The following is a 57671-nucleotide window of genomic DNA, read 5'->3' as shown; positions in this document are numbered from 1 at the left end:
CTACGAGCGCGCCCACGCCCGCGAGGGCGGCCTGCGCTTCCCGGCCACCAGCACCCCTCGCCCGGTCGACTTCGTCTATCTGGCCTTCACGCTCGGGTCGTCGTTCGCGACGAGCGACGTCGAGATCACCTCGCGCCGGATGCGCTTCCGGGTGCTGCTGCACAGCGTGCTCAGCTTCTTCTACAACGCCGCGGTCGTCGCCCTCGCGATCTCCGTCATCACCGGCAAGTAGACCGACCCTGACGTCTCAGGCCGCCACCGCCTCCTGGGTCGGCGAGAGGGCGAGGACGACGCAACCGGCGACGCTGAGGGCTACCCCGGCCGCCGCAGGCGCACCCCAACCGGCCCGCACCGTGTCGCCGAGCGCGACGAGCCCCACCACGCCGGGCACGATCGACTCGACCACCCACAGGACGGCGGTGGTCCCGCCGAACGAGCCGCGCTCCAGCGCCCGCGCATAGAGCAGCGTGCCGAGCCCGCCGCCCACGCACACCATCCAGGCGAGGGGCGACACCAGCAGCTCGAGCGACACCGACAGACCGCCGCCCATCAGCGCGCGGCCGGCGAGCGCCGCGACCGCGAAGCCCCCGCCCGCGATGCCCGCCAGCACCACCGCCGGCAGCCGGCTGTAGCCGACGAGCCCGGCGACCACGAGCACCGCGAGCGCCACGGCCAGGGCGGGGACGAACCACGCGGCCGGCCGGACCGTGGACTCGGGCCCGGCGCAGAGGGCCACCAGCGCGAGGCCGGCCGTGGCCAGCGCCACCCCGAGCCAGTCCTGGCGGCGCAGCGCGAGGTGCAGGACCGGCCACCCGATCACGACGGCGACCGCGAGCGACCCTGCGAGCATCGACTGCACGACGAAGAGCGGCAGCCACACCATCGCCACGAGCGACAGCGCCCAGGCGAGCAGGTCGGCGAGGATGCCGAGCAGGTAGGCGGGGTGGCGCACCACGGCCGGCCCGCTCGCCCGGCGCGCGGCGAACCCCTGCAGCACCGAGGCGATGCCGTAGAGCGCGGTGGCGCCGAGGGCGGCGAGGAAGGCCTGCGTCATCGCGGGGTCGACGGCTACAGGTCGACGTGCGCGCCCATGGCGACCGTGCGGTCGGGCGGCAGGTGGAAGACGCGGACCCGGTTGGCGGCGTTGTGCGCCATCGCGACGAACAGCGCCTGCCGCCAGCGCGGCAGCTCGGGCCGAACCCCGCGGTGCACGGTGATGGCGGAGAGGAAGTAGCGCGCCTGCGCCACGTCGACCTTCATCTCGGACTCGACCAGCTGCGGGGCGGCGAGCCGCAGCGCCTTCGGGATGTCCTGGTCGTCGTTGAAGCCGAGCCGCACGCTCACCGCGAAGATGCCGTCGTCCTCGTGCCCGAGGTCGTCCACGCTGATCCGGTCGACGTGCCGGATGTGCGGCACGTCCTCGTTGACGATCCGCAGGATGACGACGTGCTCGTGCAGCACCTGGTTGAAGTCGGTGTTGGCGCGCAGCGCGAGGGGGGTGGTCTCCAAGGTGGGGTGCGGGTAGACCGCGAGGCCGGGGACGCGTCGGACCTTGTGCTCGTTGACCTCCTCGATGAAGCCGGTGAGCGGCCCCTCGAGCTCGACCCGGCGCTCGGTCACCAGCTTGGCGCCGGTCCGCCAGGTGGTCATCACGACGACGACCCCGGCGGCGATCAGCAGGGGCAGCCAGCCGCCGGTCACCAGCTTGGTGAGGTTGGCGGCGAAGAAGGTCAGCTCGGCCCCGCCGATCACCACGGCGAAGAGCGCGAGCTTCCAGGTCGCCCAGCCCCACACGTGGTGGGCGAGCAGCAGGAACAGCCCGGTCGTGAGCAGCAGGGTGCCGGTCACCGCGAGCCCGTAGGCCGTGGCCAGCCGCGCCGACGCCTGGAAGACCCCGACCAGCAGCAGCACGCCGCCGAACAGCAGCCAGTTGATCGCCGGGACGTAGATCTGGCCGCCCTCCTCACGGCTCGTGTGGTTCACCGTCAGGCGCGGCAGCAGCCCCAGCCGGACCGCCTGGCGGGACACCGAGAACGCCCCCGAGATCACCGCCTGCGACGCGATGACGGTGGCGAGCGTGGCCAGCACGACGAGCGGCACGGTCGCCCAGCTCGGCGCGAGCGAGAAGAACGGGTTGGCGACGGTGCTCGGGTCGTGCAGCATCATCGCGCCCTGCCCGAGGTAGTTCAGCAGCAGCGACGGGAAGACCAGTCCGAACCAGGCGAGCCGGATGGGCCGGGCACCGAAGTGCCCCATGTCCGCGTAGAGCGCCTCGGCACCGGTGATCGTCAGCACGACCGCCCCCATCGCCACGAAGGCCACCCAGGGCCGGTCGATCCCGAACAGGATCGCGTAGGTGGGGGAGACGGACCGCAGGATCTCGGGGTGCTGCGCGATGTGCGGCACCCCGAGCACGGCCAGCAGCACGAACCAGCAGACCATCACCGGCCCGAACGCGCGGCCGACGACCTCGGTCCCGAACCGTTGCACGACGAACAGGACGGCGAGGATCCCCACCGAGCACGGCAGCACCCAGCTGGCGAAGCCCGGGTTGGCCACCTCGAGCCCCTCGACCGCCGACATCACCGAGATCGCGGGCGTGATCACGCTGTCGCCGTAGAACAGGGCGGCGCCGACGATGCCGAGCAGCAGCACGACGGCCGTGGTGTGCCGGTCCGAGCCCAGCTTGCTGCGCAGCAGAGCGGCCAGCGCGAGGATGCCGCCCTCGCCGTCGTTGTCGGCGCGCAGGATGAACGCGACGTACTTGATGCTCACGACCACCGTGATCGACCAGAACACCAGCGAGATGACGCCGTACACGTCCTGGTGGGTGGGTTCTACGGTGTTGTGCTCGATCGAGAAGACCGTCTGCAGCGAGTAGAGCGGGCTGGTGCCGATGTCGCCGAACACCACGCCGAGGGCACCGAGCGTGAGAGGCCCTAACGGCTTCTGGGACATGAGTCACCATCCTCCGACCCACCACTGAGGCTCCCCTGAGGAAGCGCATGCTTCAACGGTGTTGCGCAGTTCGCGACCTGGACGCCCCTTGCCGGAGCGCGCACGTGCGGCAGAATCGACACGCACCGACCATAGACCCCGACCACGACCCGGTCGAGAAAGGGGCCCCCTGTGCCCACCACCGTCAAGGGTGTCATCGCTCGCGCCAAGGGCGCCCCGGTCGAGATCGTCGACGTCATCGTGCCCGACCCGGGCCCCGGTGAGGCCGTCGTCGACGTCCAGAGCTGCGGCGTCTGCCACACCGACTACCACTACCAGCAGGGCGGCATCAGCGACGACTTCCCGTTCCTGCTGGGGCACGAGGCGGCCGGCGTCGTCTCGGCCGTCGGCGAGGGCGTCACCGATGTCGCCGTCGGCGACTTCGTCATCCTCAACTGGCGCGCCGTCTGCGGTCAGTGCCGAGCCTGCCTGCGCGGCAAGCCGTGGTACTGCTTCAACACCCACAACGCCAAGCAGAAGATGACGCTGACCGACGGCACCGAGCTGTCGCCCGCGCTCGGCATCGGCGCGTTCATCGAGAAGACGCTGGTCGCGGCTGGCCAGTGCACCAAGGTCGACCCGAGCGTCCGCCCGGAGGCCGCCGGCCTGCTCGGCTGCGGCGTGATGGCCGGCCTCGGCGCCGCCATCAACACCGGCAACGTCGGCCGCGGCGACAGTGTCGCCGTCATCGGTCTCGGCGGGGTCGGCATGGCCGCCGTCGTCGGCTCGCGGCTCGCCGGCGCGGCCAAGATCATCGCCGTCGACAAGGACCCCCGCAAGCTCGAGCTGGCCACCTCGATGGGCGCCACCGACACCATCGACGCCACCAGCGCCGACGTGGTCGAGGCGATCCAGGGCCTGACCGACGGGCACGGTGCGGACGTCGTCATCGACGCGGTCGGCATCCCCGCGACCTACAAGCAGGCGTTCTACGCCCGCGACCTCGCCGGCACCGTCGTGCTGGTCGGCGTGCCCACCCCCGAGATGACCCTCGAGCTGCCGCTGCTCGACGTCTTCGGTCGCGGTGGCGCGCTCAAGTCCAGCTGGTACGGCGACTGCCTGCCGAGCCGCGACTTCCCGATGCTCGTAGACCTCTACCAGCAGGGCCGGCTCGACCTGGACGCCTTCGTCTCCGAGACGATCAAGCTCGACCAGATCGAGGACGCGTTCGCGAAGATGAAGACCGGCGACGTGCTGCGCTCGGTGGTCACGCTGTGAGCGCCCGCATCGACAAGATCGTCACGTCCGGCACGTTCAACCTCGACGGCGGCAGCTGGGAGGTCGACAACAACGTGTGGTTCGTCGGCGACGACGAGGAGTGCGTGGTCTTCGACGCCCCGCACGACGCGCAGGCCATCGCCGACGCCGTCGGTGACCGGAGCCTGCTCGCCATCATCTGCACCCACGCGCACGACGACCACGTGCGGGAGGCGGTCAAGCTCAAGGAGCTCACCGGCGCCCCGATCTGGCTGAATCTCGCCGACCTCGAGCTGTGGCAGCAGACCCACCCGGACGTGCTGCCCGACGTGGGCGTGAGCGACGGCATGACCGTGCGGGTCGGCGGGGTCACCCTGCAGGCCATCACCACGCCGGGGCACACCCACGGCGGCACCTGCTGGTACTCCAAGGAGCTCGGCGCCCTCTTCTCCGGCGACACCCTGTTCGACGGGGGGCCCGGCGCGACCGGTCGCAGCTTCTCGGACTACCCGACGATCGTGTCCTCGATCCGCCAGCGGCTGTTCACCCTGCCGCCGGACACGGTCGTGCACACCGGTCACGGCTCCGACACGACCATCGCCTCCGAGCGCGCGGGCTCGCCCACCTGGCCTGCGTGACCGCAGGCCGGCGCGTCCGGGGCGCGTCGCTGGACGGCTCCCACGTGGAGACGGTCCGGCACGGCATGATGAGCGCTGTGCCGGACCAACCTCTTGCCCTGCGTGCCGTCCGCGGGAGCCTGCGCGGCCTCGCCGGGCTGCCGCCCCGCGGGCTGCGCGTGCTCGCCGGTCGCCAGCGGGTGGTCGACGGGCAGACCGTGCTCCCCGAGGTGCAGATCATGCTGCGCCTGCTCGACAACGCCCCCGGACAGGCCATCGAGGACCTCGACCTGGAGGCCGCCCGCGAGGAGCTGGACGCCGAGGCCTGGCTGTTCGCCGGCGCGGTGCACGTGGCCGCGGTGCGCGACATCCAGGTCCCCGGCGCGGCGGGCCCGCTCGACGTGCGGGTCTACGACCCGGCGCCCGGCCGCGGCAAGGGTCTGCTGGTGTGGTTCCACCCGGGCGGCTACTGCCTCGGCTCGCTCGAGACGAGCGACGCGGTGTGCCGTCACCTCGCCCGCTACAGCGGCCAGGCCGTCGCGTCCGTCGCCTACCGGCTCGCGCCCGAGGCGCCGTTCCCGGCAGCGGTCGAGGACGCGGTCGCGGCCACCCGCTACCTGCGCGACCACGTCGCCGAGGTCGCCAGCCCCGGGGGTCGGGTGGCGGTCGGCGGCGAGTCGTCCGGCGCCACGCTCGCGGCGGTCGTCGCCCGCGAGGTGGTCGAGGACGATGCCCCCGAGCTCGCCTTCCAGCTGCTCGTCACCCCGCTCGTAGACCTCGTCGGTCGGCGCCCGTCGCACCAGGTCTACGGCGACGGCTTCGGCCTCACGACCCGCCTGGTCGACTGGTACGCCGACCACTACCTCGGTTACCTCGGCGCCGACCGCGGTGCTGGTGGTGGTGCCGGTGCGGACGTGGCCGCCGACCCGCGGCTGAACCCGCTGCGCTACACCAGCCTGCGCGGGGTGGCGCCCGCCCATGTCGTGGTCGCCGGGCTGGACCCGCTGCGCGACGAGGGCCTCGAGCTGGCCGACAAGCTGCGCGCCGACGGCGTCGAGGTGAGCGTCGACGACGTCTCCGGCTTCATCCACGCGGCCATCAACGCCACCGGCCTGTCCCGGACCGCCCGCGGCATCCTGCAACGCTGCGCCGACGAGCTGCGCGACCACCTCGCGCCCCGCCTCACGCGATCGTGAGCCCCTTCGTCTTCACCGCCGCCGGCTCGACCACCGGTCGCGTCCACCTCGACCTGGGCGGGGACGACTCTCGCCACGACTCGTCTCAGCAGGTGGAGGCCGTGCTGGTGGAGGCCCTGCGCACCGAGACCGAGCAGGCCTTTGCCGAGCACGGGTGGACCCGCATCGAGACCCACGTGGCCGGCCGCGACCTGACCGCGCAGCGGGTGGCCCAGCGGGCGGGTCTGCGCCGCGAGGGGCGGCTGCGAGGCGCCGCGACCGACGGCGACGACCTCCTGGTCTACGCCCGGCTCGTGACCGACCCGGCCCCCGGGTCGCGCGACGGCTTCACCGGGATCCTCGACTCGATCATGCCGCTCAAGCGCAACATCGCCCAGGGCGTCGTGTGGGACGAGCAGGGCCGGGTGCTGCTGTGCGAGACGACCTACAAGCGGGACTGGGACCTGCCGGGCGGCATCGTCGACCCGGACGAGCCACCCTCGAAGACTGTCGAGCGCGAGCTGCACGAGGAGCTCGGCGCCGACGTCGTGGCCGGCGCGCTGCTGACCGTGGCGTGGCTGCCGCGCTACAAGGGGTGGTCGGACGCCACCTTGTTCGTCTTCGACCTGGGCTCGCGGGACCAGCTGCCCGAGCACCTGGACCTGCAGACGCGCGAGATCCGGGCCGTCCACTGGGCCGACCGGGCGACCGTCGCCACCCGGTGCGCGCCCTACGCGGCCCGCCTGCTGCACCTGCTGATGGACCGGCGCGACGCCGGGGCGACCGGCACGGTCTACGTGGTGGACGGGGAGCCGCACGAGCCCTGAGGCCGGGCGGCGCCCCGTCGGGGCCAGCGCTCGATCGAGTCAGCGCTCGATCGAGTCGGGCAGCAGCACGTTGAGGATCATGGCCACCAGCGTGATCACGATCGAGCCGAGCAGCGCGTCCCAGAAGAAGTGGTCGACGTGGAAGTCCAGCCCGAGCGGGCCGGCGAGCCACGACGTCACCTGCAGCATCAGCGCGTTGACCACCCAGGTGAACAGGCCGAGCGTGAGGATGATCGCGGGCAGCGAGAAGAACACGACGATCGGCTTCAGCACGGCGTTGACCAAGCCGAACACCACGGCCACGAGCACCATCGAGAGCAGTCGGGTCGACGTCGCGTTGGCCTCCTCACCGAGGTGGATGCCACTGACGACGAGGGCTGCGGCTCCGAGGGCGATGGCATTGACCACCGTCTTGATGGCGAACGATCTCATGTGCTCATCCTCCCACGTCGGTCCTAGAGTGTGGCCATGACAGCCACCACCTCTGGCTCTGGCTCGCCCGTCGGGCTGCGTGCGGCGCTCGCCCAGGTCCCCGACTACGTCGCCGGTCGGCCGGCACCGGTCGTCGAGGGGCTGACGACCTACAAGATGAGCAGCAACGAGAACCCTTACCCGCCGCTGCCGAGCGTCGTCGGCGTCATCGCGGAGGCGGCGACCGAGGTCAACCGCTACCCGGACATGGCGGTCACCGACCTGGTGCAGGCGCTCGCCGACTTCATCGGGGTGCCGCACGACCACATCTCCACCGGCACCGGCTCCTCGGCCGTGCTCAGCCAGCTCATCAACGCCACCTGCGACGAGGGCGACGAGGTGGTCTTCGCGTGGCGCTCGTTCGAGCTCTACCCGATCGCGACGGCCATCGCCGGCGCGAAGGCGGTGCGCGTGCCGCTCACCCCCGACCACCGCCACGACCTCGACGCCATGGCGGCCGCCATCACCGACCGCACCCGCCTGGTGATCGTGTGCACGCCCAACAACCCGACCGGCACCAGCGTCCACCGCGACGAGCTCGAGGCGTTCCTCGCGAAGGTGCCGCCGTCGGTGCTGGTCGTGATCGACGAGGCCTACGTCGAGTTCGTCCGCGATCCCGACACCCCGGACGCGCTCGAGCTCTACCGCACCCACCCGAACGTCGCGGTGCTGCGCACCTTCTCCAAGGCCTACGGCCTCGCCGGCCTGCGGATCGGCTACGCCGTCGCGTCGTCCGAGGTCACCGCCGCGCTGCGGCGCACGGCGCTGCCGTTCGGCATCAGCGTCGTCGCCGAGGAGGCAGCCGTCGCCAGCCTCGCGGCCTACGACGAGCTCGACGCCCGGGTGACGGCCGTGGTGGCCGAGCGGGACCGGGTCGTGGCCGCGCTCACCGCCCAGGGCTGGGAGCTGCCCGACAGCCAGGCCAACTTCGTCTTCTTCCCGCTCGGCCCGGCCGGCGCGGCCTTCGAGCAGGCGTGCTACGACGCCGGTCTCGTGGTCCGGCGCCACGGCGACGAGGGCGTGCGCGTGACGATCGCGGAGCCCGAGGCCAACGATCGGCTGATCCGCGTCGCGGGCGCCTTCGACAGGAGTAGCATCCAGCCAGGCTGACGGCGCACCGCGTCGGCCGACGACCGGAGGGGACCAGCAGGGGGCTGGCCGGTCCGCGTGGACCGGTGATGACTAGTTCGCGCGGGCGATTTGTCGCCATTGTCGTTGTCGGGGTCGGTGCACCAGCGCACTATTGTTGGGTGGGGACCATGGGTGAACGCCGCATGCGCGGCCGGGGCGGAGCCGAGGAGGCCGGCGCATCGAGCGCCTGGGCCCCCGTGCTGGGCCTCGTCGGCCTCTCCGCCGCCTCCCTCGCCGCCTTCACCGCGATCGGCGTCGCCTCGATGGGTCCGCAGCCCCGCACCGTCGCGCTCGACACGTCCACCGTCACCACGGCCCCCAGCGCGCCCGGGAGCTCGGGCGGTCAGGACCCCGCCGGCGACTCGTCGCGCTCAGGTGACTCGCCCGCGGCCCTGCCGCCCACTGCCACCCACCGCCTCGACGCCGGCAGCTGGGTCAAGCACGGCACGCCCGCCATCGGCACCCCGCTGCTCGCCGTCGGCGGCGGCCCCGCGGTCGGCGTCGGCGAGATCGCCGCGGCTCCGCTCTTCCTGCCCGGCTCGCTCGGTCAGCTGACCCAGGCCGACGTCCTCGCCGCCGGATCCCGGTCGGTCACCGAGGGGAGCGCGCTCGCTGCCCTGCAGGGCACCTTCCTGCTCGGCCCGCAGCTCGCCGGCGTGCAGGTCCTTGCCTCCGACGCCGGGGTCAAGGCCGCCACCACGGTGCGCGCCGGCGCCGCGGGGTCCACCTCCACCGTCGAGGCCACCGCCGTCATGGCGGCCCTCGCGCCGGTCGCGTCGACGCTGGTCGCCGCCGGCGCCGCCCCCGACACGCCGCTCGTCGCGATCGCGGCCCTGGCCCCCGGCGCCACCGACCAGACCCTGACCCGGCAGGCCGTCATCGCCGCCGCGGCCGTCCCGTCGGCGGCACCCACCGACACCCTCGCCGGGGTCGCCGCGATGGCGCGCTCGGCCATCGAGCCCGCCGACGGCTCCGCCGTGGCCCGCACCCAGGCCGCACCGTCGACCGCGCCTCCGGCCGCCTCGAGCGGCGCCTCGACCGGCGCCACCGCGCCCACCACCTCCGGTGGTGCCCCGGCCACCGGGCCGAGCGCCGCGACAGGCAGCGGTGCGACCACCGGTGCGGGCAGCACCCCCGGCTCCACGCCGGCGGCCACCCCCGGGACGGGTGGCTCCACGCCAGGCTCCACCGGGTCTACGACTCCTGGGGGGACGGCGACCGGGCCGGCCACTGCGACCACGACACCGGGCACCGGCACCAGCGCGCCGGCCACCAGCCACCCGACGGCCACGCCGACCGGCGGCGGCCCGACGACCAGCACAGCTCCCACCACGCCGGCCCCCACCACGACGAAGGCGACCCCGGTGCCGACCGACCGCACCCCCACGGCGACGGCGACGCCGACGAGCACCGGCGTGCAGGTTGCCCCGGCCCCGACGCCCACCAAGCCGACCGGTGGTGGCGGCCTGAGCGTCTCAGGTGACGCACCGACCCCGCTCCGGTAGATTCGGCGGTAGCCCAGCCACCCCTGCTGGGCGGGTCGGCACCGTCGCCACACCCCGCTGACGGTCGCGGCCAACACCGGGACCGGTGGCGATCCTGGCCGGTCGGACGAAGGGAGCTCCATGAGCAGCGACAGCGGCGTCGCCGTCACCCCGGAGGTCGGAGACCCGTTTGCGCGGGTCGTCCCCCCGCCGGACCCCGACCGGCGACCGGGGGGCAGCTACGGCAGCCCCGAGATGATCCAGATCCTCACCCCTGAGGGCGAGTTCATCGAGCATCCGCAGTACGGCCGGTTCCTCGAGGACCTCACCGACGACGACCTGCGCGGGTTCTACCGCGACCAGGTGCTGATCCGTCGCCTCGACACCGAGGCCACCGCGCTGCAGCGCCAGGGCCAGCTCGGCCTCTGGGCGTCGATGCTCGGCCAGGAGGCCGCGCAGGTCGGGTGCGGTCGCGCGATGCGCCCCCAGGACTACGCGTTCCCGGGCTACCGCGAGCACGGCGTGGCCTGGTGCCGCGGCGTCGACCCGCTCGAGCTGGTCGCCCTCTTCCGCGGCACCAACAAGGGTGGGTGGGACCCGGCCGAGCACAACTTCCACCTGTTCACCATCGTCATCGGCAACCAGGTGCTGCTCGCCACCGGCTACGCCATGGGCATCCTGCTCGACGGCGACGTGGGCACCGACGACCCCGAGCGCGACACCGCCGTGATGGCCTTCTTCGGCGACGGTGCGACCGCCCAGGGCGACGTCAACGAGTCGTTCGTCTTCGCCGCGGTGCACAACGCGCCGATCGTCTTCTTCTGCCAGAACAATCAGTGGGCGATCAGCGAGCCCAACTGGCGCCAGACCGCCATCCCGCTCTACAAGCGGGCGTCCGGCTTCGGCTTCCCCGGCGTGCAGGTCGACGGCAACGACGTCCTCGCCACCTACGCCGTCACGCGGGCCATGCTCGAGCGGGCCCGCAGCGGCGAGGGCCCCGCGTTCATCGAGGCGTTCACCTACCGGATGGGCGCGCACACGACGTCCGACGACCCGACCAAGTACCGCGTCTCCGCGGAGGTCGAGGTCTGGAAGCACCGCGACCCGATCGCCCGCCTCAAGGTCTACCTCTCCCGCAGCGGGAAGGCCGACTCGGCCTTCTTCGCCGACGTGGAGGCCGAGGCCGACGCGCTCGCCGAGAAGCTGCGCCGCGAGACCCATGCCATGCCCGACCCGACCCCCGAGTCGATGTTCGACCACGCCTACAGCGAGCCGCACGCCCAGGTCGACCGGGACCGCGCGGAGTTCCGCGCCTACCAGGAGGCGTTCGCCGACGTCGAGGGGGAGCAGGCATGACGAAGCTGACCATCGCCAAGGCCATCAACGCCGGGCTGCGCCGCGCGATGGAGCGCGACCCCAAGGTCGTGCTCTGCGGCGAGGACATCGGCACCCTCGGCGGCGTCTTCCGCGTCACCGAGCATCTGCAGAAGGACTTCGGCGAGGACCGCGTGCGCGACACCCCGCTCGCCGAGTCGGGGATCATGGGCACCGCGATCGGCCTGGCGCTGCGCGGCTACCGGCCGGTCGTCGAGATCCAGTTCGACGGGTTCGTCTACCCGGCGTTCGACCAGATCGTGTCCCAGCTCGCCAAGCTGCACCACCGCTCGCAGGGCCGGGTGAAACTGCCTGTGGTCGTGCGGATCCCGATGGGAGGCGGCATCGGCGCGGTCGAGCACCACAGCGAGTCCAACGAGGCCTACTTCGCCCACACGGCCGGGCTCAAGGTCGTCTTCTGCTCCAACCCCGAGGACGCCTACTGGATGGTCCAGCAGGCCATCGAGTCCGACGACCCGGTGATCCTCTACGAGCCCAAGCGGCGCTATCACGAGAAGGGCGAGGTAGACCTCGACGCCCAGTCCGCGCCCCGCGACCTGTTCGGCGCCCACGTCCTGCGCGAGGGCACGGACGTGACGCTCGCGTGCTACGGACCCATGGTCAAGACCTGCCTGGACGCCGCCACCGCGGCCGAGGACGAGGGGCACAGCCTCGAGGTCATCGACCTGCGCTCCATCTCCCCGCTCGACATCGACACGCTCACGGCGTCGGTCGCCAAGACCGGGCGGATGGTCGTGGTGCACGAGGCCGCGACCTTCCTCGGCGTCGGCGCCGAGGTCGCGGCGCAGGTGACCGAGCGGTGCTTCTACCAGCTCGAGGCGCCGGTCCTGCGCGTCGGCGGCTACAACGTCCCCTACCCTGCGAGCAAGGTCGAGGAGGACTACCTGCCCGACCTCGACCGTGTCCTCGCCGGCGTCGACCGGTCCCTGGCCTACTGAGCGGAAGGCGCGAATCCCTATGGCTGTCAACAGGTTCAACCTCCCCGACCCGGGCGAGGGCCTGCTCGAGGCAGAGATCGTCACCTGGCGGGTCAAGCCCGGTGACACCGTGAAGGTCAATGACGTCGTCGTCGAGATCGAGACCGCCAAGTCCCTCGTAGAGCTGCCCATCCCGTGGGCGGGCACCGTCGCCGAGCTGCTGGTCGCCGAGGGCGACACCGTCGACGTGGGGTCGCCGATCATCACGATCGACGACGGTCAGGGCGGTGGCGAGGCTGGTGGTGATGGCGCTTCTGGCGCTGCTGCTGCTTCGGCTGGTGCCGACGACGGGGGCGACGGGGAGCCGGCCGAGGGCGAGCGGGTGCCGGTCCTCGTGGGCTACGGCCCGCGCACCGGTGCCGCCAAGCGTCGGCCCCGCAAGGGTGCTGCGCCTGCCGAATCGGTAGCTCCCGCAACGGCTTCCGCGCCTGCGCCTGCCGCTGCACCCGCGCCTGCTGCTGCGGCTGCCGCGTCACCCGCACCTGCGCCCGCCGCTGCACCGACGCCTGCACCCGCTCCTGCCCCCGAGCCGGCTGCGAGCAGTGGCGAGCGCCCGCTCGCCAAGCCGCCCACCCGCCGCTACGCGAAGGACCACGGTGTCGACCTGGCAGCCGTCGCGGGCACCGGAGCCGACGGGCTGATCACCCGCGAGGACGTCGACGCCTACCTGGCGGGTGGCGCGACCGGCGGCGCTACGGAGTCTGGCCCGTCGACCGCCGCAACCCCCACCGGCACCGGTCTGGGCTGGGGCGACGGGCCGCGCGAGGTGCGCGAGCCGGTCAAGGGCGTGCGCAAGATGACGGCGTCGGCGATGGTGTCCTCGGCGTTCACGGCGCCGCACGTGACCGAGTTCGTGACCGTGGACTGCACCGCGACGATGGAGCTGGTCGAGCGGCTCAAGGCCGACCGCGAGTTCGCCGGGGTCAAGGTCTCGCCGCTGCTCGTCCTCGCCCGGGCGCTGATCATCGCGCTGCGACGCAACCCCGGCATCAACGCGACCTGGGACGAGAGCTCGCAGGAGATCATCTACAAGAGCTATGTGAACCTCGGCATCGCGGCCGCGACGCCGCGCGGCCTGCTGGTGCCCAACATCAAGGACGCGCAGCGGATGAACCTGCGCGAGCTCGCCGACGCGCTCGGCGCGCTCGTGGCCACCGCGCGCGACGGGCGCACCCAGCCCGCCGACATGAGCGGCGGGACGATCACGATCACGAACGTCGGTGTGTTCGGCGTCGACACCGGCACCCCGATCATCAACCCGGGGGAGTCGGCGATCCTGGCGTTCGGTGCGGTGCGACGGATGCCGTGGGTCGTCACGGGGGCCGACGGCGTTGAGTCGATCGTGCCGCGCTCGGTGACCCAGCTGGCGCTGTCGTTCGACCACCGGCTGATCGACGGCGAGCTCGGTTCGCGCTTCCTGGCCGACGTCGCGGCGCTGCTCGAGGACCCCGCGCGGGCCCTGGTCTGGGGCTAGGGGCTACCGGACCAGATGGGCACGGGGGGTCGCCGGCACGCCGGCACGGGGGAGCTCGGCGGTCTCGTCGCCGTGCTCGCGATCGCAGCGGTCGCCTACTGCTGGCGGCTGGGCGAGCAGGGCTACGCCAACGTCTACTACGCCGCTGCCGTCCAGTCGGCGGCGCACTCGTGGACCAGCTTCTTCTGGGGCAGCGTCGAGTGGCTGAACACCCAGTCGATGGACAAGCCGCCGGTCTTCGTCTGGCCGATGGCGCTGTCCGTGCGGGTCTTCGGCATGAACCCGTGGGCCATTCTGCTGCCGCAGGTCCTCATCATGCTCGCGGCGATCCTGCTCCTGCACCGCACCGTCCGGCGCACCCACGGTGGTCTCGCTGCCGTCGTGGCCGCCGCCGTGATGGCGCTGACGCCGATCGTGCTGGTCATGGCCCGCTTCAACGACCCGGACACCGCGCTGACGTTGCTCGCGGTGGGTGGGGCGTACGCCACCGTGCGCTACGTCGAGGCGCCGCGTCGCCGCTGGCTCGTGCTGGTCGGCGCCTGCGTCGGGTTGGGCTTCCTCTGCAAGTGGCTGGCCGTCTTCCTGCCCGCGGTGGCGTTCGTCGCGGTGCTGCTGGCCGACCGGGCGCTGCCCCTGCGCGCACGGTTGCGGGCGGTCGGCGTGGTCGGGCTGAGCGCGGCGGTCTTCGGGCTGTGGTGGGTGGTGGTCTACGTGCTGACCCCGACGGGCTCCCGGCCCAACCCCGACGCCGCGAGCGGTGGCCTGGCGGACCTGCTGCTCGGCCGAAACGGCTTGTCCCGCATCGTGACTCATGACCCGACGACGCGCAACGGCATGAACGGCATGCCCGGGTTCGGTCGCTTCGTGCAGTGGCCGATGGACGGTCAGATCGGGTGGTTCCTGGCGCCGCTCGTCATCGCGCTTGGCCTGCTCGCGGCGCTGCCGGCGGCTCGCTTCATCGGCCCGATGGCCGGGCGGTCGCTCGAGCTGCGCTGGATCGGCAAGGTGCTCTGGGTGACCTGGGCGGTCGTCTGTCTCGGCGTCCTGTCGTTCATGGCCGGGTCGATGCACCCCTACTACGTCGTCATCGCCGTGCCCGCGATCGCCGCCCTGATCGGCATCGCCACCGACCGGGTCGTGGCCGTCGCCCGTCGCGACGCCGAGGGCGCCCGACTGGCGTGGATCCTGCTCGGCGTCGTCACGGTGCTCACCAGCACCAGCGGCATGGTCATCATGAACGCCCACGCCGACCTGCCCATCGGGTGGCTCGACGTCGCGGACGTCCTGGTGGTCGTGGCCCTCGCCGTCGTCATCGGTCACCGCTGGTGGAGCCGCTGGCCGGTAGCCCGGCTGCTCACCCCCGTCGGTATCGCCCTGTGCGCGCTCTCCATGGCGTGGGGACCCCTCGCCTTCGACGTCGTCACCGTCCGGCACCCCGTCATCGGCGCCAACCCCGTCGCCGGCCCCGAGGCGCACGTCGACACCCCCGTCTTCGACGACGCCGTGGTCGAGTTCCTGCGGCGTGAGTATGTGGGTGGTGGTGCTGCTGGTGCTGGTGGTGCTGGGACTGGCGGTGGTGGTGCTTCCGGCGGTGGCGCTGGCGGCTGGGCCGCCGCTGCCCCGATGGCCAGCCCGGCCGCCCAGCTTCAGCTGCAGCTCGATCTACCGGTGCTGCCGCTCGGCGGCTTCACCGGTCGCGCCTTCTCACCCACGCTCGCCGAGGTGCAGACCTGGATGCGCGACGGTCGACTGCGCTATCTGGTGCTCACCGGTCCCTACCGCAAGGCCCCCGACTCGTCCCCGCCCGACTTCGCCCGCCGCCCGGTCGGTGACATGGTCGGCTGGGCCCGCACCGTCGGCTGCCGCGTCACCATCCCCGGCTCCTCGGTAGCCGTCATCGACCTGACCGGCCGCTGCTGACCTCTCCACCCTGCGCATCTGATGGTCGCCGACCTGGCTGAGGCCAGCCTGCCGGGAGTATCCGAGAAACGGTGTAAGTGGCTCCATCGCCCGCAAGGGCAGGAGGAGTCATGATGACCGAGACAACCACCACCAGCAGCAGTGCGGAGGCCGTGGAGTCGGCCAGACTGGAGACTGTGACCCCAAACCCACCACCACCGCAGGATGAGCCGGCCGAGCTGGACAAGGCTCAGCGTGAAGCCGTCGCGCAGATGGTGCGCCAGGCCAAGGACGCCGGTATCGCCCTGACCGGCCCCGACGGCCTCCTCAAGACCCTCACGGCGCAGATCGTCGAAGCAGCCCTCGACGAAGAACTCAACGAGCACCTGGGCTATGACAAGCATGATCCCGTCGGTCGCGGGTCGGGCAACTCCCGCAACGGCACCCGCTCGAAGACGGTGATCACCGACAACGTCGGTGCCGTCAACATCCGGGTGCCGCGGGATCGCAATGGCACGTTCGAGCCACAGTTGGTCACCAAGCGCCAACGCCGGTTGTCGGACATGGACGCCATGGTGCTGTCGCTGTTCGCGAAGGGCCTGACGACTGGGGAGATCGCTGCCCACTTCGCGGAGGTCTACGGGACCTCGGTGTCGAAGGACACGATCAGCCGGATCACCGACCGCGTCGTCGACGAGATGAACACGTGGATGGCCCGCCCGTTGGAGCCGATCTACGCGGCGGTCTTCATCGACGCGATCGTGGTCAAGGTCAGGGATGGGCAGGTCCGTAACCAGCCCTACTACGCCGCGATCGGTGTCGACCTCGACGGGCACAAGGACATTCTGGGGATCTGGCCCGGGCAGGGCGATGGGGAGTCGGCGAAGTTCTGGTTTGCCTGCCTGACCGAGTTGAAGAACCGAGGCGTCAAGGACGTGTTCTTCATGGTCTGCGACGGGTTGAAGGGCCTGCCCGACAGCATCGGGTCCGTGTTCCCCGCCGCGAAGGTCCAGACCTGCATCATCCACCTGCTGCGCAACAGCTTCAGCTATGCCTCGAAGCGGCACTGGCCCGAGATCGCCGCCAACCTCAGGCCCGTTTACGAAGCATCCACCCCGGCCGATGCGGAGCGGGCGTTCGAACAGTTCGCCGAGAAGTGGGGCAAGGCCTACCCCGCGATGATCAGGCTCTGGCGCAACGCCTGGACCGAGTTCATCCCGTTCCTGGACTACGACGTCGAGATCCGCAAAGTCCTCTGTTCCACGAACGCGATCGAGAGTCTCAATGCCAGGTTCCGCAGGGCGGTGAGGGCCCGCGGTCACTTCCCGAACGAGCAGGCCGCGTTGAAGACGCTCTACCTGACCGTGAGATCGTTGGACCCCAAGGGCACCGGCCAGACCCGCTGGGGGATGCGCTGGAAGCCAGCGTTGAACGCGTTCGCCGTCACCTTCGCTGACCGCATGCCCGCGGCCAGCACCCACCAGTAACGAAAATGCCACTTACACCGATAATCGGATAGTCCCAGCCTGCCCGGTCTGCTCGCGCCGAGAGGCTGGCTGGCGGGTCACCCCGGCGCGGCCGAGATGGTGGTCGGCCACTCGAGGGCCGCCGAGACGGCAGTTAGACGCGCGACAGCCGCCGAGATGGTGGTTGGCCACCGAGACGGCTGTTGTACCAGCCGTCTCGGTCGCCAACTGCCGTGTCGCGGCGTCTGGCGTGGCCAGCTGCCGTCTCGGTCACCAACTGCCGTGTCGAGGCGTGGCGGTGGGTGCCGTCGGCGGTCGGCGGCGACGTTGGCGGGGACGGCCGGGTGGGCGGCGTGGCGGGTGGTGCTGAAGGGGTCTACGAAGGGGCGTTTTGGGTGTGCGTATGCGCAGGAACTCGGGTGGCGCCTAGGAAGCCGTGGTTTGCCGGGGTCCGGACCCTGCGCATCTCACGGGTTCGGCGGCGGATTACGGGTTCGTGCGCGTCTGTGGGCCGTCGGTGTGGGAGTGGACCGCGCCTCGGCCGGTGGGCGTCCCGTCTCGGCCGGGGTGGCCACCCTGGCCGACCGCGCCGAGACTTTGCCGGGTCACCCCCAGCGCGGCCCGAGACGGTGGCCGCGCGAGGGCGGCCGAGACGGTGGTTGGCCACGCGGGGGCCGCCGAGATGGCAGTTGGTCACGTGACGGCCGCCGAGATGGTGGTTGGCCACCGAAACGGCTGTTGTACCAGCCATCTCAGTGCCCAAGTGCCGTGTCGCGGCGTCTGGCGTGACCAGCTGCCGTCTCGGTCACCAACTGCCTTGTCGCGGCGTGGCGGTGGGTGCCGTCGGCGATCGGCGGCGACGTTGGCGGGGACGTCCGGGTGGGCAGGCGCGGCTGGGTGGGCAGGCGTGGCCGGCCACGAGCCGCACCGATCCGACGCGTCAGCGGAAGACGATGGTGCGGTGGCCGTCGAGCAGGACGCGGTGGTCGGCGTGCCAGCCGACGGCGCGGGCGAGGACCTGGGTCTCGACGTCGCGGCCGAGGACGACCATCTGCTCGGGCGTGGCGGCGTGCTCGACGCGGGCGACGTCCTGCTCGATGATCGGGCCCTCGTCGAGGTCTGCGGTGACGTAGTGGGCGGTGGCGCCGATCAGCTTGACCCCGCGGGCGTGCGCCTGGTGGTAGGGCCGGGCCCCCTTGAAGCTCGGCAGGAACGAGTGGTGGATGTTGATGGCGCGCCCGTCGAGGGTGCGGCAGAGGTCGTCCGACAGCACCTGCATGTAGCGCGCGAGCACGACCAGGTCGATGTCGAGCTCGTCGACCAGCTCGATCAGCCGTGCCTCGGCCTCGGGCTTGGTGTCCTTGGTGACGGGGATGTGGAAGAACGGGATGCCGGAGCTGTCCGCCAGCCGCTCGAAGTCGCGGTGGTTCGACACGATCGCCGGGATCTCGATGTTGAGCGAGCCCATCTGGGTGCGGAACACCAGGTCGTTGAGGCAGTGCCCGAACTTGCTGACCAGCACCAGTGCGCGGGTGGGGCGGGCGGCGTCGTAGAGCTGCCAGCTCATCGCGAACTGCTCGGCCACCCCGGCGAAGTCGCGCTGCAGGTCGTCCAGCTCGGCGTCGGCCTCGAACGCGACGCGCATGAAGAAGCGGCCCGACTGCGGGTCGCCGTACTGGCTGGACTCGGTGACGTTGCCCCCGCGGTCGACGAGGAATCCGCTGACGGCATGCACGATGCCGATGGTGTCGGGGCACGCGAGGGTGAGGACGAAGGCTCTGCTCATAGTGTCTCCAGTCTGACGTATTCACGGGCGCGGTCGGGTCCTCCGCTCACGGCACGACCCTGCGTCCACGCCTTCGCGAACCCCACACCTTCGCGAACCACCCACCCCGAGTAGACCGTCCGCACGCCAACGGGGCCGAGGCCAGGACGTCCTGACCTCGGCCCCGTTCTACGAGTGCCGTTCCACGAGGCGTGTGACGCGCACGGCGCCACCGCCTACTGCTCAGCGCCTACCGCTGACCAGCCACGAACTCGGGCCGGTGCCGACCGCGCATCGCGAGGTGCGCGTCGGGGAGCTCCTCCATGGTGTGGCCGACCGAGTCGTAGGTGGCGGCGTCGACCAGGAACTGGGTGAGGCTCTTGTGGAGCAGCAGGTCCTCGGGGCTCGCGTCCTCCGGGAGCGGCTCGAGCTGCAGCTCCTTGCGGCGGGCCGCCTCGGCGATCTGGGCGGCCGCGGACTGGCTGCCGAGCTCGAGGCGCGGCATGAACAGCATCACGACGAAGCCGATGACACAGGCGATGGCGGCGAGCAGGAAGATCAGGTCCATCGACTGGGCGAAGCCGACCTTGAAGGGGTGGGCGAGCCGCGGGTCCAGGTGGTTGATGATCGAGCTGTCCTGCATGACGCCGGAGAGCGCGCTCGGGTCCTTGGAGGCGAGGGCCTTCACGAAGCTGGCGTTGGTGGGGTCGGCGAGGACGGCCGGGTCCTTCATGGCGGCGAGGAACGACGGGTCCTTGCTGGCGTCGGTGAACGCGCTGGCGATGTTGCCGCCGAGCTTGTTGAACATGATCGACAAGAAGATCGCGACGCCGAGGGTGCCACCGATCTGGCGAAAGAAGGTGGCCGAGGAGGTGGCCATGCCGATGTCGCGGGGCTCGACGGCGGCCTGCACGGCGAGGGTCAGCGGCTGCATGGTGTTACCGAGGCCGAATCCGAAGAAGAACATCATGACCATGACCTGCCACAGCGGGGTGTCCGCGGACAGCCGCGACAGGACGAACATGATGATGGCCATCAGTGCCACTCCGAAGATCGGGAAGGGCTTGAGCTTGCCGGTCTTGGTCATCAGCTGGCCGGAGGCGATGGAGGCGATCATCATGCCGAGGACCATCGGGATCATCTGCAGGCCGGCCTTGGTGGGGCTCGAGCCGTTGATGATCTGCAGGTAGAACTGCGGCAGGATCATCATGCCGCCGAACATGCCGGCGCCGACGACGAAGCCACCGGACAGCGAGACCACGATCGCGCGGTTGCGGAAGATGCGCAGCGGGATGAGGGCGTCGTCCTTCATCAGGTGCTCGGCCCAGATGAAGCCGATGATGCCGACGACACCGATGACGAAGCACGCGATCGAGCGGCCCGAGGACCAGCCCCACTCACGGCCCTGCTCGGCGACGGTCAGCAGCGGCACCAGGCCGAGGACCAGCATGGACGCGCCCCACCAGTCGATGCGCGCCTCGCGGCGCACGTGGTGCAGGTGCAGGGTCCGCGACACGGCGAACAGCGCGACGGCCCCGATCGGCACGTTGACCATGAAGACCCAGCGCCAGCCGGTGAGGCCGAGCAGGGAGGACTGGTCGGCGAAGAAGCCGCCGATGACCGGGCCGAGCACCGACGAGGTGCCGAACACCGCGAGGAAGTAGCCCTGGTACTTGGCGCGCTCGCGCGGCGGGACGATGTCACCGACGATCGCGAGGGCCAACGACATCAGACCACCGGCGCCGAGACCCTGGATGGCGCGGAACGCGGCCAGCATGTACATCGAGGTGGCGAACGTGCAGGCCAGCGAGCCGGCGACGAAGATGATGATCGCGGCGAGGAAGAACGGCTTGCGGCCGTAGAGGTCCGAGAGCTTGCCGTAGATCGGGGTCGAGATCGTCGACGTGATCAGGTAGGCCGTGGTGACCCACGCCTGCTGGTCGAGCCCGTGCAGGTCGTCGGAGATGGTGCGGATCGCGGTGCCGACGATGTTCTGGTCGAGCGCGGCCAGGAACATCCCGGTCATCAACCCGAGGACGATGGTGACGATCTGCCGGTGCGACAGCTCGCCGTCACGCTGCGCGGCCAGCGAGGCCGAAGCGGCGGAGGAAGACAATGGAACTCCTTGGATGGGTCTGCACGAAGGATTCAGGCGGTGGTCGTCTCCGGGGTGGGGAGACGACGGTGGGGACGGCGTCGGCGGGTGCGGCATCGACCGCGCGGCTGGTCAGCCGTGGGCAGCGTCCCGGTAACGCTCTACGTCTTTGGCGAAGCGGGCGAGATAGCCCTGGAAGGCCTCGATGTCCGCGGACTCCCAGTCGTGCAGGATGGTGTCGAACCACTCCTTGCGCTGGACGTGAAGCTGGTGGACGAGGTCCTCGCCGGTGGGCGTGAGGGTGACGACCTGGGCTCGTCGGTCGACGGGGTCCGGGACCTTCTCCACGAGCCCCACCTTGGCGAGAGCGGTGCAGTGCCGGCTCACGGTGGAGACGTCGGCGTGGAGGCAGTCGGCGAGGTCGGAGACCCGGCTCGGCCCGCCGGTCAGGCGGAAGAGCACGGGGTAGGCGACGGGGTCGGCCCCCGGCACCAGGCGTGGCGCATGGTCTCGCAGGGAGGCCATGACCTTGAAGGTCCCCATCAGCTGGTCGCTGAGCTCCCCCGCCAGCTGGACGGGGACCTTGCGGGACGTGGTGTCATTCATTTGCTTGAATCATACAAATGGTTAGGTTGAACGTGCAAGTACCTCCCTGAGAGCCGGCTCAGGAAGCCCGGGTTCGGGGGCTCCGCCGGCGCGGCCTACGCTGGGACCGTGAGCTCTGCCCCCGCACCCACCCGCCCCCCGGCCTCGGCGACACCCGTAGCCCAGCCGCGCCGGGGCGTCGTGCTCGTCGGCCTCGCCGTCGCGCTGGTGGCCTGCGTGGTGGCCGGGTTCACGACCTCGGCGTTCGCGCCGCTCGCCACGGGGCTCGGCGACCCGGGCGCGGTGGTGCGCTTCGGTCTACCGCTGGTGCGGGTGGTGCACGACCTCGCCTTCGCGACGGTCTTCGGGCTGCTCATGCTCGGCGTGATGGTCGTCCCGGACGACCGCGCGGGGCACCGGCGGATCGCCGTCGCGCGGCTGGCGAGCGGGTTCGCCCTGCTGTGGGCCGCCTGCGCGGGGCTGGGGCTGCTGCTGAGCTTCGCCGACGTCGTCGGTGCCCCGATCGGTAGCCCGCAGTTCACCGGCAACCTCGGCTACCTGTGGAGCCTGGACGCGTTCAAGGCCCTCGTGGTCGTCTTCGTCCTCGCGCTCGCCGTCACGGTGGGGGCCGCGCTCGGCCGGTCGCGCTACACGCTGGCCTGGGTGCTGGCGCTCGCGGCGACCGCGATCTTCCCGCTGGGGCTCGCCGGCCACGCCAACGTCGCCGCCGCCCACGACTCCGCCGTCACCGGCCTGCAGCTGCACTGGGTCGCCACCGCCATCTGGGCCGGCGGCCTGATCGCTCTGGTCGTGCTGCGGCCGGTCCTCGGGCGCGGCCTGGCCGTCGTGGTCCGGCGCTACTCGACGATCGCCGCGTGGGGGCTCGCCCTCATGGTCTTCTCCGGGGTGCTCAACGCTTGGCTGCGGCTCGGCTCGGTCACCGAGCTCGGGTCGGCCTACGGGCGGCTGGTCGTGGTGAAGGTGCTCGCGGTCGTCGCGCTCGGGCTCCTCGGCCTGCGCCAGCGCCGCCGCCACGTCGGCCGGATCGAGCGCGACCCGGGCTCGGTGAGCGCGTTCGTGCGGCTGGCCGTCACCGAGGTGGCCGTCATGGGTCTCGCGGCCGGTGTCGCCGTAGCCCTCTCGCGGTCGGCTCCGCCCGTGCCCCAGGACGCGGTGGCCGCCACCCCGGTCGAGTCGATCACCGGCTACCCAGCGCCCCCCGCCCCCGGGCCGCTGGCGTGGCTGCTCACCTGGCGGGTGGACTGGCTGTGGCTCGTGCTGTCGCTGCTGGCCGTAGGGCTCTACCTGTGGGGGGTGCACCGGCTCAAGGACCGGCACGACCGGTGGCCGATGGTGCGCACGCTGTCGTGGCTCGCGGGGCACGCCGTCTTCCTCTACGCGACCCAGGGCTACCCCGCGGTCTACGGGAAGGTGATGTTCTCGGCGCACATGATCATGCACATGCTGATCGGCATGACGGTGCCGATCTTCCTGGTGCTGGGCGCGCCGTCGACGCTCGCCCTGCGGGTGCTGAAGGCGCGCACGGACGGCAGCTTCGGCTGGCGCGAGCTGCTGCTCGCCTGCCTGCACTCGCGCTGGCTGCAGTTCTGGGCGAACCCGATCGTCGCGGCCATCAACTTCTTCGCCAGCCTGATCCTGTTCTACTACTCCGGACTGTTCGAGCTGGCGCTGCGCACGCACACCGGGCACGTGCTGATGGTCGTGCACTTCCTGCTCGCGGGCTACGGCTTCGCCTGGGTGCTGTGCGGCATCGACCCGGGACCGCGCAAGTGGCCCGGCGTGATGCGCCTGATCATCCTGGTCGCGACGCTCGGCTTCCACGCGTGGTTCGGCATCGCGCTGATGTCCGGCGAGGACCTGCTGGCTGCCAGCTTCTTCCCCGAGATGTCGCTGCCCTACGTGCCCGACCCGCTCGCCGACCAGAAGCTCGGTGGCGGCATCACCTGGGGCATCGCCGAGCTCCCGACCCTCGCCCTCGCCCTGCTGGTCACCGCCAGCTGGATGCGCGAGGACACCGCCGAGGCGCGCCGCAAGGACCGGGCCGCCGACCGCGACGACGACGCCGAGCTGCGCGCCTACAACGAGCGGCTCAACCGGCTCGCTCAGCACGACCACCGATCCACCACGAGGAAGGACCTCCCATGACCGTGACCGACCCGGGCCCGCGCCCCAACGCCTTCGACATCGAGGCCGCGACGCTCGACAACACCACCTACCGCACGGTGGCCTGGACCGGCCGCTACCTGCAGGTGACCCTCATGTCCATCCCCGTCGGCGAGTCCATCGGGCTGGAGGTGCACCCCGAGACCGACCAGTTCCTGCGCCTCGAGGCGGGGCGGGGTCGCTGCGTGATGGGCCCCAGCAAGGACGACCTCGACTTCCAGCAGGACGTCGCCGACGACTGGTCGATCCAGGTGCCCGCCGGGGTGTGGCACGACGTCATCAACACCGGTGACGAGCCGCTGCGTCTCTACACGGTCTACGCGCCGGTGCACCACGCGCAGGGCATCGTGCAGGCGACCGCTGCGGACGCGGAGCGGGACGAGGAGGACGGCTCCGACGAGCCGCCGGCCTACTCCGTGCAGCCCCCGCAGGGCGCCGGCGACCAGCACGCCTGACCGGTGGCGGCTCGACTACGCGCCCCCGAGCTCGTCGGCCGCGGCTGGCTCAACACCGGCGGCGCCGAGGTGCGCCTCGCCGACCTGCGCGGCAAGGTCGTCGTCCTCGACTTCTGGACCTTCTGCTGCGTGAACTGCCTGCACGTCCTGGACGAGCTGCGGCCCGTGGAGGAGAGATTCGCCGACGAGCTGGTGATCGTCGGCGTGCACTCGCCGAAGTTCCTCCACGAGGCCGACCCGGACGCGCTGGCCGCCGCGGTCGAGCGCTACGCCGTGCACCACCCGGTGCTGGACGACCCCGACCTGGTCACCTGGCAGGCCTACACCGCCCGCGCGTGGCCGACACTGGTCGTCATCGACCCGGAGGGCTACATCGTCGCGAGCATGTCCGGTGAGGGCCACGCCCACGGACTCACCTCTCTCGTCGAGGAGCTCGTCGCCGAGCACGAGGCCAAGGGGACGCTGCACCGGGGGTCCGGCCCATTCGTGGCGCCGACCCCTGCGGAGACGCCGCTGCGCTTCCCCGGCAAGCTCGTAGCCCTCCCCGACGGCTCGTTCCTCGTCTCCGACACGGCGCACGGCGAGATCGCTTGGCTGGAGAGCGATCTCGAGACCGAGCGGGATCGGATCGGCGGGTTCGGCGAGCCGCAGGGGCTGTGCCTGCTGCCCGTTGAGGTGGCGGCCCGGGTCGGATATGAGGTTGTCGTGGCCGACGCCGAGCGCCACCAGGTCTACGGGATCTCGTTGGGGGACAAGCAGGTTCGAGTCCTTGCGGGCACCGGCCAGCAGCTGCGCGAGCGGTCCGGCGGCGGCCCCGCTCTCGCACAGGACCTGTCGACACCCTGGGACGTGGCCTGGTGGGAGGGGCGGCTCGTCATCGCGATGGCGGGTGTCCACCAGCTGTGGGCGCTCGAGCTGGGTCAGTTGGACTCGTTGTCGGACAACGACTCTCCTGCCGACTCGTTGTCAGTGCTCGCCGGCACGTCCGCGGAGGGGATCCGTGACGGCGCAGGCTCCCAGGCGTGGTTCGCCCAGACCTCGGGGCTGGCCGTCGGAGACGACGGCACGCTGTGGCTCGCCGACTCCGAGACCTCGGCCCTGCGCTCGGTCACGACGGCGGAGGGCGGCACGGTCGAGGTGCGCGCCGTCGTGGGCCGAGGTCTCTTCGACTTCGGTCACGTGGACGGTCCAGCGGCGGACGCCCTGCTCCAGCACCCGTTGGGGGTCGGGGTGCTGCCGGACGGGCGGGTGGCGATCGCGGACACCTACAACGGAGCGATCCGGGTCTACGACCCTGCGACCGAGACGGTGCGCACGGCGGCGACCGGTCTCGCGGAGCCGAGCGACGTGCTGGTCGACCCGCACGACGGCACCCTCCTGGTGGTCGAGTCCGCGGCGCACCGCGTCGTGCGGATCGCGTTGCCCGACCAGGGCTCTCGGGTCGAAGGGGCGCGGCACGCCACCCATCGGCCGGCGACCGAGGTGGCGCCTGGAGAGCTGCGGCTGCAGATCGACTTCCGGCCGCCCACCGGCCAGAAGCTCGACCTGCGCTGGGGCGACCCGACCCAGCTGATGGTGTCCGCCACCCCGGAGGCGCTCCTGCGCGAGGGTGCCGGCACCGAGGTCGGTCTGCGGCGGACCCTCGTCGTGGACCCCGCAGTCGGTGACGGCGTCCTGCACATCAGTGTCCGTGCGGCCGCCTGCGACGGGGACCCGGACACCGGTGAGGTGCCCGAGCACGCCGCCTGCCATCTCTACCAGCAGGACTGGGGCATCCCGCTCGTGGTCCGCGACGGCGCTGCCGACCAGCTGACCCTGCCGTTGCGCGCGACCTGAGCGCGAGCGCGGCCCCGGGCCGAGCGGGACGAATTTGACCAAAGCACCACGAAAGCCGCGGCGGGAGTAAGCTATTCGGACGACAACCTGCGGGCGCGTCGTAGTCGAGACGGGGGCTACGGGTAAGAGTCGCACCACGCGCCCCGACACAGGGTCGGGGGCCCGTGGAGGAGGATCGCGATGGGTCTTGGGCTGGGCATCTTCTTGCTGGTGGTGGGGGCCATCCTCAGCTTCGCCGTGAACGATCGGGTCCCGAACGTCGACCTGATGACGGTGGGCTACATCTGCATGGCGGCCGGTCTGCTGTCGATCATCGTGGGGCTGGTGATGAACTCGCAGCGCAACCGGTCGCGCCACGAGACCTTGGTCGAGCACCGCGACACCGGCCTGCCGCCGGAGCGCCGCGACGACCACCTGCGCTGACCGTCGTCGACTCGTTCGGGGCCGCAGAGGGGTCCCGAACGGGTGCCGATCGGCACGGTGACGCAGAATGAGGCATGGCGAAGAACAAGGACGTCCACCCCGAGGTGAAGGCCCCCAAGGCGGCGAAGCTGCCCAAGGACGGCTACGAGGCCGAGCTGGCGCGCCTGCAGGCCGAGCTCGTCACGATGCAGCAGTGGGTCAAGGAGACCGGCAGCCGCGTCGTGGTGATCTTCGAGGGGCGTGACGCTGCCGGCAAGGGCTCGGCGATCAAGCGGATCACGCAGTACCTCAACCCGCGACTGGTGCGGATCGCGGCGCTGCCCGCGCCGTCGGACCGCGAGAAGACCCAGTGGTACTTCCAGCGCTACATCGCGCACCTGCCCGCGGCCGGCGAGATCGTCATCTTCGACCGCTCCTGGTACAACCGGGCCGGGGTCGAGCGGGTGATGGGCTTCTGCTCGGAGAGCGACTACGAGCGCTTCCTGCGCCAGGTCCCGGTCTTCGAGCAGATGCTCCTCGACGACGGGATCATGCTGCGCAAGTACTGGTTCTCGGTGTCCGACGTCGAGCAGGAGAAGCGCTTCCGCAGCCGCGCCGACGACCCGATGCGTCGGTGGAAGCTGTCGCCGATGGACGTCGAGTCCATCACCCGGTGGGAGGACTACAGCCGGGCCAAGGACCGCATGTTCGCGCACACGGACCTGCCGAGCTCCCCGTGGTTCGTCGTCGAGTCCGAGGACAAGAAGCGCTCGCGGCTCAACGTCATCGCGCACCTGCTGAACTCCGTGCCCTACATGCACATCCAGCCGCCGGCCGTGGAGATCCCGGAGCGGCCCAAGGCGCTCGGCTACGCCCGGCCGCCACGCTCGAGCCAGCGGTACGTCCCCGACCACGCCCAGAGCGTCGTCGACGGCACCGCGCCTGCGGTCGTCGCGGCCAACGGTGCCAAGGGCAAGAAAGCCAAGGCCGACAAGGCGGACAAGGCCGCGAAGGGCAAGAAGGCGAAGGGCGCCAAGGGCGAGGCCAAGAAGGGCGAGGGCAAGAAGGGCAAGCCGAAGAAGGCGGACGCCGCGCAGCGTCAGGCCGTGGCCCCGATCGTCGCGGCCGCCGCCGACTCGGTCGCCGAGCTGGCGGTCAGCCAGGACGGTCCGGAGTCGGGCCTGCGCCGACGGACCACGCCGACCAAGAAGGCTCCGGCCAAGAAGGCTCCGGCGAAGACGGCGGCTGGGCCCACCCGGTCGACCACGACCCGCAAGGCCACGACCCGCAAGGCAGCGTCGGGTACGTCGGGCACGACGGGCACGACGACTGCCCGCACGGCGACGCCGCGCAAGACCGCCTCACGCACGACCACGCCGCGCACGACCGCCGCGCCCCCGACGGCCACAGACATCCCGACGACCGGCACGTCCGCGACGCCGGTGACGGAGTCGGGCTCCAACCCGTCCTGATCCGGAGCCCCTGCACGGGTGCCCTTTTCAGGACGTGAGAAGGGCACCCGGACCGGCCATCGGGGGTCCATGGTGAGCGTCATGGAGCACCGCAGCGACACCCCGCACGCACAACAGCTGATCCTCGGCAGGATCCGGGCGCAGGGCGGCGGCTACGCGCGGGGCCAGGTGTGGATCGAGGGCGAGCGGATCGCCGCGGTGGTCGACGGCGAGCCGGACCCGGCGGTCCTGGCTGGACAGGGCGGCGCGCAGGTGCTCGACGTCGGTGAGGCGCTCGTCCTGCCCGGCGCGGTCGACGCCCACGTCCACTCCCTGTCCCACGCCGGCGAGGGTGTCGTCGCGTCCACGAGCGCGGCGGCCGGTGGCGGCGTGACGACCATCGTCGAGATGCCGTTCGACGGGCCGGGGCCGATCAACTCGCTCGACCGGTTGCGCGCCAAGCAGGACTTGGTGACCGACGAGGCCGTGGTCGACGTGGCCCTGCTCGGCACCCTCGAGCCGGGCGGCGGCTGGCGGCGGGCCGGCGGCCTGGTCGACGAGGGCGTCGTGGGGTTCAAGGTCTCGCTGTTCCTCACCGACCCATTCCGCTTCCCGCGCATCGACGACCTCGAGCTGATCTCGGTGATGCGCGAGGTGGCCGAGACCGGCAGCACCCTCTGCACGCACGCCGAGAACAACGAGATCATCAAGGGGCTGCTGGCCGAGGCCACGCCGCAGCGCTCCACCGACCCGCTCACCCACACCCGCACGCGACCGCCGGTGTCGGAGACGCTCGGTGTCCTCACGGCGCTGGAAGTGGCTGCGACGCAAGGCGCTTCGCTGCACGTGTGCCACCTGTCCCTGCCGCGCAGCGTCGACCTGGTCCGGTGGTACCAGTCGCAGGGCGCCGACGTCACGCTCGAGGTGTGCCCGCACTACCTGGCGTTCACCGAGGACGACATGCTGACTCAGCGCGGTCGCCTCAAGATCAACCCGCCGCTGCGCACCGCTGCCGACCGCGAGGGTCTGTGGGAGCGGGTGGAGGCTGGTGCGGTGTCGGTGATCTCGTCCGACCACGCGCCCTGGCCCACCGAGCTGAAGGACCACGACGTCGTCCTCGACAACCACTCCGGCGTCCCCGGCGTCGAGACGCTGGTGCCGGTGACCTTGGGGCACGCGTGGCGTCGCGGCCCGGCCGCGTTCGACGCGGCGGTCGCCGCTCTCACCGAGGGGCCCGCACGCCGCTACGGCATCGACCACCGCAAGGGCTCGCTGGTCCCCGGCAAGGACGCCGACGTGATCGTGTTCGACCCCAGCAGCGACGCCGCGATCGACGAGCGCACCTTGCACTCCAACGCGGGGTGGAGCCCCTACCACGGGCATCGACCCGGGGAGCGGTCACCCATACGCTGAGTCGTGGCCGCCTGGTGTGGAGTGCGGCCGCCGGGCTGGTCGGGCGCCCGGGCGACGGCCGGATCGTGACGAGGAGCGGACGATGACCGAGACCACCAGCTGCATCCTGCAAGGCCCCGGCACGACCTACCGGGCGGCCCGAGGCACCGAGCTGCGGGCCAGGAGCTGGCGCACCGAAGGCCTGCTGCGGATGTTCGAGAACGTCCTCGAGGTCGGCGAGAACCCGGACGAGCTGATCGTCTACGCGTCTCTCGGCAAGGCCGCGCGCTCGTGGGAGCAGGCGCACGCGATCGCCCAGCAGCTGCTCACCATGCCGGAGTCGCAGACGCTCGTGCTGCAGTCGGGGGCGGCGATCGGGCTGGTCGACACCGGAGCCGCCTCGCCGATCGTGCTCTCTGCGGTCAACAACACCGTCGGTCGCTGGTCCACGCCGGAGCGGTTCTACGAGCGCGCCGCTGCGGGGCAGACCATGTGGGGCGGCCTGACCGCCGGCGCCTGGCAGTACATCGGGCGCCAGGGGGTGCTGCAGGGCACCTACGAGCTGCTCGGCACCATCGCGCGCAGCGACCTCGGCGCCGAGCCCGGCGCCGAGGCGGCGGCGGTCGCCGGCCGGTGGTTGCTCACGAGCGGCCTTGGTGGGATGGGTTCTTCGCAGCCGATCAGCGCCGCGATGCTGGGCCTCACGTCCCTCACCGTAGAGATCGACCCCGCCAAGCTGGCTCGGCTCCAGGCCGCGGGCGGTCTGGACCTCGTCACCGATGACCTGGACGAGGCGCTCGCAGAGATCGAGCGGGTCACGTCGGCCGGTCGTGGACCCGACGCGGGGTCGGACGGGCCGGTCGTCGCGGTCGGCCTGGTGGGCAACGCCGCCGAGGTGTTCACCGAGATCAACCGTCGCGGCCTCACCCCCGACATCGTGACCGACCAGACGGCAGCCCACGACGCGCGCTACGGCTATGTGCCGCAAAGCTTCTCGCTCGAGCAGTGGCGCGAGGAGCGGGAGTCCGACCCGGTGCGGGTGGAGCAGGCGGCCCGCGCGTCGATGGCTGCCCAGGTCGAGGCGATGCTCGCGATGGCGGAGCGCGGCTCCGTGGTCTTCGAGAACGGCAACAACCTGCGCGTCCAGGCGGTCGAGCACCTCGGCGAGGCCGCCGCGGAGCGGGTCAACCGTATCCCGGGCTTCATGGAGGCCTACCTGCGGCCGCTGTTCGCCCGGGGGATCGGGCCGTTCCGCTGGGTTTGCCTGTCCGGGGACGTGGCCGACCAGGAGGTCATGGACGACCTCGCGGCCCGCCTCTTCCCGGATCGACCCGAGGTGGCGAGCTGGATCTCGTTGGCGCGCAAGCACGTCCCGCAGCAAGGGCTCCCCGCGCGCTCGTGCTGGATCGGTCACGGCGAGCGCTCCAGGCTGGCGGTGGAGGCCAACAAGCTGGTCGCCGACGGCACGCTGAGCGCTCCGGTGCTGTTCAGCCGCGACCACCTCGACTCGGCGGGCATGACCCACCCGCGCATCGGCACCGAGGGGATGCGCGACGGCTCGGACGGCGTGAGTGACTTCCCGCTGCTGGACGCGATGCTGCTCGCTGCGACCGGCGCCGACCTGGTGGCCATCCACTCCGGTGGTGGGGGCTACTCGGGCTGGATGCAGTCCGCCGGCGTCTCGATCGTCGCCGACGGCCGCGAGGAGACCGCGGTGCGGCTGCGCCGCTGCCTCGACGCGGACTCCGGGCTCGGCGTGATGCGCCACGCCACCGCGGGCTACGACGAGGCCCACGCGGCGATCGAGCGCGGCGGCGAGACCGGCGACGCGAACTTCCCGTGGTTCCACGACACCCGCGCCACTTCGGCCGGCACCAGCACGGCCGACACCAGCAACTGAACGCACCCACCGAACGCAACCCACCGAACGCACCGACGAACAGGACCACACCATGCGCGAACTCACCCCGGACGACGCCCGCTACGCCGTGCTCGGAGGCGGTGTCCTCGCCTGCGGGGGCGGCGGCTGGAAGCACCACGGCGAGCTCATGGGGCACCTGGCCACCGAGCTCAACAAGCCGCTGCTGGCGCAGGTCGACGAGCTGCCCGAGGACTCCTACGTCGCCACCGTCACGGCGATCGGCGCCCCTGCGGCCAAGAACTGGGAGATCCGCCCGGTCGACTACGTGCACGCGCTGCAGGAGCTCATCAAGGTCGCCGACGTGCCGATCGCGGCGGTCATGACCGCGCAGAACGGCTACTCGACCACCCTCAACGGCTGGATCCAGTCCTCGGTGCTCGGCGTCAAGGTGCTCGACACCGCCGGGGACGTGCGCGCGCACCCCACCGGCAAGCTGGGCGGGCTCGGCCTCGGCGAGCGGGAGGGCTACGAGTCGATCCAGGTCGTCTCGGGCGGCAACCGCGCGCTGCACGGCCACTTCCTGTCGGTCAATAAGGGCAACCTCAACACCGTGGACGACGTGCTGCGCGACATCTCCGTGCGCACAGGCGGATTCATCGCCTCGGCCCGCAACCCGGTCGAGCTGCAGTGGGTCAAGGACAACGGCGCGCACGGCTCCATCTCGCTCGCGCTGGACCTCGGCCGCGAGATGGAGGCGGCCCAGCCGCAGGGGGGCGACGCGGTCGTCGAGGCCGTCGCCCACCGGCTCGGTGCGACGGTGGTCGACCAGGGGCCGCTCGGTCTCGAGGTCGCCACGGTCACCAAGGGGGGCTGGGACCACGGCACCTTCCGGGTGGGTGACCACACCGTGCCCTACCTCAACGAGTTCATGGCGGTCGACAACGACGGCGGGCGGGTCGCGACCTACCCCGACACGATCGTCATCATCGACAAGTCCACCGGAGAAGCCTTGGCCGTCAAGGACGCTCGCGCCGGCATGGACGTAGCCCTCCTGGTCAGCAAGGCCGGCATCCTCCCGGTCTCGTCGTCCTCCATCGACAGGGTCGGCATCGCGGAGTGCGAGCAGATCATGGGCATCGACTTCCTCGACCACCTCGACCCGACCCTGCGTCCCGGCACCTCCGCCTACGTGTCGGAGCGGTGAGGTGACGACGGTGACGGGCCGGCCCGACGGGGACTCGCTGCTGCCCGATGCCGAGCGGCTCGCGGCGGATCTCGCTGATCTGTCGACGTTCTCGGAGTCGGGCGAGCCCGGCTGGACCCGGCAGATCTTCTCCGACCCCTACCGCGCGTCCCGCGGGTGGGTGGCGGACCGGATGCGCGCCGCCGGCCTGGAGACCCACGTGGACCCCGCCGGCAACGTCGTCGGCCGGCTGCCGGGTCGCGACCGCTCCAAGCCGGTGCTGATGACCGGCTCGCACACCGACACCGTGCACGGTGGCGGCCGCTTCGACGGCATCGTCGGCGTGCTGAGCGCGATCGAGGTGGCGCGGCGGCTGCGCGAGACGGGCGCCACGCTCGAGAGCGACCTCGTCGTCGTCGACTTCCTCGGCGAGGAGGCCAACACCTTCGGCATCTCGTGCGTCGGATCTCGTGCGGTGGCCGGGCTGCTCACGCCCGAGCACCTGGACCGGGTCGACGACTCCGGCCGCCGGCTCGGTGACGTGATGACCGCCTTCGGGCTGGACCCCCAGGGGGCGCTCGACCAGGCGTGGGCACCCGGCTCGGTCCATGGCTACGTCGAGCTGCACGTCGAGCAGGGCCCGCTGCTGGAACGCTCCGGCCACCGGATCGGGGTCGTCACGGCGATCGCCGGGATCGAGCGCCTGCTCGTGCAGTTCACCGGGCGGGCCGACCACGCGGGCACGATGCCGATGACCGGTCGCCACGATGCGCTCGTCGCAGCGGCGCAGGCCGTCCTCACCGTCGAGCGCGAGGGGTGTGGCGCCCCGGTGCACGGAGTGTCGACCACCGGCCGCATCGAGAGTTCTCCGGGTGCGCTCAACGTCGTCCCGGACAAGGCCCGCATCTGGGCCGAGCTGCGCTCGATCGACGCGCCCTGGCTGAGCGGCGCCAAGCGTCGGGTCGTCGAGCAGATCGCGGCGGACGCGGAGGCCCGCGGCGTCAGCACCCTGATCGAGTGGCTGAACGACCAGGACCCGGTCGCCTGCGCCCGCTCGATGCAGGACCGGATCGGCGCGGCGGCCGACAGCCTGGGCTACGCGTGGGAGGCCGTGCCGAGCGGCGCGGGCCACGACGCCGCCCACCTGGCCCACCTCGGCCCGATGGGCATGATCTTCCTGCCGTCCGTCGGCGGTCGCAGCCACGTCCCCGAGGAGCTGAGCGAGCCGGCCGACATTGCCGCGGGAGCACACGTCCTGGCGCACACCCTGGTGCGCCTCGACCGCGACACCGCATGACAGACGCTCGACATGACACGGTGTTATGTAGGGCATAATCCGAGCCCATGGAAGGACGCAGTCTGTGACGGTCGCCGCCGGCCCTCGCCCCAGCATCACCCGGGTGTGCCCCACGACCGGGGGGACGCTCAACGACGCGCGTCGCATGGTCACGATCGGCGAGCAGCTCTCGGCGAAGGACGTGGCCGACCTCGCCATCGGGCACGCGGTGGTGCACGTCGACCTGCCCCGCGTCCACGAGCGGCTCGGCCGGGCCCGCGCGGTCGTCGAGACCGCCCTGGCCTCCGGCATGCCCACCTACGGCCTCAACCGGGGTCTCGGGCCGCTGCGCAACTCGGAGGTGCCGCTGGACCTGATGGGCGACTTCCAGCGGTTCGTCATCGTGAGCCACGCGGCCGCCATCGGCACCCCGCTCACCCGCGCCGAGGGACGCGCGACCCTGCTGGCGCGGCTCAACACACTGGCCGCGGGCGGCTCCGGCGCCTCGGTGGCCCTCTTCGACGGGCTGCTGGACCTGCTCACCCACGACGTCATCCCGGTGATCCCGGCGCAGGGCTCGGTCGGGGCGGCGGACCTGTCCCAGATGGCCGCCATCGGCCTGGTGCTGCTCGGCGAGGGCCGCGCCTGGCTGCCGGGCGAGGACCGCGTCGTCCCGGGCGCCGAGGCGCTCGCCGCCGCCGGCCTGCGTCCCCTCGTGCTCGGTGCCAAGGACGGGCTGGCCCTGGTCGGCTCCAACGCGCTGTCCGTGGCGTCCGCGGCGCTCACCCACCGCCGCACCGAGCTGATCGCCCAGCGGGCGGACCTGGTCGCCGCGCTCACGATCGAGGCGCTGGACGCCAACCTCAGTCCGTTCGACGAGGTAGCCCTCGCCGCGCGTCCGCACCCCGGTCAGCTCGAGAGCGGGGCCCGGGTCCGAGCGGCCCTGGCCGGTGGAGACCTCGCCGAGGGCAGGGTCTACCCAGGGTCGGTGCAGGACCCGATCTCGATCCGCACCGTCCCGCAGGTGCACGGCGCGCTGGTCGACGAGCTCCGGGTCCTGGACGAGATGATCCGGATCGAGCTGTCCTGCGCGCCGGACAACCCCTACCTCGACGTAGACCGTGGCGTCTTCATCTCGAACGGCAACTTCTCGATCACCGGGCTCGCGGTCGGCTTCGACTCGGTGCGGGTCGCGCTCGCCCACGTGGCGATGCTGTCCGAGCGGCGGGTGGCCCAGCTGGTCCGCGAGCTGCGCCACAGCGTGACCCTGGCCGAGCAGATCCAGAGCACCATCAGCACGACGGGGTATGTCACGCCGGTGATCCTCGCCCAGACCGCGTCCGCGCTCGTCGCGCAGGTCAAGCACGCCGCCACCCCGGTGTCGCTGACCGGCACGACCGTCGGCGACGGGGTCGAGGACCACGCGTCGATGGCCTACCCCGCTGTGCGGGTCACCGACGACATCCTGGACGTGGTCGAGCGGCTGTTCGCGGTCGAGGCGCTGCTCGCGGCCACGATCATCGACGCCGGCCAGCGTCGCGCCCCGCGCGCCCTGGGCGCGCCGGTGGCGCGACTTGCCGCCACCATCACGGAGATCACCAAGCACAATGACGTCACCAGCGACGTAGTCTCGTGGGTCACGGAGGCACTGCGCCGCGAGCGCCGAGGCGACGACCACTCCGAGATGCGAGCCCCTGCGGTCCCTGAGCCCCACGCCATCCACGACCAGGAGGTCGCCCGGCATGATCAGCTTCACTGACGTCACCAAGGTCTACCCGGACGGCACCACCGCCGTCGGTGGGCTCACGCTGGAGGCTCCGACGGGCCAGATCACGGTCTTCGTCGGGCCGTCCGGCTGCGGCAAGACCACCTCGCTGCGGATGATCAACCGGATGATCGAGCCGACGAGCGGGGTCATCGCCATCGACGGCCGCGACACCGGCTCGATGAACCCGACCGAGCTGCGCCGGGGGATCGGCTACGTGATCCAGAGCGGCGGCCTCTTCCCGCACCGCACGATCGTCGAGAACGTCATGACGGTGCCGCTGCTGCTCGGCTGGGACAAGAACAAGGCCCGCGCGACGGCGATGGAGCTGCTCGAGCGGGTCGGCCTGTCGACGTCGCTCGCCAAGCGCTACCCCAACCAGCTGTCCGGAGGTCAGCAGCAGCGCGTCGGCGTCGCGCGGGCGCTCGCGTCCGACCCGCCGATCATGCTGATGGACGAGCCGTTCAGTGCCGTCGACCCCATCGTGCGCGACCAGCTGCAGGACGAGTTCCTGCGCCTGCAGAACGAGCTCGGCAAGACGATCGTCTTCGTCACCCACGACATCGACGAGGCCGTCAAGCTCGGCGACCAGGTCGCGGTGCTGCGCGTCGGCGGCACGCTGGCCCAGCTCGCCACGCCGGACCGGCTGCTCGCCGACCCCTACGACGACTTCGTCGCCGACTTCCTCGGCCGCGACCGGGGCTACCGTGGGCTGGCGTTCGCGTCGGCCCCCGCCCTCGCCATCGAGCCCGAGACCAGCGTGCGCCTCGGTGCGACGCCGCAGGAGGCGCTGGCCGCCGCGGCCGGTCGGGACTGGCTGCTCGTCGTCGACGACGACGGTGCCCCCGTCGGCTGGGTCGAGCCGCGCAAGCTGCGCGAGCCGGTCTCCCGCGGCTTCCTGCACCGGGGCGGCACCGTTGCGCGCCAGGGGGGTTCGCTGCGCGCGGCCCTCGACGCGGCGCTGTCGTCGCCCGCCCGCCGCGGCGTCCTGGTGGACGACGCCGGCCGGCTGGTCGGCACCGTCCAGGCCCGCGACGTGCTCACCGAGATCGAGCGCGGCCCGCAGGTGTCGGCGCCGGCGGAGGAGCGGATCGAGGACACGCCGTGACCTGGTTCCTCGACCACGTCGGGCAAGTCCTCACCCTCTTCCTGACGCACATCCGGCTCGCGGTCATCCCGCTCGTCATCGGGATGGTCCTGGCGCTGCCGCTCGGCTGGGTCGCGCGCCGCTTCCCGCTGGCCTACCCGCCGATCATCACGGTGACCGGGTTGCTCTACACGATCCCGTCGCTGGCGCTGTTCGTGCTCATGCCGCTCATCCTCGGCACCGGGATCCTCAGCGACACCAACATCATCGTCGCGCTCTCGCTCTACACCGTGGCGCTGCTGACCCGCACCGTCGCCGACGGTCTCGCGGCCGTGCCGGACCAGGTCGTGCAGGCCGCGACCGCCATGGGCATCGGGCCGCTTCGCCGGTTCTTCACCGTAGAGCTCCCGCTCGCGGTCCCGGTGATCTCGGCCGGTCTGCGGGTGGCCGCGGTCAGCAACGTGTCGATCGTCTCGGTCGCCGCCCTGCTCGGGATCGCCCAGCTGGGGTCGCTGTTCACCGACGGGTTCGCCCGTCAGTTCCTCGACCCGATCGTGGTCGGCATCATCGCGTGCCTGCTGCTCGCCGTCCTGCTCGACCTGCTCATCATCGCGCTCACCTGGGTGGCCACCCCGTGGCTGCACGGAAGGAGGGCCGCATGAACGCCCTGTGGACCTGGCTGTTCGACCCCGCGAACTGGGGTGGGGCGGGCGGCATCTGGCAACGGATCGGCGAGCACCTGATCTACTCCGGCGTGACGGTGCTGATCGCGTCGCTCGTCGCCATCCCGCTCGGGCTGTGGATCGGCCACACCGGCAAGGGCCGGCTGCTCGTCGTCAACCTCGTCAACGGCATCCGCGCGCTGCCGACGCTCGGTCTGCTCTTCATCGCCGTGCTGCTGCTCGGCCCGCGCCTGAGCGGCGACCTCGCGTTCCTGCTGCCGGCGATCTTCGTGCTCGTGGTCCTCGCGATCCCGCCGATCCTCGCCGGCACGTACTCCGGTGTGGACGAGGTGGATCCGTCCGCTCGCGACGCCGCCACGGGCATGGGCATGACGCCCGGGCAGGTGCTGCGCGACGTCGAGATCCCGTGCGCGCTGCCGCTGATCTTCAGCGGCATCCGCTCGGCGACGCTGCAGGTCATCGCCACCGCGACGATCGCCGCGTGGGTGAGCCTCGGTGGGCTCGGACGCTTCCTCAACGACGGGCAGGCGTCCCAGGACTACGGCCAGATGGCGGGCGGCGCCCTGCTCGTCGCGGTGCTCGCGGTCCTCGTCGACCTCGTCCTCGCGGGCCTGCAGCGGCTGCTCGTGTCGCCCGGGCTGAGCGCACCGCGCCAGACGCGTCGCCGTCGGCGGGGCGAGGCGGATGCTGCGCCGTCGGCTGGCGCGGCTGGTGCGGCTGGCTCCGGGTCCGCCGACGCCCGCTCCGTGTCCGTCGACGCCGCCGAACCGTCGTCCACCTGACCCCGCATCATCCACATCGACCTTCACGACCGGTCAACCAACCGCTCCCTAAGGAGAACTCATGAAGCGCACCACCATCACCGCCTCCGCGGTGGCAGCCGCCGCGGCGCTGTCGCTGACGGCCTGCGGGGGCGGCTCGGACCCCCTCGCGAAGTCCTCGAGCGAGGCCTCGGCGGCTGCGTCCGGCAGCCTCGTCATCGGCTCGGCCAACTTCCCCGAGAACGAGCTGCTGGCCGACATCTACGCCGGCGCCCTGAAGGCCAAGGGTGTCCAGGTGACGACCAAGCTCAACATCGCCTCGCGCGAGACCTACGTCCCCGCGCTGAAGAACGGCGAGATCAACCTCATCCCGGAGTACACCGGCAACTTCGCCAAGTACCTCGACAAGAACGCCGTCGTCACCGACCAGGCCACCGCGCTCGCCTCGCTCCGCAAGGCGCTGCCGGACAACCTGGTCGCCCTCGAGCCGTCCAAGGCCGAGGACAAGGACTCGGTCGTCGTCACCAAGGAGACCGCCGACAAGTGGTCCCTCAAGGCGATCGGTGACCTCAAGGCGCACGAGTCCGAGGCCGTCCTCGGTGGCCCGCCGGAGTGGAAGACCCGCGCCGACGGCGTGCCGGGCCTCAAGCGGGTCTACGACCTGACCTTCAAGGAGTTCAAGCCGCTCGACTCCGCCGGCTCGCTGACGGTGCAGGCGCTGAAGAACGGCCAGGTGCAGGCCGCCAACCTGTTCAGCACCGACCCCAACATCAAGGCCAACGACTTCGTCGTGCTGGAGGACCCCAAGAGCCTCTTCGGTGCGCAGAACGTCATCCCCGTTATGACCAAGGCCAAGGCCACCCCGCAGGTCACCGAGGCGCTCAACGCGGTGTCCGCCAAGCTCGACACGGACACCCTGGCGGGTCTGGTGACCAAGGTCGTCATCGACAAGAAGGACGCGTCGGCCGTGGCGGACGAGTGGCTGAAGAGCGCTCAGCTGGGCTGAGCTGAGCGACGACAGCGTGAGGACACGAGCGAGGAACGAGTGAGGCCCGGAGCGCCGAGGAGCTCAGCCAGAGGGTAGAGCTCGGGTGTAGTCGCTGGGGAGTCCCCGGGTGGTCGGATGGTGGACACGACCGGATGATAATGTCGGGTTATGCCTTTACTATGGTGAAGTTATGTCCAGCGTCCCGGAGGGATCATGACCACCACCACTTCCGACTCGGCCCGCAGCGAGGCGCCCACCGCTCGCTCCGGCGGGGTGCGCACGCGTCGTGAGGACAACCGCTCCAACGGCCAGTGGGCCCTCGGCCAGCGCGAACCACTCAACCACAACGAGGAGTTCAAGCAGGTCGAGGACCCGCTGGCGGTACGCACGCGGATCGAGGAGGTCTACGCCCGCGAGGGGTTCGACGCCATCCCCGGTGACGACCTGCGCGGCCGGTTCCGCTGGTGGGGGCTCTACACCCAGCGCCGCCCCGGGATCGACGGCGGCCAGACCGCGACGCTCGCGCCCGAGGAGCTGGACGACCGCTACTTCATGATGCGGATCCGCATCGACGGCGGCCAGGTCAGCACCGAGCAGCTGCGGGTCATCGCGGGGGTGTCGCAGGAGTTCGGGCGCAACACCGCCGACATCACCGACCGGCAGAACATCCAGCTCCACTGGGTCGACGTCGCCGACGTCCCCGAGATCTGGCGCCGGCTCGAGTCGGTGGGCCTGTCCACGACCGAGGCCTGCGGCGACGTGCCGCGGGTGATCCTCGGCTCGCCGGTCGCGGGCCTGGCCAAGGACGAGGTCATCGACCCCACCCCGGCCATCGAGGCGATCAAGCGGGAGTACATCGGCAACCCCGAGATCTCGAACCTCCCGCGCAAGTTCAAGACCGCCATCTCCTGGCAGTGGGACTGCGTGCCCGAGATCAACGACGTGTCCTTCGTCGGGGTCGAGCACCCTGAGCACGGGCCGGGATTCGACCTGCTCGTCGGTGGTGGGCTGTCGACCAGCGCGCAGTTCGCGGTCCGGCTCGGCGCGTGGGTGCCCCTCGAGGAGATCCCCGAGGTGTGGCTCGGCGTCGTCAAGATCTTCCGCGACTACGGCTACCGCCGGCTGCGCAACCGCGCCCGGCTGAAGTACCTCGTGGCCGACTGGGGCGCCGAGAAGGTCCGCCAGGTGCTGGAGGACGAGTACCTCCACCGCAAGCTCGTGGACGGTCCCGCGGCCATCGCCCCGGACGACATCGTCGACCACGTCGGCGTGCACGAGCAGGCCAACGGCCTTCGCTACGTGGGCTTCTCGCCGACGGTCGGCCGGGTCTCCGGTGACACCCTCGCCGCCGTCGCCGACGCGGTGGACGTCGTGGGCGCCGGCAAGGTCGCCTTCACCCCGCTGCAGAAGCTCATCGTCACCGACGTCGCGCCCGACCGCGTCGACGACCTCGTAGACCGTCTGGGCGCCCTTGGGCTGCAGGCCAGCCCGAGCACCTGGCGACGAAACACGATGGCCTGCACCGGCATCGAGTTCTGCAAGCTCGCCATCGTCGACACCAAGCAGCGGGCGACCGACCTCGTGGCCGAGCTCGAGGACCGGCTGGCCGACATCAGCACCCCGCACCCGGTGACCATCAACGTCAACGGCTGCGCGAACTCCTGCGCCCGCATCCAGGTCGCCGACATCGGGCTGAAGGGCCAGATCGTGACCGACGACGACGGCGAGCGCGTCCCGGGCTACCAGGTCCAGCTCGGCGGACACATGGGCAACACCCCCGAGCTCGGGCGAAAGTTGCGCGGGCACAAGGTGACTGCCGCCGGGCTCGGCGACTACGTCGTGCGGGTCGTCTCGCACTACGCCGAGAGCGCCGAGGCCGGTGAGACCTTCGCGTCGTGGTCCGCCCGGGCCACCGACGAGGTGCTGGCATGAGCGGCGGTTGGGTGGCCGGTGCCGACGGTGGCCAGCGGGCCGCGGTCATGCACTGCCCCTACTGCGGCGAGCAGGACCTGCGCCCCGTCGAGGAGCCGCGCGGCGCCTGGCGCTGCCGTGACTGCGTGCGCGTCTTCACCGTCCGCTTCGTCGGCCTCGCCCGCGAGGACCTCGCGGCATCGACCCAGGAGGTGTCATGACCCAGGCCACCACCAGCTCCCAGTCCACGTCGCCCGCCGCCTCGGATCTCCACGCCGCTGAGCCACGCTCCGAGGAGGAGCGCTCTGAGGAGCCGCGCTCCGAGGAGGAGCTGCGGGCCATCGTCGCGGAGCAGCAGGACCGGCTCGAGTCGCTGTCGGCGCACGACGTGCTCGCCTGGGCTGCAGACACGTTCGGCGAGCGGTGGGCCGTCGCGGCGTCCATGCAGGACGGCGTGCTGGCGCACCTGGCGGGCGAGGTGGCGCCCGGTGTGCCGCTGCTCTTCCTGGACACCGGCTACCACTTCGACGAGACGCTGCAGACCCGGGACGCCCTGGCTGCGCGCCCGGGTGCCAACGTGCTGAACCTGACGCCGGTGCAGTCGGTGCCCGAGCAGGACGCGGAGTACGGCGCGCGACTGTTCGAGCGGGACCCCGACCTGTGCTGTGCGCTGCGCAAGACCCACCCGCTGGACGACGCCCTCGACGGCTACGAGGCGTGGGCGACCGGCATTCGTCGGGTCCAGGCGGTCACGCGGGCGAGCACGCCGGTCATCTCCTTCGACGAGCGGCGGCTGCTCATCAAGCTGGCCCCGCTCGCCTCGTGGACCGACGAGCAGGTCGCCGACTACGTGCGCGATCACGACGTCGTGCGAAACCCGTTGCTGGACCAGGGTTATGCCTCGATCGGCTGCTGGCCGTGCACCCGCCGGGTCGCGGCCGGCGAGGACCCCCGTGCCGGGCGCTGGTCGGGCACGGACAAGGTCGAGTGCGGGATCCAGCTGTGAGCGCGACCCCTGGCGCGACGGTCTGGCTGACCGGGCTGTCGGGCGCCGGCAAGTCGACCATCGCCGAGGCCCTGGCCGAGCAGCTGCGCGCCGAGGACCGACGGGTCGAGGTGCTCGACGGGGACGTCCTGCGGCAGGGCATCTCGCAGGGGCTCGGCTTCAGCCGGGAGGATCGGGACACCCACGTGCGGCGCGCCGGTTTCGTGGCAAGTCTGTTGTCCCGCAACGGAGTTCTTACGCTGGTCCCCGTCATCGCCCCCTACGCCGAGTCCCGCGCGGCCGTGCGCGAGCGGCACGCGAGCGACGGCACCACCTACGTCGAGGTCTACCTCTCGACGCCGGTGGAGGAGTGCCGGCGCCGCGACGTCAAGGGTCTCTACGCCCAGGCCGACGCGGGGGCGATCACCCCGATGACCGGTGCCGGCGATCCCTACGAGCCACCCACCGACCCTGACCTGACCATCGACACCACGGGACGTGAGCTGTCGGACGTGGTCCACGGTCTACGAACCCTGCTGCACGAGAAGGGACTGCTATGAGCGCTCTGGTCTTGGACGACGTGTCCGCGGAGCAGACCGACACGATCCGCGCGCTGGAGGCTGAGTCCATCCAGATCATCCGCGAGGTCGTCGCCGAGTTCGACCGCCCCGCACTGCTGTTCAGCGGTGGCAAGGACTCCGCGGTGCTGCTGCACCTCGCCCTCAAGGCGATGACGCCGGCGCCCCTGCCCATCACGCTGCTGCACGTGGACACCGGGCACAACCTGCCCGAGGTGATCGACTTCCGCGACCGCATCGTGGCCGAGCACGGCCTCGACCTCGTCGTCGCCAACGTCGAGGACTGGATCGCGGACGGCCGGCTGCAGGAGCGCCCCGACGGCACCCGCAACCCGCTGCAGACCGTCCCGCTGCTCGACACCGTCAACGAGCGCCGGTTCGACGCCCTGCTCGGCGGCGCCCGCCGGGACGAGGACCGGGCCCGCGCCAAGGAGCGCATCTTCTCGGTGCGCGACGCGTTCGGCGGCTGGGACCCCCGGCGTCAGCGGCCGGAGCTCTGGCAGGTCTACAACGGTCGGCACGCTCCGGGCGAGCACACGCGTGTGTTCCCGATCTCCAACTGGACCGAGCTCGACGTGTGGCACTACATCGACATCGAGTCGGTCGAGCTGCCGAGCATCTACTACGCGCACGAGCGGCCGGTCTGGCTGCGCGACGGCATGTGGATGACCCCGGGCCCGTGGGGCCAGCCGGCGGAGGGTGACGAGCTGCTCGTAAAGCGTCCGCTACCGGACGGTGGGTGACGGATCCTGCACGGGCGCAGTCGAGTCCACCGCCGCCACGATCGACGAGATCATCGCCGAGATCTCCGTGAGCCGCCTCACCGAGCGGGGCGCCACGCGCGCCGACGACCGCCTCACCGAGGCCGCCATGGAGGACCGCAAGCGAGAAGGGTACTTCTGACAGATGACCGCCACCACACTCCCGCTGACGAGCACGGGACCGCAGGACGAGGTGCGCCCGCAGCTGCGCCTGGTCGTGGCGGGCAGCGTCGACGACGGCAAGTCCACCCTGGTGGGCCGGCTCCTCTACGACACCAAGTCGATCCTCGCCGACCAGTACGACGCCATCGAGGCCGCCAGCAAGCGCCGCGGCGCGCAGGAGGTCGACCTGGCGCTGCTCACCGACGGCCTGCGCGCCGAGCGCGAGCAGGGCATCACGATCGACGTGGCCTACCGCTACTTCACTACTCCCGCACGGAGCTTCATCCTGGCCGACACCCCCGGCCACACGCAGTACACCCGCAACACGGTCACCGGGGCCTCGACGGCCGACGCCGCGCTCATCCTCGTCGACGTGCGCAACGGCGCCCTCGTGCAGACCCGTCGGCACGCCGCCGTCATGGCGCTGCTGCGGGTGCCGCACGTGATCTTCGCGGTCAACAAGATGGACGCCGTCGACTGGAGCGAGGAGCGCTTCGAGGAGATCGCCGACCAGATCCGTGAGATCGGCGAGCGGCTCGGCATCGAGGACGTCCGGATCGTGCCCATCAGCGCGCTGACCGGTGAGAACGTCGCGTCCAGCACCGCCTCCGACGGCACGAAGGCCGGCACCTGGCACGACGGGCCGCCGCTGCTCGACATCCTCGAGAACCTCGACGTCCAGGCCGTGGAGCAGTCGCTGCCGTTCCGCTTCCCCGTGCAGCTCGTCATCCGGCCGCGCACCGCCGAGCACCCCGACTACCGGGGTCTCGCGGGCCGCGTGTCGTCCGGGCGAGTTGCGTTGGGGGATAAGGTCACTGCGCACCCGAGTGGGCTGACCTCGACCGTCACGGGCATCGACTCGCCCCAGGGCCCGCTGGCGCAGGCGCAGGCCGGCGACTCGGTCACGGTGCTCCTGCGCGACGAGCTGGACGTCGGCCGCGGTGAGGTCCTCACCACGCCGGAGGAGCCCTCGCGCACGATCGACGAGATCGAGGGCGTCGTGGCCTGGCTCGACGAGCGACCCAGCCGACACAACGCCCGCCTGCTCGTGAAGGTCGGCACCAAGGTCGTGCGCGGTCTGCTCACCACCGTCCGCGGGCACTGGGACGTCGACTCGCTCGCCTGGACCAACCCGGGCGCCGACGTCGCGCTCAACGACATCGCGCGCATCACGGTGCGCCTGTCCGAGCCGGTGGCCGTCGACGACTACGCCACCGACCGGTCCACCGGTGCCTTCCTGCTCATCGACCCGCCCACGGGCGCCACCCTGGCGGCCGGCATGGTCGGCGACCCGCTGGCCGGAGCACCGATCGCGGCTGAGATCGAGGAGGACGACGACGAGGACTGGCTGGGCGCCGGGTCGTCGATCTGATCGTGGCTGACGCTGCTGGGGTTGCCCAGCCTGCTGTCGGTGCTGGGGCTGCTGATGGAGCCGACGCTGCCGAGCCTGCCCTGCTGCTCGTCGCCCACGGCAGCAAGGACCCCCGATCAGCCGCCACGCTCGAGCGGCTGGCCGATCGGGTGCGCGCGGCTCGCCCGGGCACCGACGTGCGGCTCGCGTACCTCGAGCAGCGAGAGCCGTTGCTGGACACCGTGATCGGTGAGCTCGACGGGCCGTTCGTCATCGTGCCGTTGCTGCTTATCTCGGCGTTCCACGCGCGGCACGACCTGCCCAGTCGGGCGGCCGCCGCTGTCGAGGCGCGCGAGTCTTGGGGTGGTCTACGGATCGCGGAGGTGCTGGGGTCGGCACCCGGTCTGATCGACCTGCTCGCCGACCGTGCCGCGTCCCTGCACGACGAGCACGGTTGTGACAGCTACGTGCTCGTGGCTCCCGGGTCGTCGGACCCTGATGCGAACGCCTTCGTGGTGACAGTTTCCGGCAGGCTTGCCGAGCGGCTGGGCCGGCCGGTAAAGGCGGGGTTCGTGACCTGGCAGCCGACCGTCGCGGACGGCATCCGCGCCCTGCGCTCCGGCTCTTCCGGTGGCGGCGACCACCCGGGCGCGCGCACCATCGGTCTGCTCCCGTGGTTCCTCGCGCCGGGGCTGCTGTGGGACCGGGGCCTCGCCGCCGCGGCCGAGCTCGGCGTCACGGCAGCGGCCGAGCCGCTCGCCGACGAGGACACGGTGGCCGAGATCGTGCTGGAACGCCTCGAGGCGGCGACCCGGCCGTAGCCGGACCCGGCCTGACCAGCCGTGCCCGGACGTCGGGGTCTGCCGAGATGGCAGTTGGCCACGCGCAACCCGCCGAGACGGCACTTCGGCACTGAGATGGCTGGTGTAGCTGCCGTTTCGGTGGCCAACCACCATCTCGGCGGTCATGGGGTGACCAACTGCCGTCTCGGTGGCTAACCACCATCTCGACGGCGTTGACGTGGACAGCTGCCGTCTCGACGCCGACCAGCTCAGGCCCGGCAGACCCTGGGTCCTTGCCCCGGGTGCCCGGCGGATCGTGCTGAAACGCCTCGGGGCGGCGAGCCCGGCCGTAGCCGGACCCGCCGCCCCGAGGCGCCGTACGAGGTCTACCTCACCAACCCGGACGCTAGAACGCACCCTCCGGCACGTCCATCAGCGCGTTGTCGGTGAGCTGGGCGATGGCCAGCTCCGAGCGCAGGCGCGGCAGGACGTTCTTGGCGTAGAACGACGCGGCGGCGACCTTGCCGGCGTAGAAGTCCTGGTCCTTGGCGGACGCACCGGCAGCGAGGGCCCGCTGCGCGACCTCGGCCTGCTGCAGCAGCAGCCACCCGACGACCAGGTCGCCGGCGGCCAGCAGCAGCCGCGAGGTGTTCTGGCCCACGAGGTAGAGGTTGCGCGGGTCGCCGCCCTGACGCGGGTCGGACTTGAAGGCCGCGCCGCCGAGGTAGGCGATGATGCCCTGCACGGCCTCCAGCGCCTTGGCCAGCTGCTGGCGCTCAGGGGCGAGCGAGTCGTCGCCGTCGCGGGGGGCTGCCGTCTCCTGGATCTTGCCGGCGAGCCAGGACAGCGCCTCGCCCTTGTCGCGGACGATCTTGCGGAAGAAGAAGTCCAACCCCTGGATCGCCGTGGTGCCCTCGTAGAGCGTGTCGATCTTGGCGTCGCGGACGTACTGCTCGACGGGGAAGTCCTGCAGGAAGCCGGACCCGCCGAAGGTCTGCAGCGACTCGGTGCCGAGCAGCACCCAGGCCCGCTCGGAGCCGAGGCCCTTGACGATGGGCAGCAGCAGGTCGTTGACCTTCTCGGCGATCGCTGCGGGGGAGCCGGGCTCGGGCGGCGTGAGGCCGTGCTCGCGCTGGTGCTGGTCCACGACGTCCTGCTGGGTGGCGGTGTAGAGCACGAGCGCCCGCATGCCCTCGGCGTAGGCCTTCTGCAGCATCAGGGAGCGGCGCACGTCGGGGTGGTGGATGATCGTCACCCGCGGCGCCTCCTTGTTGGCGTTCTGGGTGAGGTCGGCGCCTTGCACGCGCTCCAAGGCGTAGTCGCGGGCCTGCAGGTAGCCGGCCGAGAGCGTAGCAATTGCCTTGGTGCCCACCATCATTCGGGCGTTCTCGATGATGCGGAACATCTGCGCGATGCCGTCGTGCTCACCGCCGAGCAGGGTGCCGATCGCCGGCTCCTGCTCACCGAAGCGCACCTCGCAGGTCGTGGAGACCTTCAGGCCCATCTTGTGCTCGACGTTCGTGACGTAGACCCCGTTGCGGTCTCCGAGCGAACCGTCCTCTCGCACATGGAACTTCGGGACGATGAAGAGCGACAGCCCCTTGGTGCCGCCCTTCGCGCCCTCCGGGCGGGCCAGGACGAAGTGGACGATGTTGTCGGACATGTCGTGCTCGCCGGAGGTGATGAACCGCTTGACGCCGCTGATGCTCCAGGTGCCGTCACCGTTGTCGACGGCCTTCGTGCGGCCCGCGCCGACGTCGGACCCGGCGTCGGGCTCGGTCAGGACCATCGTTGCGCCCCAGTGGTTCTCGACCATCTGGGCGGCCAGCTCGCGCTGCGCCTCGGTGCCGAGCTCGTAGAGCACGCGGGAGAAGGCGTAGCCCGCGGAGTACATGTGCACGGCCGGGTTGGCACCGAGCACGAGCTCGGCGGCGGCCCAGCGCAGCGACGGCGGGACGACCGTGCCGCCCAGCTCGGCGGGGACGTCCAGGCGCCACCACTCGGCGTCGATGTAGGACTTGTAGGAGCTCTTGAACGACTCGGGCAACGTCACCGAGCTGGTCTCGGGGTCGAAGATCGGGGGGTTGCGGTCGGAGTCGAGCAGGCTCTCGGCGAGCTCGTGCTCGGACAGTCGGGCGATCTCGGTGAGGATCTCGCGTGCCGTGTCGGTGTCGACGTCCTCGTAGGCGCCCTGGCCGAGGACCGCGTCCCGGCCCAGCACCTCGAAGAGGTTGAACTCCAGGTCACGGACATTGCTCTTGTAGTGGCCCATCGGCGTCCCTTCCACCTTGTGTTCCGGCTCCGGTGCCGGGGAGACAGTGCACGACCCGTTGTTACTGACGGGTAACAACAGCGACTGTACCCCGAGTCGAGGGGTCAGGGAAGTCGATCAGTGACGGACGCTGCTGATCTCGCCCCGAGCCTTGATCAGCTCGGTGACCTCGGCGGCGGGGATCGGCCGGGCGAACAGGTAGCCCTGAGCGGCCGTGATGCCGAGCGCCCGCGCGCGACGCTCCTGGTCGCGGGTCTCGATGCCCTCCGCCGTGATGGTGAGCCCGAGCTCGCGACCGAGCCGCGTCACGGCCGCCACCACGGCCTCGTCGCCGCCGGACTCGCCGAGTCCCTGAATGAAGGACCGGTCGATCTTGAGGATGTCGAGCGGCAGGGAGCGCAGGTTGGCCAGGCCGGAGTAGCCCGTGCCGAAGTCGTCGATCGCCACCCGCACGCCGAGGCTGCGCAGGGCCTTGAGGGTCGAGATGGTCTGCTCGGTCTGCTCCAGCACAACGGTCTCGGTGATCTCGATCACGAGGTACTCCGCCGGCAGCGCGTGGTCGGCGAGCACCCGCTCTACGGTGTCCGCGAAGTCGGGCGCGGTGAGCTGGCGCACGGAGACGTTGACGGCGACCGACAGCGGCAGGCCCTCCTCGAGCCAGGCCGCCGCCTGGGCTACCGCCTGGTCCATGACCCACGAGCCGATGGCGAGGATCGAGCCGAACTCCTCCGCGAGCCGGATCACCTCCTCGATCCCGAAGAAGTCGCCCTCGGGGTCGGTCCAGCGCAGCAAGGCCTCGACGCCGGTCGCCGCGCCGCTCGTGAGGTCGATCACCGGCTGGTAGAGCACGGTCCACCGGTCCGCGTCCGGGGTGCGGGCGAGGCGGCGGCGCAGGTCCCGGGTCCGGGCGAACTGCTGGAGCATGCCCGGCTCGAACGCGACGACGGCGCCGGTGCCCTTCCGCTGGGCCTGCAGCAGGGCGAGCTCGGCGTTGCGCACGACCTCGAGCCCCGTGTGGCTGCCGACCGCGACGCCCGCGTGGGCGCGCAGCGTGATGTCCGCCATGAGCCGCGGCGCGTTGACGGCGTCCACGATCCGCTGGGCCTCCGCCATGGTCCGGGAGGCGTCCGTGCCCTGCCCGAAGAGGATGGCGAAGCGCAGGTCGCCGAAGCGGGCGACCGTGTCACCGGTGCGTGCCTCGCTGCGCAGGATCCGACCGACCTGGCGCAGCACCTCGTCGCGGGTCTCGTCCGAGATCGGCTCGTCGACGAGGTTGGACGTGGTCAGGTCCAGCAGAGCCAGGCAGATCTCCCCGCTGGCGGCCTCGTAGAGCCGGTTGCGCACCTCGCGGTCGAGCCGGGCCCGGTTCGCGAGGCCGGAGGGGATGTCGTGGTAGGCCACCTGCTGCAGCCGGCTCTGCAGGCCGACCCGCTCGGACACGTCCCGCACCGCGACGAGGAACCCGGTCGAGAGCGGCGTGATGACGGACTCGGCGTGGACCACGGCACCTTGCGGCGTCGCGAGCGCGGAGGTGACCCGCAGGGTCGGTTGGACCTGGGCGTTCGGGACGTACCCGAGGTGGCTGAGCGCCCCGGCGGACAGGTCGGGGATCATCGTGCTGACGTGCTGGCCGAGGTAGTCCGACAGCCGGCGCCCGAGGATGTTGCGCAGGGCCTCGGAGGCGAAGACCACCGATCCCTGACGGTCCAGCTCGACGATGATGTCGCGCGTCTCCGAGACGAGCAGACGCATGTGCCGCTCCTGGCGCCGCAGGTCCTCGGTGAGGCGCCGGGAGATGCTGCTCTCGACCAGGTGCAGGCAGACCAGCATGCCGACGAGGAAGGTGAGGGCGTAGGTCGTCGCGATGTCGAGGCTGCTGCGCGCGGTGAGCACCAGGGCGGCCAGCAGCACGAAGATGAGCACGCTGACGATGACCAGGTCCCGGTGCCGGTCCAGCACGGTCACCGGCGGTGCGGTCTCGCCGAGGCCGGTGGCGACCGCCGCCACGATCAGCACGGTGATGGCGCTGAGCAGCCAGCCGGACTCGCTCACCCGCACCCAGGCGGCGGGGTCGACCGGCAGGTAAGCGGCCAGCGTGCCGATCAGGCTGAGAGCGGCGGACCAGACGATGCCGATGACCACCCGCCGGTAGCCCCCCTGGCGCGCCCGCAGCGCGAGCGTCAGCCCGACCCCGACCGAGACGATGCCGGCGACCACGCCCAGCGTGTCGACGATCTCGTAGGAAGGCTGCCAGCGCAGCCGGCCGGTGAGGGCGTGGCGGGGGTCGAACTGCCACACCGCGACCCACCCGATCGTCGTGAGCAGCAGGCCGTGCAGCAGCGCGGCGGTCCACTCCTCGTGGTCGCTCGTCGCGAAGCCGATGATCGCGGTGAGCACGAGCAGCGCCGACGCCGCGAACAGCAGCTGCGCGACGTCACCGGGGACGACCGGCCAGGTGGAGCCGGCCGTGACGTAGCCGGCGGCCGCGGCGAGGTAGCCCAGCCCGAGCAGCGCCCAGGGCGCCTGGTTGGGGGAGTCGGCACGCAGCGCGACCGCGCCGCAGGCCAGCCCGGCCAGCACGCTCATCAGCAGCAGCGCGCCGGACAACAGCTCCGGTCGCACGACCGTGAGGGCGAAGAGCGCAGCACTGAGCGCACCCGCAGTCAGCGGCAGATACGCTCGGTTTCCGCTCATCCCTCACATGGTCCTAGGTCTACGCCTGCCAGGCGAGCATTTGAACGATATTTCTCCCCGGGCGCGGCCGGCTCGCCCCGCGACACGGTCTACGACATCGGCCCACGACAAGGCCCCGGACGAGACGTCCGGGGCCTGCTGGAGCGGGTGACGAGAATCGAACTCGCACTGTCAGCTTGGGAAGCTGATGTTCTGCCATTGAACTACACCCGCGAGTGCACCGACTGGGCGGTGAACGCCACGAGCATACCTGCTCCGTCACGTCCGGGTCACGCCGGCTCGCCTCCGGTAGCGTGGGCCGCGTGCTGCTTCGCGACCGAGACATCCGCGCCGAGATCGAGAGCGGGCGGGTCGTCCTCGACCCGTACGACCCCTCGATGGTCCAGCCGTCCAGCGTGGACGTCCGCCTCGACCGCTACTTCCGGTTGTTCGACAACCACAAGTACGCCGTCATCGACCCCGCGCAGGAGCAGCCCGAGCTGACCCGCCTGGTCGAGGTAGACCCCTCCGACAGCTTCGTGCTCCACCCCGGTGAGTTCGTCCTGGGCTCCACCCTCGAGGGGGTCACCCTCCCCGACGACCTGGCCGCCCGGGTCGAGGGCAAGTCCTCGCTCGGCCGCCTCGGGCTGCTGACGCACGCCACCGCCGGCTTCGTGGACCCGGGCTTCTCCGGCCACGTCACCCTCGAGCTGAGCAAGTCGCGACCCTGCCGATCCTGCTCTACCCCGGGATGAAGATCGGCCAGCTGTGCTTCATGCGCCTGACCGGCCCGGCCGAGCACCCCTACGGCTCGGCCGCGTACGGCTCGCACTACCAGGGCCAGCGCGGGCCGACCGCCAGCCGGTCGTTCCAGAGCTTCCACCGCACCACCGGGGTGTAGAACCTCCGCGGCACCATCGCGGCTCGACGACAGTGGCAGTCTGCTGGTCAGATGTGACCAGCAAGCTGCCACCATCTTCGGGTGGCCCGCGCGCTTGGGGACTCTATGTGTTCGCGCGTAACGACTAGTTGCGTGTTGGGCCGGTCGGGGTAGGCAACCGTGTCAACGGGAACGACGATGCGCCAATCCCCGAGCGGGTGCGGACCGTTGGGATTACGGTTTCAGGCCCGCAAGCCCTCGCGTGACAGGTCCAGCCAGTGGCCCGCGGTGGCACAGACAGGAGCCAGCGATGCGCATCGTTCTCTCGTACGCGGCGTCCGCCCCTGGGCATGCCGCCCTGGCTGCCGCGTTGGACGAGGCCGTGCGCCACGACGCCGAGGTGATCGTGGTGAACTCCGCCCGCGCCGACGACGGCGTCACCGAGGTCGAGCTGCCCGCCGACGAGCTGCTGCAGATGGACCGCTCCTTCGCGGCGGCCGGCATCACCTGGCGCATCATGGACAGCGACCCGGCCCTGTTCCCCGGCGAGGCGGTCGTCGCCATCGCCAACGAGGTCGCCGCCGACCTGATCGTGCTCGGCGTCACCGACCGCCAGCACGTCGAGAAGCGGTTCGTCTCCCGGACCACGCGCGACGTCCTGCTCGACGCGTCCTGCGCCGTCATCACTGTGCGCGGCGACAAGCCCCCGCGCCTGACCGCGACCAAGGGGCGGGTCGAGGCCACCCTCTGACCTGCGCCCGACAGACAGCCGAAGGGCCGGACCCCCAGGGGGAATCCGGCCCTTCGGTCGTCTGCGGCTACTAGTCGTCCCAGGGGTCGGCCACCTCGGCGGTAGCCGGCGCGGTGGGTGCCGGCTCGGCCTTGGCTGCGGGCGTGGGAGTGGCCGATGACTCGTCGTCATCCCAGGGATCGGCGACCTCGGTGTGAGCCGGTGCCGCGGCCGGCTCGGTCTTCGCGGCGGATGCCGGGGTCGCGGCGGGCTCGTCGTCGTCCCAGGGGTCGGCCACGTCGGTGGGAGCTGGTGCGGCCGCGGCCGGCTCGGCCTTCGCCTGAGCTGCGGGTGCCGGAGCAGCATCGGGCTCGTCGTCCCACGGGTCGGCGACCTCGTCGGCGGCATCGGGCTGCTGGGCAGCCGGGGTGGCAGGGGCCGCGACCGCGGGCGCGCGCTCGGCGGCGGGCGCCGCCACCGGCGCTACCGGCTCGTCGACCTCAGCCTCGTCGACCCCAGCGTTCTCGACCACAGTCTCGTCGACCACAGCCTCCTCGACGACAACCTCTTCCACCGCACGGCCGCGGTTGACGGCCGCCAGCAGCATCTGGGCGACGTCGACGACCTCGACCTCCTCGGCGCGGCCCTCCTGCTGGGCGGCGGTGACGCCGTCGGAGAGCATGACGCGGCAGAAGGGGCAGCCGACAGCGATCCGCTCGGCGCCCGTGGCGAGCGCCTCCTCGGTGCGGTTGACGTTGATGCGGGTGCCGAGCTTCTCCTCCATCCACATGCGTGCACCGCCGGCGCCGCAGCAGAAGGACTTCTCGCCGTGGCGCGGCATCTCGCGCAGCTCGACGCCGGGCAGCGAGCCGATCAGCTCACGCGGCGGCGCGTAGACCTGGTTGTGCCGACCGAGGTAGCACGGGTCGTGGTAGGTCACGGCGGGGGCGGTGGACGCGGGGTTCTTGGCGGTAGACATCCCGACGGACTCGTCGGGACGGGCTACGGGCACGAGCCGCTTGTCGCGGACCAGCTGGTTGAGGACCTGGGTGTGGTGCAGGACCTCGTAGTCGCCACCGAGCTGGGGGTACTCGTTCTTCAAGGTGTTGAAGCAGTGCGCGCAGGTGACGATGATCCGGGTGGCGCCGGCCTCGTTGAGGGTCTCGACGTTCTGCTGCGCGAGCGCCTGGAAGAGCAGCTCGTTGCCGGCGCGGCGGGCCGAGTCGCCGGTGCAGGACTCGCCGTTGCCGAGCACGGCGAAGGTGACCCCTGCGGTGTCGAGCAGCTCGGCGACGGCGCGGCTCGTCTTCTTGGCGCGGTCCTCGTAGGCGCCGGCGCAGCCGACCCAGAACAGGTAGTCGACCTGGTCGAGCGACTCGACCTCCTGGCCGAGCTGGCGCACCGGGAACGGCAGGTCCTTGGCCCAGTCCAGGCGCGCCTTGGGGGACATGCCCCACGGGTTGCCCTTGGACTCCATGTTCTTGAACAGGCCGCCGAGCTCGCTCGGGAAGGCCGACTCGATGAGGGTCTGGTGCCGGCGCAGGTCCACGATCGCGTCGACGTGCTCGATGTCTACGGGGCACTGCTCGACGCACGCGCCGCAGGTGGTGCACGACCAGAGGACGTCCGCGTCGACGACCGCGCTGGGCCCGAGCGCGTCGTAGGCGGACAGCGGGGCGCTCGGGTCGTAGCCGGTGGCCCCGACGAGCGGCACCTCGGCGAGCGCCCGGGTGTGCTCGGGGAGCCCGGCGCGCACCTCCTCGGATGCGAGCGCCCACGGCGCCTTGGCGTGCGCGTGGTCGCGCAGCGTCATCACGAGCATCTTGGGCGAGAGGGGCTTGTCGGTGTTCCACGCGGGGCACTGGCTCTGGCAGCGACCGCACTCGGTGCAGGTCGTGAAGTCGAGCAGCTGCTTCCAGGTGAAGTCCTCGGACGAGCCGACGCCGAGGCGGGGCAGCTCCTCCATCTCCTCGAGCGCCTCCGTGGTGAGGACCGAGCCGTCCTCGGCGCGCATCGGAGGGACGGCACCGAGCGCGGGACGGCCGTCGGCGTTGCGCTTGAACCAGATGTTGAAGAAGGCGAGGAAGCGGTGCCACGCCACGCCCATCGTGGGCTGCAGCGAGATGGTGATCATCCACGCGAAGGACACCAGGATCTTGATCATCGCGACGAGGTAGATCGCCTGCTCGATCCAGGCGACCGACAGCCCGCTCCAGATCCCGCTGAGCCACAACGTGAGCGGGAAGTGCAGCGCGAGGTTCTCGCCCGGGGCGGTGTGCGACAGCAGCGCGGCCTCGAGCGTGCGCAGCAGGAGGATGCAGATGGTGACGGCGAGGATGGTGAACTCGACGTAGTACGCCTGCCACCAGGTCGATCCGTAAAACCGGGAGCGGCGCCCGTGGTCCCCGTCGGCGCTGCGCGGGTGGGCGCGCTGGCGGATCACGATCAAGACGATGATGCCGATGAAGCCGCCCCACGCGAAGGTCTCGATGAGCCACTCGAACGGCGGGAAGTGGCCGATGATCGGCAGCCGGAAGTCCGCCCAGATGAGCTGGAAGAAGGCGTTGACCAGGGTGGCGAAGAGGATGAGGAAGGACAGCGCGGTGAACCAGTGCGCGATCGACACGATCGGCAGCCGGGACATCCGGGTGTGCCCGAGGAACTCGCGCAGCAGCGTCACGGTGCGGGTCGCCGGCTGGTCGGTGCGCGTCGGGTCGGCGGACCCGGACGTGAACAGCCGGTAGAACCGGAACGCCTGCCGGAAGAGCAGCACCCACCCGAGCAGCGGGATGGTGAAGCACAAGGCGATGGCAGTGATCTGCAGCGCTGACATGGGGGCAGCCTACGAAGGTCGGGCTCAGCCAGCACCACGCCACGGTCGAGATGTGAGCGGGATCGCCTCGTCACCCGTCCCGACCTATAACGTGATGTTGGAACATGGATAAGATGAACCACGTTGACCTTCGTGACAGACCTCAGCACAAGACTTCAGGACAAGGTGATCCACGGATGCCCATCTACGACGACGTGACCAAGCTCATCGGTCGCACCCCCCTCGTGCGGATCAACCGCATCATCGACACGGCCGACAGCGGCACCACCGTTGCTGCCAAGCTCGAGTTCTACAACCCCGCGAACTCGGTCAAGGACCGCATCGGCGTCGCGATCGTCGACGCGGCCGAGGCCTCCGGCGAGCTCAAGCCGGGCGGCACCATCGTCGAGGCGACCTCCGGCAACACCGGCATCGCGCTGGCCATGGTGGGCGCCGCCCGCGGCTACGACGTCGTGCTGACCATGCCCGAGACGATGAGCGCCGAGCGCAAGGCGCTGCTGCGGGCCTTCGGTGCCGAGCTCGTGCTCACCCCCGGTGCCGGCGGCATGAAGGGCGCGGTCGAGAAGGCCGAGGAGATCGCCGCCGAGCGCGGCGCCATCCTGGCGCGCCAGTTCGCGAACGCGGCCAACCCCGAGATCCACCGCAAGACGACCGCGGAGGAGATCTGGAAGGACACCGACGGCCAGGTCGACATCGTCGTGGCCGGCATCGGTACCGGCGGCACCATCACCGGTGTGGGCCAGGTCCTCAAGGAGCGCAAGCCCGACGTCAAGATCATCGCCGTGGAGCCGGCCGAGTCGGCCATCCTCAACGGCGGCGCCCCCGGCCCGCACAAGATCCAGGGCATCGGGGCGAACTTCGTGCCGGAGATCCTGGACCGCAACATCTACGACGAGGTCATCGACGTCAACATCGACCAGTCGGTGGAGTTCGCCCGCAAGGCCGCGACGGAGGAGGGGCTGCTCGTCGGCCTGTCCTCGGGTGCCGCGCTCTACGCAGCCTCGCTCGTCGCCGCCCGCCCCGAGAACAAGGGCAAGACGATCGTCGTCATCATCCCGTCGTTCGGCGAGCGCTACCTGTCGACCGTCCTGTTCGAGGGCCTGGCCGGCTGAGGAGTCCCATGACGACCTTCACCCCTGACGAGGCTCGACGCCTGCGCGGCAGCCTCACGGCCGCGCGGCCACAGCTGCCGCGCATCGCCGCGAAGGCCGTCGACATGGTCCTCGAGGATCTCGACGCCGCGATCGAGCGCGACCCGGCAGCGACCGGGCGGCTGCAGATGGCGCTCGTCTCGCCCGGCCTGCACGCCGTCTGGGTGCACCGGTTGGCCAACTGGCTGTGGCGGCACGACCGCCAGCTGACGGCCCGGCTGCTGTCGCAGTGGGCCCGCGCCCGCACCGGCGTCGAGATCCACCCCGGAGCCACCATCGGTCGGCGCTTCTTCATCGATCACGGCATGGGCGTCGTCATCGGTGAGACGACCGAGATCGGCGACGACTGCATGCTCTACAACGGGGTCAACCTCGGCGGCCGCACGCTCAACCGCGGCAAGCGCCACCCGACCCTGCGCAACAACGTCACCGTGGGGTGCGGCGCCCGCGTGCTCGGCGACATCGAGCTCGGGGACGGCGCCCAGGTCGGTGCGAACTCCGTGGTCGTGAAGGCGGTGCCCGCGGGAGCGGTCGCCACCGGCATCCCGGCCACCAACCGGGTGCCCGAGCCCGGTGAGGACCCGATCGAGGCGCTCTACCGGCACCCGGCGATCTTCATCTAGCACCTGCCCCCAGCACCTGGGACCAGCACAGCGACGACGAGCGAGGCCCTGACCGGATCCGGTCAGGGCCTCGCTCGTTGCTGCTCGGCGGCTGCGTGCGGCTCGATGGCCGCCGCGCGCGTGGGCTACCTGCTGTCAGCCGTCGGCCCGGGCGTCGATGTCCTCGGTGGCGTCCGCGAGCTGCACACCCGCGGGCGGCGCGGGGACGACCGCGGTCTGCTCCGCGTCGTGCTTCGAGCCGGTCGAGCTGTTGCCCGAGACCTTGGCCTTGGCCTGCTCGGTAGCGCTCTTGGCGCTGTCCTGGGCCTTGCCGGCGACGTCGGCGACCTTCGCCTGCAGCTCGGGCGCCTTCTCCTTGGCGAGGTCCGCGACCTCGGCGGCCTTCTCCTTGGCGACGCTCGACGCGAGCGCGGCCTTGTCCTTGGCGACCTCGGTGGCCGTCGCGACCTGGTCCTGCACGCGCGGGTCGGCCCAGGCGGCCTCGGCGCGGTTCTTGATCTGCTCGTAGCGCTGGCGTCCGGCGCGCGCGCCGAGGACGTAACCGAACGCGGCACCGGCGATGAAGCCGAGACGGGTCTGCATAGGGGGTTCCTTTCGTGGTGTGGAGGGTCGGTGGTGGGCCTGCCGCCCACCCGGGCTCAGCTGGTGGGGTCGGCCTTGGTGGCGGCCCGGTGCTGAGCCTCGACGGCCTTGTCCACCAGACCGTGGGCCGCCGACGGCGCCTTGGCCTTGAGTGCGTCCGCCGCGTTCGTGACCGCGCTCTGCGTGCTGGGGCTGTTCCAGGCGTGCGCGGCCTGACCCTTCAGCTGCTCGTAGCGCTGGCGGCCGGCCTTGGCGCCGAGCACGTAGCCCGCGCCGGCACCGGCGAGGAATCCGATCTTGTAGCCCATGGGAGCTCCTTCGTGAGGGGGATGAGTTGCCCTTCAGGTCAGCCTACGTTCCTTACCCCGTCCGTGTGGGCTCACTCGGCGCAGTGCCTCATGCAGCACCCGAACCCGGCGCTGAGGCAAGCCATGAAGCAGCGCCGACGCGTGGCGGGAGCACTGGCGGAGGGCGTGGGATTCGAACCCACGATGGGAGTTACCCATAGCGGTTTTCAA

45 protein-coding genes, 2 tRNA genes and 3 pseudogenes (2 of these 50 cut by a window edge) are annotated in these 57671 nt (G+C 71.3%); 37 read left to right on the top strand and 13 right to left on the bottom strand.

Annotated elements, in window-relative coordinates:
• Nucleotides 1–232, top strand: partial view of a DUF1345 domain-containing protein gene (locus MM440_RS17185; RefSeq protein ID WP_338155588.1) — the end only. It extends 308 nt beyond the left edge of the window; 232 of the gene's 540 nt are visible here — the last part of the coding sequence; the start codon falls outside the window, past its left edge; the stop codon is at nucleotides 230–232.
• Between the two features lie 15 nt (nucleotides 233–247).
• On the opposite strand, the gene MM440_RS01820 is transcribed toward MM440_RS17185, so the two are convergent.
• Nucleotides 248–1054, bottom strand: coding sequence for a hypothetical protein (locus MM440_RS01820; protein ID WP_241441482.1), 807 nt, complete (start codon nucleotides 1052–1054; stop codon nucleotides 248–250).
• A 14-nt stretch (nucleotides 1055–1068) separates the two neighbouring features.
• On the bottom strand, nucleotides 1069–2958 hold the full coding sequence (locus MM440_RS01815) for a potassium transporter Kup (RefSeq protein ID WP_241441481.1): 1890 nt from the start codon (nucleotides 2956–2958) through the stop codon (nucleotides 1069–1071).
• Nucleotides 2959–3129: 171 nt separating this feature from the next.
• On the opposite strand from MM440_RS01815, the gene MM440_RS01810 reads away from it, so the two are divergent.
• From MM440_RS01810 to MM440_RS17180, 4 genes are read left to right on the top strand one after another with little or no spacing between them, the layout of a single operon-like run.
• The gene (locus MM440_RS01810) at nucleotides 3130–4215 is read left to right on the top strand and encodes an S-(hydroxymethyl)mycothiol dehydrogenase (RefSeq protein ID WP_241441480.1); all 1086 of its coding nucleotides are present in this window, start codon (nucleotides 3130–3132) and stop codon (nucleotides 4213–4215) included.
• Nucleotides 4212–4832, top strand: a complete 621-nt coding sequence (locus MM440_RS01805; protein ID WP_241441479.1) for an MBL fold metallo-hydrolase — start codon at nucleotides 4212–4214, stop codon at nucleotides 4830–4832. Before MM440_RS01810 ends, MM440_RS01805 begins: the two co-directional genes overlap by 4 nt.
• Nucleotides 4829–6007, top strand: a complete 1179-nt coding sequence (locus MM440_RS01800; protein WP_241441478.1) for an alpha/beta hydrolase — start codon at nucleotides 4829–4831, stop codon at nucleotides 6005–6007. Before MM440_RS01805 ends, MM440_RS01800 begins: the two co-directional genes overlap by 4 nt.
• Nucleotides 6004–6813, top strand: a complete 810-nt coding sequence (locus MM440_RS17180) for an NUDIX hydrolase (protein ID WP_241441477.1) — start codon at nucleotides 6004–6006, stop codon at nucleotides 6811–6813. The genes MM440_RS01800 and MM440_RS17180 overlap by 4 nt, the downstream gene beginning before the upstream one ends.
• Before the next feature lie 39 nt (nucleotides 6814–6852).
• Here MM440_RS17180 and MM440_RS01790 read toward each other — a convergent pair whose 3' ends face one another.
• A complete protein-coding gene (locus MM440_RS01790; RefSeq protein WP_241441476.1) occupies nucleotides 6853–7245 on the bottom strand; it encodes a phage holin family protein in 393 nt (130 codons plus the stop codon).
• 36 nt (nucleotides 7246–7281) lie between these two features.
• On the opposite strand from MM440_RS01790, the gene hisC reads away from it, so the two are divergent.
• From hisC to MM440_RS01755, 7 genes are all read left to right on the top strand, one after another.
• Nucleotides 7282–8394: a histidinol-phosphate transaminase gene (gene hisC, locus MM440_RS01785; RefSeq protein WP_241441475.1), complete on the top strand. Its 1113-nt coding sequence runs from the start codon at nucleotides 7282–7284 to the stop codon at nucleotides 8392–8394.
• 149 nt (nucleotides 8395–8543) lie between these two features.
• Nucleotides 8544–9920: a hypothetical protein gene (locus MM440_RS01780; RefSeq protein ID WP_241441474.1), complete on the top strand. Its 1377-nt coding sequence runs from the start codon at nucleotides 8544–8546 to the stop codon at nucleotides 9918–9920.
• A gap of 234 nt (nucleotides 9921–10154) precedes the next feature.
• Entirely contained in the window at nucleotides 10155–11255 is a 1101-nt protein-coding gene (gene pdhA / locus MM440_RS01775; RefSeq protein ID WP_241441731.1) for a pyruvate dehydrogenase (acetyl-transferring) E1 component subunit alpha, read from the top strand.
• Nucleotides 11252–12232 carry an alpha-ketoacid dehydrogenase subunit beta gene (locus MM440_RS01770; RefSeq protein WP_241441473.1) on the top strand — a complete coding sequence of 327 codons (981 nt, stop codon included), beginning with the start codon at nucleotides 11252–11254 and terminating at the stop codon, nucleotides 12230–12232. The genes pdhA and MM440_RS01770 overlap by 4 nt, the downstream gene beginning before the upstream one ends.
• A gap of 19 nt (nucleotides 12233–12251) precedes the next feature.
• Complete coding sequence (locus MM440_RS01765; protein WP_241441472.1) at nucleotides 12252–13745, top strand: dihydrolipoamide acetyltransferase family protein; 1494 nt, start codon at nucleotides 12252–12254, stop codon at nucleotides 13743–13745.
• Nucleotides 13746–13760: 15 nt separating this feature from the next.
• The gene (locus MM440_RS01760; RefSeq protein WP_241441471.1) at nucleotides 13761–15665 is read left to right on the top strand and encodes an ArnT family glycosyltransferase; all 1905 of its coding nucleotides are present in this window, start codon (nucleotides 13761–13763) and stop codon (nucleotides 15663–15665) included.
• A 110-nt stretch (nucleotides 15666–15775) separates the two neighbouring features.
• Nucleotides 15776–17131, top strand: a complete 1356-nt coding sequence (locus MM440_RS01755) for an IS256 family transposase (protein WP_277626176.1) — start codon at nucleotides 15776–15778, stop codon at nucleotides 17129–17131.
• A gap of 919 nt (nucleotides 17132–18050) precedes the next feature.
• Here MM440_RS01755 and purU read toward each other — a convergent pair.
• From purU to MM440_RS01740, 3 genes are all read right to left on the bottom strand, one after another.
• The gene (purU, locus tag MM440_RS01750) at nucleotides 18051–18896 is read right to left on the bottom strand and encodes a formyltetrahydrofolate deformylase (RefSeq protein ID WP_241441470.1); all 846 of its coding nucleotides are present in this window, start codon (nucleotides 18894–18896) and stop codon (nucleotides 18051–18053) included.
• Nucleotides 18897–19125: 229 nt separating this feature from the next.
• The gene (locus MM440_RS01745; protein ID WP_241441469.1) at nucleotides 19126–20991 is read right to left on the bottom strand and encodes an MDR family MFS transporter; all 1866 of its coding nucleotides are present in this window, start codon (nucleotides 20989–20991) and stop codon (nucleotides 19126–19128) included.
• Nucleotides 20992–21102: 111 nt separating this feature from the next.
• Entirely contained in the window at nucleotides 21103–21576 is a 474-nt protein-coding gene (locus MM440_RS01740) for a MarR family winged helix-turn-helix transcriptional regulator (protein WP_241441468.1), read from the bottom strand.
• 108 nt (nucleotides 21577–21684) lie between these two features.
• Between MM440_RS01740 and MM440_RS01735 the strand changes: the two genes are divergently transcribed.
• The 21 genes and pseudogenes from MM440_RS01735 (at nucleotide 21685) to MM440_RS01635 (ending at nucleotide 45448) form a co-directional block, all read left to right on the top strand.
• Complete coding sequence (locus MM440_RS01735) at nucleotides 21685–23721, top strand: bifunctional copper resistance protein CopD/cytochrome c oxidase assembly protein (RefSeq protein WP_241441467.1); 2037 nt, start codon at nucleotides 21685–21687, stop codon at nucleotides 23719–23721.
• On the top strand, nucleotides 23718–24194 hold the full coding sequence (locus tag MM440_RS01730) for a cupin domain-containing protein (protein ID WP_241441466.1): 477 nt from the start codon (nucleotides 23718–23720) through the stop codon (nucleotides 24192–24194). Before MM440_RS01735 ends, MM440_RS01730 begins: the two co-directional genes overlap by 4 nt.
• A 3-nt stretch (nucleotides 24195–24197) precedes the next feature.
• Nucleotides 24198–26030, top strand: coding sequence for an NHL domain-containing thioredoxin family protein (locus MM440_RS01725; protein WP_241441465.1), 1833 nt, complete (start codon nucleotides 24198–24200; stop codon nucleotides 26028–26030).
• Between the two features lie 180 nt (nucleotides 26031–26210).
• Entirely contained in the window at nucleotides 26211–26453 is a 243-nt protein-coding gene (locus MM440_RS01720; protein WP_241441464.1) for a DUF6458 family protein, read from the top strand.
• A gap of 74 nt (nucleotides 26454–26527) precedes the next feature.
• A pseudogene (gene ppk2 / locus MM440_RS01715) lies at nucleotides 26528–27361 on the top strand (polyphosphate kinase 2); the annotation flags it as partial.
• Between the two features lie 624 nt (nucleotides 27362–27985).
• The gene (locus MM440_RS01710; RefSeq protein ID WP_241441463.1) at nucleotides 27986–29296 is read left to right on the top strand and encodes a dihydroorotase; all 1311 of its coding nucleotides are present in this window, start codon (nucleotides 27986–27988) and stop codon (nucleotides 29294–29296) included.
• An 82-nt stretch (nucleotides 29297–29378) separates the two neighbouring features.
• Entirely contained in the window at nucleotides 29379–31175 is a 1797-nt protein-coding gene (locus MM440_RS01705; protein WP_241441462.1) for a urocanate hydratase, read from the top strand.
• 52 nt (nucleotides 31176–31227) lie between these two features.
• On the top strand, nucleotides 31228–32340 hold the full coding sequence (locus MM440_RS01700) for an S-methyl thiohydantoin desulfurase domain-containing protein (protein WP_241441461.1): 1113 nt from the start codon (nucleotides 31228–31230) through the stop codon (nucleotides 32338–32340).
• A 1-nt stretch (nucleotide 32341) separates the two neighbouring features.
• On the top strand, nucleotides 32342–33616 hold the full coding sequence (locus MM440_RS01695) for a M20 family metallo-hydrolase (protein WP_241441460.1): 1275 nt from the start codon (nucleotides 32342–32344) through the stop codon (nucleotides 33614–33616).
• Between the two features lie 64 nt (nucleotides 33617–33680).
• A complete protein-coding gene (locus MM440_RS01690) occupies nucleotides 33681–35354 on the top strand; it encodes an aromatic amino acid lyase (RefSeq protein WP_241441459.1) in 1674 nt (557 codons plus the stop codon).
• Nucleotides 35338–36468 (top strand): ABC transporter ATP-binding protein, encoded by a 1131-nt coding sequence (locus tag MM440_RS01685; protein WP_241441458.1) that lies wholly within the window; start codon nucleotides 35338–35340, stop codon nucleotides 36466–36468. Before MM440_RS01690 ends, MM440_RS01685 begins: the two co-directional genes overlap by 17 nt.
• Entirely contained in the window at nucleotides 36465–37109 is a 645-nt protein-coding gene (locus MM440_RS01680) for an ABC transporter permease (protein WP_241441457.1), read from the top strand. Before MM440_RS01685 ends, MM440_RS01680 begins: the two co-directional genes overlap by 4 nt.
• On the top strand, nucleotides 37106–37912 hold the full coding sequence (locus tag MM440_RS01675; RefSeq protein WP_241441456.1) for an ABC transporter permease: 807 nt from the start codon (nucleotides 37106–37108) through the stop codon (nucleotides 37910–37912). The genes MM440_RS01680 and MM440_RS01675 overlap by 4 nt, the downstream gene beginning before the upstream one ends.
• A 61-nt stretch (nucleotides 37913–37973) precedes the next feature.
• On the top strand, nucleotides 37974–38897 hold the full coding sequence (locus tag MM440_RS01670) for an ABC transporter substrate-binding protein (RefSeq protein WP_241441455.1): 924 nt from the start codon (nucleotides 37974–37976) through the stop codon (nucleotides 38895–38897).
• 195 nt (nucleotides 38898–39092) lie between these two features.
• Nucleotides 39093–40811 carry a nitrite/sulfite reductase gene (locus MM440_RS01665; protein WP_241441454.1) on the top strand — a complete coding sequence of 573 codons (1719 nt, stop codon included), beginning with the start codon at nucleotides 39093–39095 and terminating at the stop codon, nucleotides 40809–40811.
• On the top strand, nucleotides 40808–41011 hold the full coding sequence (locus tag MM440_RS01660; protein WP_241441453.1) for a hypothetical protein: 204 nt from the start codon (nucleotides 40808–40810) through the stop codon (nucleotides 41009–41011). The genes MM440_RS01665 and MM440_RS01660 overlap by 4 nt, the downstream gene beginning before the upstream one ends.
• A complete protein-coding gene (locus MM440_RS01655) occupies nucleotides 41008–41796 on the top strand; it encodes a phosphoadenylyl-sulfate reductase (protein WP_241441452.1) in 789 nt (262 codons plus the stop codon). The genes MM440_RS01660 and MM440_RS01655 overlap by 4 nt, the downstream gene beginning before the upstream one ends.
• The gene (gene cysC / locus MM440_RS01650) at nucleotides 41793–42335 is read left to right on the top strand and encodes an adenylyl-sulfate kinase (protein ID WP_241441451.1); all 543 of its coding nucleotides are present in this window, start codon (nucleotides 41793–41795) and stop codon (nucleotides 42333–42335) included. The genes MM440_RS01655 and cysC overlap by 4 nt, the downstream gene beginning before the upstream one ends.
• Nucleotides 42332–43256: pseudogene (gene cysD, locus MM440_RS01645) on the top strand (sulfate adenylyltransferase subunit CysD). Before cysC ends, cysD begins: the two are co-directional and overlap by 4 nt.
• A gap of 3 nt (nucleotides 43257–43259) precedes the next feature.
• Complete coding sequence (locus MM440_RS01640) at nucleotides 43260–44648, top strand: sulfate adenylyltransferase subunit 1 (protein ID WP_241441450.1); 1389 nt, start codon at nucleotides 43260–43262, stop codon at nucleotides 44646–44648.
• A gap of 2 nt (nucleotides 44649–44650) precedes the next feature.
• A complete protein-coding gene (locus MM440_RS01635; protein WP_241441449.1) occupies nucleotides 44651–45448 on the top strand; it encodes a sirohydrochlorin chelatase in 798 nt (265 codons plus the stop codon).
• A 367-nt stretch (nucleotides 45449–45815) separates the two neighbouring features.
• On the opposite strand, the gene MM440_RS01630 is transcribed toward MM440_RS01635, so the two are convergent.
• The 3 genes from MM440_RS01630 to MM440_RS01620 all read right to left on the bottom strand — a co-directional run bounded on the left by MM440_RS01630 (nucleotide 45816) and on the right by MM440_RS01620 (nucleotide 50588).
• On the bottom strand, nucleotides 45816–47681 hold the full coding sequence (locus tag MM440_RS01630) for an acyl-CoA dehydrogenase (protein WP_241441448.1): 1866 nt from the start codon (nucleotides 47679–47681) through the stop codon (nucleotides 45816–45818).
• 117 nt (nucleotides 47682–47798) lie between these two features.
• Nucleotides 47799–50375: a putative bifunctional diguanylate cyclase/phosphodiesterase gene (locus MM440_RS01625; protein WP_241441447.1), complete on the bottom strand. Its 2577-nt coding sequence runs from the start codon at nucleotides 50373–50375 to the stop codon at nucleotides 47799–47801.
• A gap of 139 nt (nucleotides 50376–50514) precedes the next feature.
• Nucleotides 50515–50588, bottom strand: a tRNA-Gly gene (locus tag MM440_RS01620).
• 89 nt (nucleotides 50589–50677) lie between these two features.
• Here MM440_RS01620 and dcd point away from each other — a divergent pair.
• Nucleotides 50678–51255, top strand: a pseudogene (dcd, locus tag MM440_RS01615) (dCTP deaminase).
• Nucleotides 51256–51544: 289 nt separating this feature from the next.
• Complete coding sequence (locus MM440_RS01610) at nucleotides 51545–51985, top strand: universal stress protein (protein ID WP_241441446.1); 441 nt, start codon at nucleotides 51545–51547, stop codon at nucleotides 51983–51985.
• 70 nt (nucleotides 51986–52055) lie between these two features.
• Here MM440_RS01610 and MM440_RS01605 read toward each other — a convergent pair whose 3' ends face one another.
• On the bottom strand, nucleotides 52056–54797 hold the full coding sequence (locus MM440_RS01605) for a (Fe-S)-binding protein (RefSeq protein WP_241441445.1): 2742 nt from the start codon (nucleotides 54795–54797) through the stop codon (nucleotides 52056–52058).
• Between the two features lie 176 nt (nucleotides 54798–54973).
• Between MM440_RS01605 and cysK the strand changes: the two genes are divergently transcribed.
• Both cysK and cysE read left to right on the top strand, forming a co-directional pair.
• The gene (gene cysK, locus MM440_RS01600) at nucleotides 54974–55909 is read left to right on the top strand and encodes a cysteine synthase A (RefSeq protein ID WP_241441444.1); all 936 of its coding nucleotides are present in this window, start codon (nucleotides 54974–54976) and stop codon (nucleotides 55907–55909) included.
• Nucleotides 55910–56013: 104 nt separating this feature from the next.
• Nucleotides 56014–56571: a serine O-acetyltransferase gene (gene cysE / locus MM440_RS01595; RefSeq protein WP_241441728.1), complete on the top strand. Its 558-nt coding sequence runs from the start codon at nucleotides 56014–56016 to the stop codon at nucleotides 56569–56571.
• Between the two features lie 135 nt (nucleotides 56572–56706).
• Here cysE and MM440_RS01590 read toward each other — a convergent pair whose 3' ends face one another.
• From MM440_RS01590 to MM440_RS01580, 3 genes are all read right to left on the bottom strand, one after another.
• On the bottom strand, nucleotides 56707–57153 hold the full coding sequence (locus MM440_RS01590) for a hypothetical protein (RefSeq protein WP_241441443.1): 447 nt from the start codon (nucleotides 57151–57153) through the stop codon (nucleotides 56707–56709).
• A 56-nt stretch (nucleotides 57154–57209) separates the two neighbouring features.
• Nucleotides 57210–57461: a hypothetical protein gene (locus MM440_RS01585; RefSeq protein WP_241441442.1), complete on the bottom strand. Its 252-nt coding sequence runs from the start codon at nucleotides 57459–57461 to the stop codon at nucleotides 57210–57212.
• A 154-nt stretch (nucleotides 57462–57615) separates the two neighbouring features.
• Nucleotides 57616–57671, bottom strand: a tRNA-Ser gene (locus MM440_RS01580) (it continues 33 nt past the right edge of the window).

The organism is Arsenicicoccus piscis, assembly GCF_022568835.1.
Lineage (GTDB): Bacteria > Actinomycetota > Actinomycetes > Actinomycetales > Dermatophilaceae > Arsenicicoccus > Arsenicicoccus piscis.
This window is presented reverse-complemented; position numbering and strand designations above follow the sequence as displayed.

Coding starts and splice junctions, on each gene's coding strand:
- MM440_RS01820 (WP_241441482.1), bottom strand. CDS start 1,054: ATGACGCAGGCCTTCCTCGCCGCCCTCGGCGCCACCGCGCTCTACGGC.
- MM440_RS01815 (WP_241441481.1), bottom strand. CDS start 2,958: ATGTCCCAGAAGCCGTTAGGGCCTCTCACGCTCGGTGCCCTCGGCGTG.
- MM440_RS01790 (WP_241441476.1), bottom strand. CDS start 7,245: ATGAGATCGTTCGCCATCAAGACGGTGGTCAATGCCATCGCCCTCGGA.
- hisC (WP_241441475.1), top strand. CDS start 7,282: ATGACAGCCACCACCTCTGGCTCTGGCTCGCCCGTCGGGCTGCGTGCG.
- MM440_RS01780 (WP_241441474.1), top strand. CDS start 8,544: ATGGGTGAACGCCGCATGCGCGGCCGGGGCGGAGCCGAGGAGGCCGGC.
- pdhA (WP_241441731.1), top strand. CDS start 10,155: ATGATCCAGATCCTCACCCCTGAGGGCGAGTTCATCGAGCATCCGCAG.
- MM440_RS01770 (WP_241441473.1), top strand. CDS start 11,252: ATGACGAAGCTGACCATCGCCAAGGCCATCAACGCCGGGCTGCGCCGC.
- MM440_RS01765 (WP_241441472.1), top strand. CDS start 12,252: ATGGCTGTCAACAGGTTCAACCTCCCCGACCCGGGCGAGGGCCTGCTC.
- MM440_RS01760 (WP_241441471.1), top strand. CDS start 13,761: ATGGGCACGGGGGGTCGCCGGCACGCCGGCACGGGGGAGCTCGGCGGT.
- MM440_RS01755 (WP_277626176.1), top strand. CDS start 15,776: ATGATGACCGAGACAACCACCACCAGCAGCAGTGCGGAGGCCGTGGAG.
- purU (WP_241441470.1), bottom strand. CDS start 18,896: ATGAGCAGAGCCTTCGTCCTCACCCTCGCGTGCCCCGACACCATCGGC.
- MM440_RS01740 (WP_241441468.1), bottom strand. CDS start 21,576: ATGAATGACACCACGTCCCGCAAGGTCCCCGTCCAGCTGGCGGGGGAG.
- MM440_RS01730 (WP_241441466.1), top strand. CDS start 23,718: ATGACCGTGACCGACCCGGGCCCGCGCCCCAACGCCTTCGACATCGAG.
- MM440_RS01720 (WP_241441464.1), top strand. CDS start 26,211: ATGGGTCTTGGGCTGGGCATCTTCTTGCTGGTGGTGGGGGCCATCCTC.
- MM440_RS01710 (WP_241441463.1), top strand. CDS start 27,986: ATGGAGCACCGCAGCGACACCCCGCACGCACAACAGCTGATCCTCGGC.
- MM440_RS01705 (WP_241441462.1), top strand. CDS start 29,379: ATGACCGAGACCACCAGCTGCATCCTGCAAGGCCCCGGCACGACCTAC.
- MM440_RS01700 (WP_241441461.1), top strand. CDS start 31,228: ATGCGCGAACTCACCCCGGACGACGCCCGCTACGCCGTGCTCGGAGGC.
- MM440_RS01685 (WP_241441458.1), top strand. CDS start 35,338: ATGATCAGCTTCACTGACGTCACCAAGGTCTACCCGGACGGCACCACC.
- MM440_RS01675 (WP_241441456.1), top strand. CDS start 37,106: ATGAACGCCCTGTGGACCTGGCTGTTCGACCCCGCGAACTGGGGTGGG.
- MM440_RS01670 (WP_241441455.1), top strand. CDS start 37,974: ATGAAGCGCACCACCATCACCGCCTCCGCGGTGGCAGCCGCCGCGGCG.
- MM440_RS01665 (WP_241441454.1), top strand. CDS start 39,093: ATGACCACCACCACTTCCGACTCGGCCCGCAGCGAGGCGCCCACCGCT.
- MM440_RS01660 (WP_241441453.1), top strand. CDS start 40,808: ATGAGCGGCGGTTGGGTGGCCGGTGCCGACGGTGGCCAGCGGGCCGCG.
- MM440_RS01655 (WP_241441452.1), top strand. CDS start 41,008: ATGACCCAGGCCACCACCAGCTCCCAGTCCACGTCGCCCGCCGCCTCG.
- MM440_RS01640 (WP_241441450.1), top strand. CDS start 43,260: ATGACCGCCACCACACTCCCGCTGACGAGCACGGGACCGCAGGACGAG.
- MM440_RS01630 (WP_241441448.1), bottom strand. CDS start 47,681: ATGGGCCACTACAAGAGCAATGTCCGTGACCTGGAGTTCAACCTCTTC.
- MM440_RS01625 (WP_241441447.1), bottom strand. CDS start 50,375: ATGAGCGGAAACCGAGCGTATCTGCCGCTGACTGCGGGTGCGCTCAGT.
- MM440_RS01610 (WP_241441446.1), top strand. CDS start 51,545: ATGCGCATCGTTCTCTCGTACGCGGCGTCCGCCCCTGGGCATGCCGCC.
- MM440_RS01605 (WP_241441445.1), bottom strand. CDS start 54,797: ATGTCAGCGCTGCAGATCACTGCCATCGCCTTGTGCTTCACCATCCCG.
- cysK (WP_241441444.1), top strand. CDS start 54,974: ATGCCCATCTACGACGACGTGACCAAGCTCATCGGTCGCACCCCCCTC.
- cysE (WP_241441728.1), top strand. CDS start 56,014: ATGGTCCTCGAGGATCTCGACGCCGCGATCGAGCGCGACCCGGCAGCG.
- MM440_RS01590 (WP_241441443.1), bottom strand. CDS start 57,153: ATGCAGACCCGTCTCGGCTTCATCGCCGGTGCCGCGTTCGGTTACGTC.
- MM440_RS01585 (WP_241441442.1), bottom strand. CDS start 57,461: ATGGGCTACAAGATCGGATTCCTCGCCGGTGCCGGCGCGGGCTACGTG.